The sequence below is a fragment of the Streptomyces sp. NPDC005533 genome, assembly GCF_042871845.1.
Classification (GTDB): domain Bacteria; phylum Actinomycetota; class Actinomycetes; order Streptomycetales; family Streptomycetaceae; genus Streptomyces.
In genome coordinates, this window is record NZ_JBIAJH010000012.1 from 1 (window position 1) to 56,250 (window position 56,250).

Annotated in this window: 51 protein-coding genes, 1 tRNA gene and 2 pseudogenes (1 of these 54 only partly in view); 29 read left to right on the forward strand and 25 right to left on the reverse strand. The window is 72.9% G+C overall.

Going from position 1 to position 56,250, the window contains the following annotated elements; translation table 11 throughout:
* Positions 1-102: 102 nt before the first annotated feature.
* Positions 103-432, forward strand: a pseudogene (locus ACFYP3_RS14355) (DUF418 domain-containing protein); the annotation flags it as partial.
* On the opposite strand, the gene ACFYP3_RS14360 reads toward ACFYP3_RS14355, so the two are convergent.
* The 3 genes from ACFYP3_RS14360 to ACFYP3_RS14370 all read right to left on the reverse strand — a co-directional run bounded on the left by ACFYP3_RS14360 (position 407) and on the right by ACFYP3_RS14370 (position 3,091).
* Positions 407-727, reverse strand: a complete 321-nt coding sequence (locus tag ACFYP3_RS14360) for a protease inhibitor I42 family protein (protein ID WP_388831461.1) — start codon at positions 725-727, stop codon at positions 407-409. The pseudogene ACFYP3_RS14355 and the gene ACFYP3_RS14360 sit on opposite strands and share 26 nt — an antisense overlap.
* 29 nt (positions 728-756) lie before the next feature.
* Entirely contained in the window at positions 757-2,652 is a 1,896-nt protein-coding gene (locus ACFYP3_RS14365; RefSeq protein ID WP_388831463.1) for a C1 family peptidase, read from the reverse strand.
* 196 nt (positions 2,653-2,848) lie between these two features.
* Entirely contained in the window at positions 2,849-3,091 is a 243-nt protein-coding gene (locus tag ACFYP3_RS14370) for a glutaredoxin domain-containing protein (RefSeq protein WP_388831465.1), read from the reverse strand.
* Between the two features lie 87 nt (positions 3,092-3,178).
* Between ACFYP3_RS14370 and ACFYP3_RS14375 the strand changes: the two genes are divergently transcribed.
* The gene (locus ACFYP3_RS14375; RefSeq protein ID WP_388831467.1) at positions 3,179-4,384 is read left to right on the forward strand and encodes a DUF1266 domain-containing protein; all 1,206 of its coding nucleotides are present in this window, start codon (positions 3,179-3,181) and stop codon (positions 4,382-4,384) included.
* Between the two features lie 73 nt (positions 4,385-4,457).
* Positions 4,458-4,877: a PPOX class F420-dependent oxidoreductase gene (locus ACFYP3_RS14380; protein ID WP_388831469.1), complete on the forward strand. Its 420-nt coding sequence runs from the start codon at positions 4,458-4,460 to the stop codon at positions 4,875-4,877.
* Positions 4,878-4,900: 23 nt separating this feature from the next.
* Here ACFYP3_RS14380 and ACFYP3_RS14385 read toward each other — a convergent pair whose 3' ends face one another.
* The 6 genes from ACFYP3_RS14385 to pdhA (ACFYP3_RS14410) form a co-directional block, all read right to left on the reverse strand.
* Positions 4,901-5,164 (reverse strand): YcxB family protein, encoded by a 264-nt coding sequence (locus ACFYP3_RS14385; protein ID WP_388831471.1) that lies wholly within the window; start codon positions 5,162-5,164, stop codon positions 4,901-4,903.
* 117 nt (positions 5,165-5,281) lie between these two features.
* On the reverse strand, positions 5,282-6,046 hold the full coding sequence (locus ACFYP3_RS14390; RefSeq protein WP_388831472.1) for a hypothetical protein: 765 nt from the start codon (positions 6,044-6,046) through the stop codon (positions 5,282-5,284).
* A 60-nt stretch (positions 6,047-6,106) separates the two neighbouring features.
* Entirely contained in the window at positions 6,107-7,042 is a 936-nt protein-coding gene (locus tag ACFYP3_RS14395) for a GNAT family N-acetyltransferase (protein ID WP_388831474.1), read from the reverse strand.
* A gap of 123 nt (positions 7,043-7,165) precedes the next feature.
* Positions 7,166-8,614, reverse strand: coding sequence for a dihydrolipoamide acetyltransferase family protein (locus ACFYP3_RS14400; protein ID WP_388831476.1), 1,449 nt, complete (start codon positions 8,612-8,614; stop codon positions 7,166-7,168).
* Positions 8,615-8,626: 12 nt separating this feature from the next.
* Complete coding sequence (locus tag ACFYP3_RS14405) at positions 8,627-9,607, reverse strand: alpha-ketoacid dehydrogenase subunit beta (protein ID WP_388831478.1); 981 nt, start codon at positions 9,605-9,607, stop codon at positions 8,627-8,629.
* On the reverse strand, positions 9,607-10,815 hold the full coding sequence (gene pdhA, locus ACFYP3_RS14410; protein ID WP_030718744.1) for a pyruvate dehydrogenase (acetyl-transferring) E1 component subunit alpha: 1,209 nt from the start codon (positions 10,813-10,815) through the stop codon (positions 9,607-9,609). Before pdhA (ACFYP3_RS14410) ends, ACFYP3_RS14405 begins: the two co-directional genes overlap by 1 nt.
* A gap of 326 nt (positions 10,816-11,141) precedes the next feature.
* On the opposite strand from pdhA (ACFYP3_RS14410), the gene ACFYP3_RS14415 reads away from it, so the two are divergent.
* Complete coding sequence (locus ACFYP3_RS14415; protein WP_388831480.1) at positions 11,142-11,801, forward strand: response regulator; 660 nt, start codon at positions 11,142-11,144, stop codon at positions 11,799-11,801.
* Positions 11,802-11,994: 193 nt separating this feature from the next.
* Here the strand turns inward: ACFYP3_RS14415 and ACFYP3_RS14420 are convergent, their stop codons facing one another.
* Entirely contained in the window at positions 11,995-13,581 is a 1,587-nt protein-coding gene (locus ACFYP3_RS14420) for a protein kinase (protein ID WP_388831482.1), read from the reverse strand.
* 230 nt (positions 13,582-13,811) lie between these two features.
* On the opposite strand from ACFYP3_RS14420, the gene ACFYP3_RS14425 reads away from it, so the two are divergent.
* From ACFYP3_RS14425 to ACFYP3_RS14470, 10 genes are all read left to right on the forward strand, one after another.
* A complete protein-coding gene (locus ACFYP3_RS14425; protein ID WP_388831484.1) occupies positions 13,812-15,473 on the forward strand; it encodes a protein kinase in 1,662 nt (553 codons plus the stop codon).
* Between the two features lie 150 nt (positions 15,474-15,623).
* Positions 15,624-16,148 carry a hypothetical protein gene (locus ACFYP3_RS14430; RefSeq protein ID WP_388831486.1) on the forward strand — a complete coding sequence of 175 codons (525 nt, stop codon included), beginning with the start codon at positions 15,624-15,626 and terminating at the stop codon, positions 16,146-16,148.
* A gap of 96 nt (positions 16,149-16,244) precedes the next feature.
* Positions 16,245-16,898, forward strand: coding sequence for a PadR family transcriptional regulator (locus tag ACFYP3_RS14435; protein WP_388831488.1), 654 nt, complete (start codon positions 16,245-16,247; stop codon positions 16,896-16,898).
* 25 nt (positions 16,899-16,923) lie between these two features.
* Positions 16,924-17,670 carry an ABC transporter ATP-binding protein gene (locus tag ACFYP3_RS14440; RefSeq protein ID WP_388831490.1) on the forward strand — a complete coding sequence of 249 codons (747 nt, stop codon included), beginning with the start codon at positions 16,924-16,926 and terminating at the stop codon, positions 17,668-17,670.
* A 101-nt stretch (positions 17,671-17,771) separates the two neighbouring features.
* On the forward strand, positions 17,772-20,525 hold the full coding sequence (locus tag ACFYP3_RS14445) for an FtsX-like permease family protein (RefSeq protein WP_388831776.1): 2,754 nt from the start codon (positions 17,772-17,774) through the stop codon (positions 20,523-20,525).
* Between the two features lie 82 nt (positions 20,526-20,607).
* Entirely contained in the window at positions 20,608-21,147 is a 540-nt protein-coding gene (locus ACFYP3_RS14450) for a bacterial proteasome activator family protein (RefSeq protein WP_319731183.1), read from the forward strand.
* Between the two features lie 164 nt (positions 21,148-21,311).
* Positions 21,312-22,202, forward strand: coding sequence for an NTP transferase domain-containing protein (locus ACFYP3_RS14455; RefSeq protein ID WP_388831492.1), 891 nt, complete (start codon positions 21,312-21,314; stop codon positions 22,200-22,202).
* Complete coding sequence (locus ACFYP3_RS14460; RefSeq protein ID WP_388831494.1) at positions 22,199-23,494, forward strand: molybdopterin molybdotransferase MoeA; 1,296 nt, start codon at positions 22,199-22,201, stop codon at positions 23,492-23,494. Before ACFYP3_RS14455 ends, ACFYP3_RS14460 begins: the two co-directional genes overlap by 4 nt.
* On the forward strand, positions 23,482-24,582 hold the full coding sequence (locus tag ACFYP3_RS14465; protein WP_388831496.1) for a potassium channel family protein: 1,101 nt from the start codon (positions 23,482-23,484) through the stop codon (positions 24,580-24,582). Before ACFYP3_RS14460 ends, ACFYP3_RS14465 begins: the two co-directional genes overlap by 13 nt.
* A 26-nt stretch (positions 24,583-24,608) precedes the next feature.
* The gene (locus ACFYP3_RS14470) at positions 24,609-25,586 is read left to right on the forward strand and encodes an NAD(P)H-quinone oxidoreductase (RefSeq protein WP_388831498.1); all 978 of its coding nucleotides are present in this window, start codon (positions 24,609-24,611) and stop codon (positions 25,584-25,586) included.
* Positions 25,587-25,741: 155 nt separating this feature from the next.
* Here the strand turns inward: ACFYP3_RS14470 and ACFYP3_RS14475 are convergent, their stop codons facing one another.
* Genes ACFYP3_RS14475 through pdhA (ACFYP3_RS14485) form a run of 3 tightly spaced genes read right to left on the reverse strand, consistent with a single transcriptional unit; the run spans position 25,742 to position 29,243 of the window.
* Positions 25,742-27,088, reverse strand: a complete 1,347-nt coding sequence (locus ACFYP3_RS14475) for a dihydrolipoamide acetyltransferase family protein (protein ID WP_388831500.1) — start codon at positions 27,086-27,088, stop codon at positions 25,742-25,744.
* The gene (locus ACFYP3_RS14480) at positions 27,088-28,056 is read right to left on the reverse strand and encodes an alpha-ketoacid dehydrogenase subunit beta (protein ID WP_388831778.1); all 969 of its coding nucleotides are present in this window, start codon (positions 28,054-28,056) and stop codon (positions 27,088-27,090) included. Before ACFYP3_RS14480 ends, ACFYP3_RS14475 begins: the two co-directional genes overlap by 1 nt.
* Before the next feature lie 50 nt (positions 28,057-28,106).
* A complete protein-coding gene (pdhA, locus tag ACFYP3_RS14485) occupies positions 28,107-29,243 on the reverse strand; it encodes a pyruvate dehydrogenase (acetyl-transferring) E1 component subunit alpha (protein ID WP_388831502.1) in 1,137 nt (378 codons plus the stop codon).
* 202 nt (positions 29,244-29,445) lie between these two features.
* Between pdhA (ACFYP3_RS14485) and ACFYP3_RS14490 the strand changes: the two genes are divergently transcribed.
* Positions 29,446-30,039 (forward strand): Lrp/AsnC family transcriptional regulator, encoded by a 594-nt coding sequence (locus tag ACFYP3_RS14490; protein WP_388831504.1) that lies wholly within the window; start codon positions 29,446-29,448, stop codon positions 30,037-30,039.
* 396 nt (positions 30,040-30,435) lie between these two features.
* Here ACFYP3_RS14490 and ACFYP3_RS14495 read toward each other — a convergent pair whose 3' ends face one another.
* Both ACFYP3_RS14495 and ACFYP3_RS14500 read right to left on the reverse strand, forming a co-directional pair.
* Positions 30,436-31,023: a TetR/AcrR family transcriptional regulator gene (locus ACFYP3_RS14495; protein ID WP_388831506.1), complete on the reverse strand. Its 588-nt coding sequence runs from the start codon at positions 31,021-31,023 to the stop codon at positions 30,436-30,438.
* Entirely contained in the window at positions 31,020-32,531 is a 1,512-nt protein-coding gene (locus ACFYP3_RS14500; protein ID WP_388831508.1) for a 3-hydroxyacyl-CoA dehydrogenase, read from the reverse strand. The genes ACFYP3_RS14495 and ACFYP3_RS14500 overlap by 4 nt, the downstream gene beginning before the upstream one ends.
* 124 nt (positions 32,532-32,655) lie before the next feature.
* On the opposite strand from ACFYP3_RS14500, the gene paaN reads away from it, so the two are divergent.
* Positions 32,656-34,338, forward strand: a complete 1,683-nt coding sequence (gene paaN / locus ACFYP3_RS14505; RefSeq protein ID WP_388831510.1) for a phenylacetic acid degradation protein PaaN — start codon at positions 32,656-32,658, stop codon at positions 34,336-34,338.
* A 15-nt stretch (positions 34,339-34,353) separates the two neighbouring features.
* Here the strand turns inward: paaN and ACFYP3_RS14510 are convergent, their stop codons facing one another.
* Positions 34,354-35,016 carry a MerR family transcriptional regulator gene (locus ACFYP3_RS14510; protein ID WP_388831512.1) on the reverse strand — a complete coding sequence of 221 codons (663 nt, stop codon included), beginning with the start codon at positions 35,014-35,016 and terminating at the stop codon, positions 34,354-34,356.
* A 169-nt stretch (positions 35,017-35,185) separates the two neighbouring features.
* Here ACFYP3_RS14510 and ACFYP3_RS14515 point away from each other — a divergent pair.
* Positions 35,186-36,082 (forward strand): annotated as a pseudogene (locus tag ACFYP3_RS14515) (hypothetical protein); the annotation flags it as partial.
* On the opposite strand, the gene ACFYP3_RS14520 reads toward ACFYP3_RS14515, so the two are convergent.
* Genes ACFYP3_RS14520 through ACFYP3_RS14530 form a run of 3 tightly spaced genes read right to left on the reverse strand, consistent with a single transcriptional unit; the run spans position 36,035 to position 38,686 of the window.
* Complete coding sequence (locus tag ACFYP3_RS14520) at positions 36,035-36,814, reverse strand: TrmH family RNA methyltransferase (RefSeq protein ID WP_388831514.1); 780 nt, start codon at positions 36,812-36,814, stop codon at positions 36,035-36,037. The pseudogene ACFYP3_RS14515 and the gene ACFYP3_RS14520 overlap by 48 nt on opposite strands.
* A gap of 49 nt (positions 36,815-36,863) precedes the next feature.
* Positions 36,864-38,027, reverse strand: coding sequence for an HTTM domain-containing protein (locus ACFYP3_RS14525; RefSeq protein ID WP_388831780.1), 1,164 nt, complete (start codon positions 38,025-38,027; stop codon positions 36,864-36,866).
* Positions 38,024-38,686, reverse strand: a complete 663-nt coding sequence (locus tag ACFYP3_RS14530) for a DUF5819 family protein (RefSeq protein ID WP_388831516.1) — start codon at positions 38,684-38,686, stop codon at positions 38,024-38,026. Before ACFYP3_RS14530 ends, ACFYP3_RS14525 begins: the two co-directional genes overlap by 4 nt.
* 135 nt (positions 38,687-38,821) lie before the next feature.
* Between ACFYP3_RS14530 and paaA the strand changes: the two genes are divergently transcribed.
* The 6 genes from paaA to ACFYP3_RS14560 all read left to right on the forward strand — a co-directional run bounded on the left by paaA (position 38,822) and on the right by ACFYP3_RS14560 (position 43,822).
* Positions 38,822-39,871, forward strand: coding sequence for a 1,2-phenylacetyl-CoA epoxidase subunit PaaA (gene paaA, locus ACFYP3_RS14535; RefSeq protein WP_388831518.1), 1,050 nt, complete (start codon positions 38,822-38,824; stop codon positions 39,869-39,871).
* Positions 39,868-40,152: a 1,2-phenylacetyl-CoA epoxidase subunit PaaB gene (paaB, locus tag ACFYP3_RS14540; protein ID WP_030009045.1), complete on the forward strand. Its 285-nt coding sequence runs from the start codon at positions 39,868-39,870 to the stop codon at positions 40,150-40,152. The genes paaA and paaB overlap by 4 nt, the downstream gene beginning before the upstream one ends.
* Positions 40,149-40,925: a 1,2-phenylacetyl-CoA epoxidase subunit PaaC gene (gene paaC / locus ACFYP3_RS14545; protein WP_388831521.1), complete on the forward strand. Its 777-nt coding sequence runs from the start codon at positions 40,149-40,151 to the stop codon at positions 40,923-40,925. Before paaB ends, paaC begins: the two co-directional genes overlap by 4 nt.
* Entirely contained in the window at positions 40,919-41,425 is a 507-nt protein-coding gene (gene paaD, locus ACFYP3_RS14550; protein ID WP_030707587.1) for a 1,2-phenylacetyl-CoA epoxidase subunit PaaD, read from the forward strand. Before paaC ends, paaD begins: the two co-directional genes overlap by 7 nt.
* Positions 41,426-42,529 (forward strand): 2Fe-2S iron-sulfur cluster-binding protein, encoded by a 1,104-nt coding sequence (locus ACFYP3_RS14555; RefSeq protein ID WP_388831523.1) that lies wholly within the window; start codon positions 41,426-41,428, stop codon positions 42,527-42,529.
* A 150-nt stretch (positions 42,530-42,679) separates the two neighbouring features.
* Positions 42,680-43,822, forward strand: coding sequence for an acyl-CoA dehydrogenase family protein (locus tag ACFYP3_RS14560; RefSeq protein WP_388831525.1), 1,143 nt, complete (start codon positions 42,680-42,682; stop codon positions 43,820-43,822).
* 7 nt (positions 43,823-43,829) lie between these two features.
* Here ACFYP3_RS14560 and ACFYP3_RS14565 read toward each other — a convergent pair whose 3' ends face one another.
* From ACFYP3_RS14565 to ACFYP3_RS14590, 6 genes are all read right to left on the reverse strand, one after another.
* On the reverse strand, positions 43,830-44,174 hold the full coding sequence (locus ACFYP3_RS14565) for a rhodanese-like domain-containing protein (RefSeq protein ID WP_030383866.1): 345 nt from the start codon (positions 44,172-44,174) through the stop codon (positions 43,830-43,832).
* A gap of 104 nt (positions 44,175-44,278) precedes the next feature.
* Positions 44,279-45,070: a J domain-containing protein gene (locus tag ACFYP3_RS14570; protein ID WP_388831782.1), complete on the reverse strand. Its 792-nt coding sequence runs from the start codon at positions 45,068-45,070 to the stop codon at positions 44,279-44,281.
* Between the two features lie 240 nt (positions 45,071-45,310).
* Positions 45,311-46,711: a DUF2252 domain-containing protein gene (locus ACFYP3_RS14575; RefSeq protein ID WP_388831527.1), complete on the reverse strand. Its 1,401-nt coding sequence runs from the start codon at positions 46,709-46,711 to the stop codon at positions 45,311-45,313.
* Between the two features lie 52 nt (positions 46,712-46,763).
* The gene (locus ACFYP3_RS14580) at positions 46,764-47,423 is read right to left on the reverse strand and encodes a response regulator (protein WP_388831529.1); all 660 of its coding nucleotides are present in this window, start codon (positions 47,421-47,423) and stop codon (positions 46,764-46,766) included.
* An 8-nt stretch (positions 47,424-47,431) separates the two neighbouring features.
* Positions 47,432-49,051 carry a sensor histidine kinase gene (locus tag ACFYP3_RS14585; protein ID WP_388831784.1) on the reverse strand — a complete coding sequence of 540 codons (1,620 nt, stop codon included), beginning with the start codon at positions 49,049-49,051 and terminating at the stop codon, positions 47,432-47,434.
* A gap of 279 nt (positions 49,052-49,330) precedes the next feature.
* Positions 49,331-49,413, reverse strand: a tRNA-Leu gene (locus ACFYP3_RS14590).
* 293 nt (positions 49,414-49,706) lie between these two features.
* Here ACFYP3_RS14590 and ACFYP3_RS14595 point away from each other — a divergent pair.
* The 6 genes from ACFYP3_RS14595 to pknB all read left to right on the forward strand — a co-directional run.
* On the forward strand, positions 49,707-50,564 hold the full coding sequence (locus ACFYP3_RS14595; RefSeq protein WP_388831531.1) for an FhaA domain-containing protein: 858 nt from the start codon (positions 49,707-49,709) through the stop codon (positions 50,562-50,564).
* Positions 50,565-50,574: 10 nt separating this feature from the next.
* The gene (locus ACFYP3_RS14600) at positions 50,575-51,072 is read left to right on the forward strand and encodes an FHA domain-containing protein (protein WP_388831533.1); all 498 of its coding nucleotides are present in this window, start codon (positions 50,575-50,577) and stop codon (positions 51,070-51,072) included.
* A gap of 93 nt (positions 51,073-51,165) precedes the next feature.
* Positions 51,166-52,671 carry a PP2C family protein-serine/threonine phosphatase gene (locus ACFYP3_RS14605; RefSeq protein ID WP_388831535.1) on the forward strand — a complete coding sequence of 502 codons (1,506 nt, stop codon included), beginning with the start codon at positions 51,166-51,168 and terminating at the stop codon, positions 52,669-52,671.
* Between the two features lie 34 nt (positions 52,672-52,705).
* On the forward strand, positions 52,706-54,130 hold the full coding sequence (locus tag ACFYP3_RS14610) for an FtsW/RodA/SpoVE family cell cycle protein (protein WP_388831537.1): 1,425 nt from the start codon (positions 52,706-52,708) through the stop codon (positions 54,128-54,130).
* Positions 54,127-55,593, forward strand: coding sequence for a peptidoglycan D,D-transpeptidase FtsI family protein (locus ACFYP3_RS14615; protein ID WP_388831539.1), 1,467 nt, complete (start codon positions 54,127-54,129; stop codon positions 55,591-55,593). The genes ACFYP3_RS14610 and ACFYP3_RS14615 overlap by 4 nt, the downstream gene beginning before the upstream one ends.
* A 195-nt stretch (positions 55,594-55,788) precedes the next feature.
* Positions 55,789-56,250, forward strand: the start of a protein-coding gene (gene pknB / locus ACFYP3_RS14620; protein ID WP_388831541.1) for a Stk1 family PASTA domain-containing Ser/Thr kinase. It continues 1,554 nt past the right edge of the window; 462 of the gene's 2,016 nt are visible here — the first part of the coding sequence; it begins with the start codon at positions 55,789-55,791; its stop codon lies off the right edge, out of view.

Consider the following 56,250-nt stretch of genomic DNA (forward strand, 5'->3'; position numbering starts at 1 on the left):
CTACGAGTCCAGAACCCCCACCATCACCCTCGCCGCGTGACCATCCCAAACAGCCCCATACCCGGCACCACATCCTTGACGAAGGACATAGAGACACCCCCCCCGCTGATCGCCGTCGGCTACATGGGCCTGATCGGCTGCGCCCTCGACCGGTTCCGGGTCCCCGGGGCCGACGCCCTCGGCTCCGTCGGCCGCACCGCCCTGTCCTGCTACGTCGGCCAGAACCTGCTGTGCGTGCTGCTCTGCTACGGCGTCGGACTGGGACTCGCCGAGCGGCTGGGCGGCAGCGGGCCCTGGTGGGTGATGGGCCTGTGGGCGGCGGTGAGCCTCACGCTGCTCGCCGCGTCCCGGCTGTGGCTGCGCCGCTTCGAGCGGGGCCCGCTGGAGGCCGTACAGCACCGGGTCCTCAGGCGGCGCCGGTCCCCGGAGTGACCTCCACGTCCAGCACGAACTCGTCGTACGGGGCCTCCTGCGGGTAGGGCGGCCGGACCTGGGCGAAGCGGATCCGGGCCCGGCCGCCGCCCGGGGCCAGGCCCCGTACGACGTACGTCCGCTCGACCGCGGCCCCGGGGAGGCCGTCGCCGGAGGCCGACGGCCCCTCCGCCACCGCCACCACGTCCGCGTCCCCCGTGACCTGCCAGGTCCACACGTACCCGCGCGCGCCGCGCCCGGTGAGCCGCAGCTCGTACGGCTCACCGGGGCTCAGCACGACGCTCCGTACCTCCACGCCCGCCAGGTCCTCTCCACTGCCGGATCTCAGCCCACGGGGCCGATGACCGCCCCCTCGTGCCAGCCCGCGCGGTCCCGCCAGTAGTGCTGGAGGCGGCGGTCGGTGCGCAGGACGACGACTTCCAGGTTGAACCCGAAGCTGCCCTGGAGCATCCCGGTGACCGCGGCGACGTCGTGCCCGAAGACCGCGCCGCGGGTCCAGGCGGAGCCTGCGGCGTTGCCCCGCCACCAGTGCTCCACGCGCCCGTCGGCGACGGCCACGCACAGCTCGTAGTTCCCGGCGGTGTCCTCGTCGGCGGCCCCGTACTGCCCCTCGATCAGGCAGGGCGCGCAGACGGCGGGCCTGCCGCTGCCGAAGACCTCCCCGGCGTGCCAGACGAAGCCGTTCGGATCGTCGCGCCACCACCGCTGCATGCGGCCGTCCGTGCGGGCGGCGACGAGGTCGAGCCGGCGGCCGCGGGTCTGGACGAGGGCGGGCCCGAAGTGGGCGATGCCGGAGCCGAAGCGGCCGCCGTCGTTCCAGGTCCAGGGGGCGCCGTTGATGCGCCACCAGTGGTTCAGGCGGCCGTCGGCGGTCCGCACGACCACCTCGAAGTTGCCCGGCTTGCCGTAGTCGCTCTGGATGAAGGCCGGGGTCGAGCCGACGGCCGCGTCGCCCGGCCCGAAGGCGCCGCCGTCGCGCCAGACGCGCACGGACTGCTCGAAGTACCAGTGGCGCAGCCGGCCGCCGGTCGTCACGTGCAGCGACTCCATGTTGCGGTTGTAGCTGGTCCCGGTGAAGGCGGGCTGGCCGGAGGCGTCGTTCGCGAAGGTGTCCGCGCGGGTCCATGCGAAGGGGGCGTCGCCCTCGCGCCACCAGTGCCGGAGGCGGCCGTCGGTGGTGGTGGCGAGGAGCTCGAAGTTGCGGTGGGCGCGGCCGTTGCCGCTCTCGTAGACGTTGCCGGTGTGCAGGCGGCGCTTGGTCCACGGGTCGATGTTGGTGCCGCGCAGGCCGCACTTGGCCCAGTGGTCGATGCCGACCTCGCCGTAGCCGATCCGGCCGTAGCCGCCGACGTGGTAGCCGGTCCCCCAGGAGTTCTTGAACAGCCAGCAGCCGGCCGCGTCGTCGTAGCCGACGACGAGCACGCAGTGGCCGCCCGCGAGCCGGCCACCGGTGCGGTGGTAGACGCCGGAGCCGAGGCCGAAGAAGTCGTCGTACACGTCGAAGCAGGCGGTCAGCGGGCCGACCGTGTCCAGCCAGACCTTCTGCTGCTCCACGTCGCCCAGCCGCACGTGGTCGGGGATCCGGACGGTCCGCCCCGACCGGTCCCAGCTGGGCGTGTACTCGGCGCGCCAGGCGTCGCGGCGGGCGGCGGGCAGACCGGCGGGCGGGGTGCTGTAGGGCCAACAGTCCGGATCGGCGAGCCCGCCGTTGTCCTTGATCCAGTCGAGCGCGGTCTCCGGATCGGAACCCTGCCCGCAGGTGAGGCGCAGACCGTCGTGCACGTCCCCCTCCGAGCGCTCCGCCCATACGCAGTGCTCGATGCGGGCCATCGACTCCACCAGGCCGACCGCGCCGAAGGCCCAGCAGGAACCGCACGGGTTCTGGTCCTTCACCTTGGTGATCCACGGCCACCCCCAGCGGCTGCGCCAGTCCACGGCGGCGGGCCGGGCCGCACCGGCCGTCGCCGGGCCCCCCAGGAACCCGTGGGCGGCGCGGCGCCGGGTCAGGTGGGGATTTCCGCTCGCGTGCCCGAGGAGCGCCCGCAGATCGACGGCCCCCACGTCCGCCGCGGGCGTCAGGTTCGCCCCGGGCTCCAGACCGAGCGAGGGCCGCGGCACCGGCTCCTCGTCGGCCAGGTGCTCCATGACGGACCAGCGCGCCCCCCGCGCCGCGAGCCGCGCCCGCAGCTCCCCCACCGTCTGGACAGACTCCTCCGGCATACCGGCCCCCCAGTGTGCAACCGTTCGGATGCGAGACCCGCGAGCGTCCCTCCCCCACCGGGGGGCGTCAAGGGCGTCCGCACGGTCGCGCGGTGGCACGGGGGGCGTGCCAGCCCGCTACCGCCCAACAGGCCGTGAACGTAAGGGAACAGACGGTCCGTGACGGGCAGCGCGGAAACCGGGGCGGGCGGCCGGGTCAGCCGTGCAGGGCCGCGCGGATCCGGCGGAGGGAGGGGTTCACCATCGCCGGGTGGTCGCCGACGACGACCGTCGGGACGGTCTCGTTGCCGTCGGCGACGCTGCGGACGAAGGCCGCCGCCTCGGGGTCCCGCCAGATGTTGACCTTCCGGTACGGGATCCGCGCCAGGCGCAGCTGCGTGCGGAGCTTGACGCAGAACGTGCAGCCCGGCCGCCAGTAGATCGTGACAGTGTCCGCCATGGCCCGAGCCTATGCGGGAAACCCCCGATCAGGGTGAGGAGCGTACGGGCCGGAACGCCCGCGGAGGGGCCCGTATAGGGTCCCCGTATGGGCACCTGGATCGCGCCGAGCGTCATCGAGAGAGAGCTGTACGAGGCCAAGACCGCCGGCGACTGGGCCGCGTACTTCGACGTACTCGCCCGCGCCCAGCTCTACCTGCTCCAGCACCGCGTCCAGTCCGACGCCCACCCCGAGTCCGTGTTCTTCCACGCCACCGCGGACCGCATGCTCGTCGTCCACACCGCCGGCATGCTGCCCGCCCCCACCCCCGAGACGGTCTTCGAGTCCCGGAGCCTGGGCTGGTTCTCCAAGGTCTGGGGCCCCGGGGATCCCGCCTTCCTCGCCGTGAACCCGGGCTCACCCACCGAGGCCTACCTCACCACCACCCCCGCCGACCTGGCCCGCTGGCGGGCGCACGCGGACGCCGCGCCCCGGTACGGCCTGCCCGACGGGAAGGTCCACGCCCTCTTCACCGGCGGCCCGCTGCACGGGCCCATCGCCCACGGCCTCGCCATCGGCGGCCATCTCGCCGTGACGAACGGCGAGTTCTGGAACGCCCTCGCCTACCACGGCAGCGGCTACCAGCACGAGCGCCGCCGCGTCGGGAAGAGCTGGAGCATCACCGACCGCGCCGACTGGCTCTCCACCCTGGAGCGGCTCCTGAGCGTGGACATGGTCAGCCCCGTCTGGGAGTACGCGCTCCGTGTCCGCCGCGTCCTCGCCTCCGACTTCGCGGGGCCCGTCGACGTCGAGCACTGGCGGCACGCCGCCGAGGCCAGTCTGCGCCGCAGCGCCGAACGTTCCGCCGAGCCGCAGCTCACCCCCGACGGGGTCACCGTCGCCCAGCCGCGCCCCACCGCCGAGGTGGAGGGCGAGATCGCCGGCGTCAAGCGCCTCATCGGCCGGATCGCCCGCTACGAGCAGCGCTTCCGCGCCGACGGGCTGCTCCCCGAGGACGGCTGGGTCCGTTCCGTGGAGGCCTGGGACCTCGGCCGGGCCTCCCAGATGGCCCGCTGGGGCATCGGCTGCCGCTACGGCACCCTCCACGAGGCCGAGAAGGCCGTGCTGCGCGCCGGGGAGGCAGCCCGCGAGACGTACCGCTCGTGGGAGGAGTTCTCCGCCGGCTACGTCCTCGGCCGGTGCCTGCACTTCGACGAGGAGGAGTTCGGCACCTGGTACACGAGCGCCCTCGCCGCCCACGTCGAGCTGACCACCGACCCGGCCAGTCCGTGGCTCAACATCCCCTGGAAATGACCGACTTCGGGTAACAGCCGGACCCGGCCGGAAACCGGCGGCGACCCGCACCCGCCCCGACTAGCCTCGCCGCATGACTGTTGAGCTGAACGAGACCGTGCGCGGGCTGCTGGACGCCCCGCACCCCGCCGTGCTTTCGACCATCAACCCCGACGGCAGCCCGCAGAGTTCGGTGATCTGGGTGACCCGCGACGGGGGCGACCTGCTGATCTCCACCGAGCGGGGCCGCCGCAAGGAGCGCAACATCGTCCGCGACGGCCGGGTCGGCCTCACCGTCTTCGACCTGGCCAACCCCTTCCTCTACGCCGAGATCCGCGGCACCGCCACCGTCACCGAGGACGTCGGCCGCGCGGTGGCCGTCCGCATCGCCGAGGAGTACCTCGGCCCGGGCGCCGGCAAGGAGTACCGGGACGCCCCGGCGGAGGCCGTCCGCGTGGTCGTCCGCATCACCCCGACCAAGATCCTGGGCAACGCCGCACGCGCGGCGGGCTAGGAGCTGTCCGGGCGGTCAGCCGGTCAGATGCGTCGCAGGTTCCGGTCGAGCAGGGCCCGCACCCGGTCCACGTCGGCCGGGTCCTGCGCGCCGCGCTTGGGCAGCACGAAGACCCCGCGGGTGTTCTTCGTCTTGACCGCGAAGAACTCGTCCGTCTCGAAGTACCAGGGGAAGATCCGCCACTCGATGTCGCCGGACGCGTACTGCTCCCGCGCGATGCGGGTCAGTACCCGGGGGAGGGTCACCAGCGGGGTGAGCACGGCACAGGCCATCACGAAGGCGGTCACGGCGGAAGGGAACCCCTTGAGCGTCGGCAGCACCCACGAGAGCCCCAGGGTGAAGGCCGCGAGGCCGATCTGGCCCCGGATTCCCGGCCGCAGGTCAACCGCCTGCGACAGGCCTGTTCACGGAAGGTCGGGGCGGACGCGCGACCAGGCGTCGACCGCCTGCGCCACCGGGTCGGCGTCGGGCAGGTGGGGCCGTACGGCGGTCAGCCAGGGGATCAGGCTCTTGATGCGGCGCAGGTGCCGGATGCGGTGGTGCGGGAGGTCGCGCCAGCCGCGGCCCTGCGCCGCCGCCTGCGCCGGGGCGAGGTCGATCAGGGCCAGCAGCTCCCGGCACAGCGCCACCGGGTCGCCCCCGCGGGCCGGTCCGAACTGTTGGATCAAGTAGCCCTGTATGCGGGCCAGTTCGGGAGCCCCGACCAGTGCGGGCGTGCCCTCGGCCCGCGCGCAGCGGTGCGTGGCGGCCAGCGCGATCCGGCCCCAGCGCAGCCGGACCTCGTCCGGGAGGCGTTCGTCCCGCATGCGCACTCCGGCGAGGACGCGCAGGGTCCGCGGCTGGGGTTCGTCCCGCAGCGGCGGCCCGGTGGCCAGCCAGGCCTCCAGGTCCTCCAGCGCGTGCCCGTCGGGCGGCACCGAGGTCAGCACCTGCCCGCGGGTGAGCAGGGCGACCATGGCGCCCGTGAGGTGGACCTTCGCGGTGTGTCCGGCGTCGAAGGAGCCGACGGGCCGCCCGTACCGCTCGATGTGGCGCAGGCCCAGCCTCGACTCCCCGACGGCGTAGACCTGCCCGGCCCGGGCCACCCCGCCGACGCACCGGACCACGCACACGCCGCCCGTGACGTCGGCCTCCTCGACGGAGTACACCTGCAATTCGGCGATGGACACCCGACCCCCTTCCCCGGGCGGGAGATTACCGCCGCCGCGGGGGCCGGCACACGGCCCGGGTCAGATCGAGGGGCTCTCCAGGACGAGACGGATCTCGGTGACCTCGTAGCCGGCGCGGTCGAAGGCGGCGGCCATCGGGACGTTGACGGTGTCCGTGGTCGCGGTGATGCGCTGCGCGCCCTCGGCCGCGTGGAAGCGGGTGATCTCGCCCAGGATCTCGTCGATCAGGCCCTGACCGCGCTGCTCCGGTACGACGCCCAGGTAGCCGACGTTGCGGTGGTACGGGGTCGCCGACGGGACGGCCAGCCCCGCGAGGGTGCCGTCCGGGAGGTGGGCGAGCCGCCACCAGGAGCGCTCGCCGGGGCAGTCGAGGTAGAACTCGACGTCCTCGCGGGCGAGTTGCTCCGCCTCCATCGACTGGAGCTCGGTCTGCGTGTGCAGGTCGAGGCTGCCGGTGGACAGCCGGACGAAGGCGTCGAGGAACTCCTCGTCGGTGCCCTCGCGGAAGACGAGCCGCCCGGTGGGCTCCGGCGTCCCGGCGGCCGGGGTCCACTCGTAGCGCAGGCGCTCGATCTCCCGCGTCAGGCCGGTCCGGTACGCGGCCTCCTGGCGCCAGGCGATCGCCGCGGCCAGCTCCGGGTCGGCCCGCCAGCCGCGGGGCAGGGAGACGTTGTAGCCGGGCAGCCGGCCGAAGGCGGCGTGGCCGGCCTCCAGCAGCCCGGCGGCGACCGCGGCCGGGTCGGTCACGCGGGCGCTGACCTGGAGGCAGTCGAGCGCGAGGGGCTGCTCGCTGTCGGAGCGGCCCCACCACAGGGCGCGGGCCAGGATCTCGCCGTCCTCGTCCTCGGCGCACCAGATCCACTCGGGGCGGATCCGGTCCTCGGCGAGCTCCTCGCGGATCTTCTCGGGGGTCAGGGCGGGGACGGGACCGTCCGCCGGGTAGGCGACTGCGCGGTCCAGGTCTGCGGGGGCTGCGGTGGCAGCGCGGAAGAGCATCCGGCGATGATCACACAGTCCACCCGCCCTGACCAGGGCTTTTCCGGGCGGCCCGCGCCGGTCGCGCCGATGGCCGGCCTCCGCGGGGGAGGCCGGCCATCGGGTGGTGCGGGGTGCGGGGCGTTACGACCAGGTGATCAGACGGCGGGGGTGTTCCAGGACCGCCGCGATGTCGGCCAGGAAACGGGAGCCGAGTTCGCCGTCGATGAGACGGTGGTCGAACGACAGCGCCAGGGTGGTGACCTGGCGCGGCTTCACCTTGCCCTTGTGGACCCACGGCTGGAGCTTGATCGCGCCGACCGCGAGGATCGCGGACTCGCCCGGGTTCAGGATGGGCGTACCGGTGTCGACGCCGAAGACGCCGACGTTGGTGATGGTGAGGGTGCCGTTCTGCATGTCGGCCGGGGAGGTCTTGCCGTCGCGGGCCGTGGCGACCAGCTCGGACAGGGCCGTCGACAGCTCGCCGAGGGTCTTGGCGTGGGCGTCCTTGATGTTCGGGACGATCAGCCCGCGGGGGGTGGCCGCCGCGATGCCCAGGTTGACGTAGTGCTTGAGCACGATCTCCTGGGCCGCCTCGTCCCAGGACGCGTTGACGTCCGGGTTGCGGCGGACGGCCACCAGGACGGCCTTCGCGATGAGGAGCAGCGGGTTGATGCGCAGCCCCGCGAGGTCCGGGTCGTCCTTGAGCTCCTGCACCAGCTTCATCGTGCGCGTCACGTCGAGCGTGATGAACTCGGTGACGTGCGGCGCCGTGAAGGCCGAGCCGACCATGGCCTGGGCGGTGACCTTGCGGACGCCCTTGACCGGGATGCGCGTCTCGCGCGCCGACGCCGACACCGGCGTCTCGGCCGCCCGGACGGCCGGAGCCGCCTCGGGGGCCGCGGCCGGGGCCGCGGCGGGCACGGCCTGCGGGGCGATCGCCGCGGCGGCCGCCGCGTGGACGTCCTCCCGGGTCACGACCCCGCCGTCACCGGTGGGCACCACGAAGGCCAGGTCGATGCCGAGGTCCTTGGCGAGCTTGCGCACCGGCGGCTTGGCCAGCGGACGCTCGCCGCTCGGCTGCGCCGGGACCGCGGGGAGCACCGGAGCCGCCGCGGGCGCCGCCGGAGCGGCCGCCGGGGCGGTGCCGTTCTGCGCGGGCGCCCCCGCGCTCGCCTTGCGCGGGCGGCGCTTGGTGGAGGCGGTGGAGACCCCGTAGCCGACCAGGACGGGCTGGCGGGCCGCGGCGGCCGGCTCCTCCGCCTCGACGGCGACGGCCGGGGCGGCGGGCGCGGCAGCCGCGGCGGCGGCCGGGGCCGCCTCCTGCACGGGCGCCTCGGCACCGGCGCCGGCCTCCGTCTGCACCGAGATGATGACCTGGCCGACGTCGACCGTGGTGCCCTCCTCGAAGAGGAGCGCGTGCACGACGCCGTCGAACGGGATCGGCAGTTCCACGGCGGCCTTGGCCGTCTCGACCTCGCAGACGACCTGGCCGTCGGTGACGGTGTCACCCGGCTGGACGTACCACTTGAGGATCTCGGCCTCGGTGAGGCCCTCGCCCACGTCGGGCATCTTGAATTCGCGGATGGTCATGAACGTGGCTCCTCAGAACGCCAGCGAGCGGTCGACGGCGTCGAGCACCCGGTCCAGGCCCGGCAGGTACTCGTCCTCCAGGCGGGCCGGCGGGTACGGGGCGTGGAACCCGCCCACGCGCAGCACCGGCGCCTCCAGGTGGTAGAAGCACCGCTCCGTGATGCGGGCGGCGATCTCGGAGCCCATGCCCAGGAACACCGGGGCCTCGTGCACGACGACCAGCCGGCGGGTCTTCTCGACCGAGGTCTGCAGACCGTCGAAGTCGACCGGGGACATCGACCGCAGGTCGACGACCTCCACCGACTTGCCCTCCTCGGCGGCCGCGGCCGCCGCCTCCAGGCAGACCTTCACCATCGGGCCGTAGGCCGCCAGGGTGAGGTCCGAGCCCTCGCGGGCCACGCGCGCCTTGTGCAGCTCACCGGGGATGGCGTCGACGTCGACCTCACCCTTGTCCCAGTAGCGGCGCTTCGGCTCGAAGAAGATCACCGGGTCGTCGCTGAGGATCGCCTGCTGGAGCATCCAGTAGGCGTCGCTCGCGTTAGACGGGGAGACCACCTTGAGGCCCGGGACGTGCGCGAAGAGCGCCTCCGGGGACTCGCTGTGGTGCTCGACCGCGCCGATGCCGCCCGCGTACGGGATGCGGATGACGACCGGCATCTTGATCTTGCCCAGGGCCCGCGCGTGCATCTTCGCGAGCTGCGTGACGATCTGGTCGTACGCGGGGAAGACGAAACCGTCGAACTGGATCTCCACCACCGGCCGGTACCCGCGCAGGGCCAGGCCGATCGCGGTGCCGACGATGCCCGACTCGGCGAGCGGGGTGTCGATGACCCGCTCCTCGCCGAAGTCCTTCTGCAGGCCGTCGGTGATCCGGAAGACACCGCCCAGCTTGCCGACGTCCTCACCCATGATCAGGACCTTCGGGTCCTGCTCCAGGGCCTTGCGCAGCGACTCGTTGAGCGCCTTCGCGATCGACATCTTCTCGACAGCCATCAGTGACCCTCCTCGGCCGACTCGAAGGACGCGAGGTAGGCGGCGAACTGCGCGCGCTCCTCGTCGACGAGCGCGTGCCCGTCCGCGTAGACGTTCTCGAAGATCGCCATGGTGTCCGGGTCGGGCATGGAGCGCACGGCCTCGCGCACGCGCTTGCCCATGGCCTCGCTCTCGGCCTCCAGCTCGGCGAAGAACGCCTCGTCGGCGCCGCCCGTGGCCAGCAGGTGCGCCTTCAGGCGCAGGATCGGGTCCTTGGACTCCCAGGCCGCCGTCTCCTCGTCCCGCCGGTACTTCGTCGGGTCGTCGGAGGTGGTGTGCGCGCCCATCCGGTACGTGAACGCCTCGACCAGCGTCGGGCCCTCACCGCGGCGCGCCCGGTCCAGGGCCCAGCGGGTCACGGCCAGGCAGGCCAGCACGTCGTTGCCGTCGACGCGGATGCCCGGGAAGCCGAAGCCCTGCGCGCGCTGGTAGAGCGGCACGCGCATCTGGCGCTCGGTCGGCTCGGAGATCGCCCACTGGTTGTTCTGGCAGAAGAACACCACGGGGGAGTTGTAGACGGCGGAGAAGTTGAAGGCCTCCATCACGTCGCCCTGGCTGGACGCGCCGTCGCCGAAGTAGGCGATGACGGCCGCGTCCGCGCCGTCCTTGGCCACGCCCATCGCGTAACCGGTCGCGTGGAGCGTCTGCGAGCCGATGACGATCGTGTAGAGGTGGAAGTTGTTGGTGTTCGGGTCCCAGCCGCCGTGGTTCACGCCGCGGAACATGCCGAGCAGGTTGGTCGGGTCGACCCCGCGGCACCAGGCCACGCCGTGCTCGCGGTACGTCGGGAAGACGTAGTCCTCGTCGTTCAGCGCCCGGCCGGAGCCGATCTGCGCGGCCTCCTGGCCGAGGAGCGAGGCCCACAGGCCCAGCTCGCCCTGACGCTGCAGGGCGGTCGCCTCACCGTCGAACCGACGGGTCATGACCATGTCGCGGTACAGCCCGCGCAGGTCTTCGGTGGTGATGTCGGCGACGAAGGGGGCGAACTCGGCGTTCTCCGCGTTGTCGACGCGGTCCCCTTCGGGCGTCAGCAGCTGTACGAGCTGAGGTACGACATCCTGCGTCTGCGCGGTGGCAGCGGCGGGCTTGGCGGCGCTTGCCGCGCCTGCCGCCCGCTTGGTGCCGCTGCTGCGTCGCGGCTTGCGCGCGGCAGTGCTCTCCACGGTCACGTGTGCTCCTCCGTCGGTCCGGCACCCGGGTTCTCCGGGGTCCAGTGCGGCTCACCTGCATCCGTGACGAGCGCACGGGGTGTGTGCGCGTCGCGTTCGGGATTCAGGCGTGACAGGTGCCCCGGCGAGTGCCCTGCGCAATGCACGTTACCCAGTGCGCCGCATAACTGCGAAACCCCGTTTGACCTGCGTTTTTGCTTGGATTTCCAAGTAAATCCGCGGCAGCGGGAACAACCACTGGTCACAGCCTTGCAGGGGCCGGGAACAACGGCACGTTATCCCGGGTAACTCCGGCAGGGAAGGGGTGAGTGTGTGAAACTGACTTCGTGCGCGAAGACGGAAAAATCAAGGTATTCCTCCTGGACGACCACGAAGTGGTACGTCGGGGCGTCCACGAGCTCTTGTCGGTCGAACAGGACATCGAGATCGTCGGCGAGGCCGGTACGGCCGCGGACGCTTTGGTCCGGATTCCCGCCACCCGCCCCGACGTGGCCGTCCTCGACGTCCGGCTGCCCGACGGCAGCGGGGTGGAGGTGTGCCGCGAGGTGCGCTCCCAGAACGAGGACGTCAAGTGCCTGATGCTGACCTCCTTCGCCGACGACGAGGCACTGTTCGACGCGATCATGGCGGGCGCCTCGGGCTACGTACTGAAGGCCATCCGCGGAAACGAGCTGCTCAGCGCGGTGCGCGACGTGGCCGCCGGCAAGTCCCTGCTGGATCCGGTCGCCACCGCCCGCGTGCTGGAGCGGCTGCGCGACGGCAAGAGCGGCAAGCGCGACGACCGGCTCTCCCACCTCACCGAGCAGGAGCGGAAGATCCTCGACCTGATCGGTGAGGGCCTGACCAACCGCGTCATCGGCGAGCGGCTGCACCTGGCCGAGAAGACCATCAAGAACTACGTCTCCAGCCTGCTCTCGAAGCTGGGCATGGAGCGCCGCTCCCAGGCCGCCGCCTACGTGGCCCGCCTGCAGGCCGAGAAGCGCTGATCGGCCCTTCCCCCTGCGGGGCGAACCCCGGTTCATCGCCGTGCACGCGTCGGCCGGGAATCCCGAACGGCCCCGCCGGAACGCCCTCTGATCGCCCCTGACCTGCGCGGACGCGGAAATGGGAACGGGCCCGGCGGAATTGTCTCCGCCGGGCCCTTTCCCGAATTCCCTACCGTCCGTCAGCCCTCGTCCGTCACTCTTCGAACAAGCTGCCGGGGCCGCCCGTCTCACTGGGCTTCAACGTCGGCGGCGTCGTCGGCTTGGTCGACGGGCTCGTCGAGGGCTTCGTCGTCGCCGTGTTGGACGGCGAGGTCGAACCGGTCGGCGAATGCGAGGCGGTCGGCGAGTTCGTCGGGCTGAAGCTCTGCGTCCGACTGCGGCTCGGCGCGGGCTGGGTGTCGTTGTTGTTCGGCGTGTTGTCCGTGGCCTGGTGCGAAGGCTCGGCGTCCGGGGACTTGGACGCGCTCGGCGAGGCGCTGGAGCTCGGCTTGGTGTCCGGCGTCTGCTTCTCGTCGCCCTTGTTGCCCACGCTGTTGACGGCGAAGGCCACGCCGCCCGCGATCGCGACGATCGCGAGCACCGCGAACAGCCACATCTTCCAGCGGCTGCCGTTGCCGCCGCGGTCGTCGTAGCCGTCGTAGCCACCGTTGCCGCCGGGACCGCGGCCGCCGGGGAACGCCGAGCCGTCGTCCGGGTTGAGCGGCGGCACCATCGGCTGCTGGAACTGCGAGGTCGAGGAGTGGGCGGGGTACTGCCGCTGGCCGCCGGTCCCGGCCGCGGGCATGACCGTGGTGGCGCTGCCGCCGCCCTGGCCGTGCGGCAGGGCCATGGTGACCGGACCGGTGTTCCAGGTGCCGGTGTTCGCCCCCTGGTCGTGCAGCATCTGCAGGGCGTACTGGACCAGTGCGCGCATCTCCTCGGCGCTCTGGAACCGGTCGTCCGGGTCCTTGGCGAGGGAGCGCATGACGAGCCCGTCGAGCTCCTGCGGGATGTGCCGGCCCTCCGGCAGCTGCGAGGGCGGCACGGGCGCGTCCTGGACGTGCTGGTAGACCACCGACAGCGGGGTCTCGCCGGTGAACGGGGGCCGCAGCGCGAGGAGTTCGTAGAGCAGACAGCCGGTCGCGTACAGGTCGGAGCGGTGGTCGACGGCCTTGCCGAGGGCCTGCTCGGGCGACAGGTACTGCGGGGTGCCCATGACCATGCCGGTCTGGGTCATCGTCGACTGGACGCCGTGCAGGGCGCGGGCGATGCCGAAGTCCATCACCTTCACCGCGCCGTTGTCGGTGATGATGACGTTCGCCGGCTTGATGTCGCGGTGCACGATGCCGTGCTGGTGCGAGTAGGCGAGGGCCTCGAGCACGCCCGAGGTGATGATGAGCGCCTGCTCGGGGCCCGGGGCCTCGGCGCTGACCAGCAGGTCACGGATGGTGCGGCCCTCGACCAGCTCCATCACGATGTAGGGGACGGTGTTCGGGCCGACCCGGTCCTCGCCCGAGTCGTAGACGGCGACGACGGCGTGGTGGTTCAGCCCGGCGACGGACTGCGCCTCGCGCGTGAAGCGGGCCTTGGACACCGGGTCCTCGGCCAGGTCGGCGCGCAGCAGCTTCACGGCGACGGTGCGGCCCAGCCGTACGTCCTCGGCCGCGAAGACCTCGGCCATGCCGCCCCGGCCCAGCCGGTGCGTCAGCCGGTAACGGCCGTCTCCCACCAGGCCGCCGGCGCCCCAGTGCTCAGGACCATCGGTCATCCCGGCGCCGTTTCCCTCGGGTTCGGGTGCCATCAGTCCTCGCCGTCGTCTCTCTCGGCCGCCGCTCAGCGGTAGTCCTCTTCTTTGGTGTTCCGACGAACGCTACAGCCTCGGAACCGGTCACCGTTCGGACAAGACCAGGCTGTGCCCATGTGGTCACGGAACGGGCACCTGGCTTGACGTGTGCTTGCCCTCGGGCAGACTGGGCGCCATATGCGCCCGGCCAGAGGCGTGGGGACACATCCCGAGGGGAAGCAACAGTCATGAGCCAGGACGGCACTCAGGGCCAGTACGCGGGCGGCTCTCTGGCCGGTGGCCGTTACCAGCTAAGGGACTTGCTGGGCGCGGGCGGCATGGCCTCCGTGTACCTGGCATACGACTCGGCGCTCGACCGGCAGGTCGCCATCAAGACCCTGCACAGCGACCTCGGCCGCGAGCAGTCGTTCCGCGAGCGGTTCCGCCGCGAGGCCCAGGCTGTAGCGAAACTGTCGCACACGAACATCGTCTCGGTATTCGACACGGGTGAAGGCGAAGTGACGTTCGGCGGCTCCGGCGCGGGCGACGGCGCCGTGATGCCCTACATCGTCATGGAGTACGTGGAAGGCCAGCCCCTCGGCTCGGTCCTGGAGGCGGACATCCGCCAGTACGGCGCCATGCCGGCGGACAAGGCCCTGAAGGTGACGGCCGACGTGCTGGCCGCCCTGGAGACCAGCCACGAGATGGGGCTCGTCCACCGCGACATCAAGCCCGGCAACGTCATGGTGAACAAGCGCGGCGTGGTCAAGGTGATGGACTTCGGCATCGCCCGGGCCATGCAGTCGGGGGTCACCTCGATGACCCAGACCGGCATGGTCGTCGGCACCCCGCAGTACCTCTCGCCCGAGCAGGCCCTGGGGCGTGGCGTCGACGCCCGCTCCGACCTGTACTCGGTCGGCATCATGCTGTTCCAGCTGCTGACCGGGCGGATCCCCTTCGACGCGGACTCGCCGCTGGCCATCGCGTACGCGCACGTGCAGGAGGAGCCGGTCGCCCCGTCCTCCGTCAACCGTTCGCTCACCCCGGCGATGGACGCGCTGGTGGCGCGGGCCCTCAAGAAGAACCCGAACGAGCGCTTCCCCACGGCCGCGGCCATGGGCGACGAGGTGGCGCGGGTGCTCGCCTCCGGGCAGGCCGGGGCGCCGGTCATCGTCCCGGGCCAGGGACCGCTGAGCAGTGGTGCGGGCGTGGGCTCGGCCGTGTTCCCGCCGGTGGACTCCGGTTTCCAGGCGCCCCCGCAGTCGGTGCAGCATCCGTACCAGGCCCACACCCCGACGCCCACCCCCTACGCGCCGACGCCGGCCCCGCAGGCGCACGCGCAGGGCGGCTACGCCTACCCGCACACGCCCCCGCCGCAGCAGTACGCCCCGCAGACCCCGCCGCCGTACACGATCTCCCCGACGAGCGGGCAGACCCGGTCCTCGGCGGGCGGCGACGGCAAGCGGAACATGCCGGTGGTCGTCGGCGCGATCGCGGTGGCGCTGCTGGCCGTCGGTGGCGTGATCGCGGCGATCGCGATGAACGGCGACGACGACAAGAAGGGCGGCACCACGGCGGACCCGGGGGCCTCCACGGCCGCGTCCGCCTCGGCCAAGGCCGGGTTCAAGGGGCCCGACCCCACGCGCACGATCGACCCGAAGAAGTGCACGGAGCCGGTGAAGCACTACAGCGAGGCCGGCAAGTACTCGGCGCCGGACCTCAAGTACAAGAACCTGCTCTCCGTGAAGGAGTGCATCCAGGCCTCGGGCGGCAAGTACAAGATCGAATACAAGGACGAGGCCGTCTACGGCAAGGACACGGTGCTGATGCAGTCGCCGGCCTCCGGCGAGAAGATCGACAAGGAAGGCACGGAGTACACGCTGACCGTGTCGACCGGCAATCCGGAGTAGCCCGCAGCAGAGGCGCCTCACGACACACCGGCATCCCGGGCACCCCAATGGGGCGCCCGGGATGCCTGCTTTGCCCCACTATGTAAATCTGGGCGCATATCTCTGACGCCGAGCGAACGTCTCGGCCGCTCGGGACGGGAGGGGCTCCCCGTGATCCAAGGCTTCCGTCCGCCGCGCTGGCTGGCCTGTGCCGCACTCGTCGCCGCCGCCCTCGCGCCTGCCGCCTCCGCATACGCCGGCCCCTTCGCCCTGACCCCCGGCGCCGCCCCGCGCACCCCACCCGCCTCGCGCACCTCCCCCGCCCTCCCGGCCCCGCCCACCCCGTCGGACGAGGCCCACCGCGAGCTCGCCGGCAGCTTCGCCGGGGTCGGGCGGGAGCGGCCCGGCCGGCCGGTGGGCGAGCCGGCCAACCCGGAGCTGGTCGTGGCCGCGCGGCCGCTGCCGGTCCGCCCGCACACCCGGCCCACACCTCCGGCCCCGCCGCCGCCCCCACCGCCACCACCGGCGGTGGCGTCGAGCCCGCGCGACCCGCACGGGGAGGTCACCGCCCTCGGCACCGAACCGAACGACCGGGCTGCCGACCTGGCCGCGCACATACTGCCGCTCGGCACCGGATTCGCCCTGATGGGACTGGGTCTGGGCTACCTCGGCGTGCGCCTGCGCCGGAGCATCTAGGGGCGTCCGCGCCAAGTGGCGCGCAGGGGGTCCGCCTTCCGGCGTACACCCGAGGATGGTTGCCGAGAGTGAACATACTCGGTATACATACTCGGTATGTCGATCCGTCACGGGCTTCTCGCCCTGCTGGAACGGGGTCCTCGGTACGGCTCCCAGCTGCGCACCGAGTTCGAATCCCGCACCGGCTCCACCTGGCCGCTCAACGTCGGGCAGGTCTACACGACCCTCGCCCGCCTCGAACGCGACGGTCTCGTCGCCCCGGACGGCGAGGACGCCGCCGGACACACCCTGTACGCCATCACCGACTCCGGACGCACCGAGCTGCGCCAGTGGTACGAGCGTCCCGTCGACCGGGCCAACCCGCCCCGCGACGAGCTCGCCATCAAGCTCGCGATGGCCGTGGGCGCGCCCGGAGTGGACATCCGCGCCGTCATCCAGTCCCAGCGCCACGCCACCATCAAGGCGATGCAGGACTACACCCGGCTCAAGGCCACGGCACTCACCGCGGTCGAGAGCGGGCAGTCGCGCGAACGCGACGACGTGGCCTGGTTGCTCGTCCTGGAGCAGCTGATCTTCCAGACCGAGGCCGAAGCCCGCTGGCTCGACCACTGCGAGGCCCGGCTCGTACGGCTCTCCCTGCCGGCCGACCGGAGAGCCGGCGAAGCCGAACCACCCCAGGCCACCGCCACCGAGACCCCGGCCCCGACCACCACCGACCGGCCCCGTACCGCCCGCACGCGGCGAGGCTGAACCACCGTCCCAGGGGGGATCCCTCATGCCTGACCAGCACCAGCCCCAACAGCCCGTACTGCAGTTGGACCGACTCGTCCGCACCCACGGCAGCGGCGCCACCGAAGTGCACGCCCTGCGCGGGATCAGCCTCTCGGTCTTCCCCGGCGAACTCGTCGCCGTCATGGGCCCGTCCGGATCCGGCAAGTCCACCCTGCTGACCCTCGCGGGCGGCCTCGACACCCCGAGCAGCGGCCGGGTCGTGGTCGAGGGCACCGACATCACCACCGCGAGCCGCAAGCAGCTGGCCACCCTGCGCCGCCGCAGCATCGGGTACGTCTTCCAGGACTACAACCTGATACCGGCCCTCACCGCCGCCGAGAACGTGGCCCTGCCCCGGGAACTCGACGGGACCTCCGCCCGCAAGGCGCGGGCGTCCGCGCTCGCCGCGCTGGAGGAGATGGGCCTCGGCGCGCTCGCCGACCGCTTCCCCGACGAGATGTCCGGCGGCCAGCAGCAGCGCGTGGCCATCGCCCGCGCCCTCGTGGGCGACCGCCGCCTCGTCCTCGCCGACGAGCCCACCGGCGCCCTCGACTCCGAGACCGGCGAGTCCGTCCTCTCCCTGCTGCGCTCCCGCTGCGACGCGGGCGCCGCCGGGGTGCTCGTCACGCACGAGCCGCGGTTCGCCGCCTGGGCCGACCGCGTGGTCTTCCTGCGCGACGGCAGCGTCGTCGACGAGACCCTGCGCAGCCGGCCCGACTCGCTCCTCTCCGGGCAGGCGGCCGGCCAGTGACCTCCTCGCTCCAAGGCTGGTACCACTCCTGGGTCGCGGCCCTGCGCATCGCCCGCCGCGACGCCTGGCGTGCCAAGGGCCGCAGCGCCCTGGTCCTCGCGATGATCGCCCTGCCGATCATCGGCGTGAGCGCCGCCGACCTCACCCTGCGCAGCGCCCAGCTCTCCCCCGAGCAGGCCCTCTCGCGTCAGATCGGGGCCGCCGACGCCCGCGTGCGCCCCTCGCACATGGGCGTGGCCATCTACCAGCTGCCGGACGGCTCCAGCTCCGCGCCCGTCGGCGGCTACGAGAACTTCGACGGCGCGGCGATGCCGCCGGAGCCCCCGCAGGAGCTGGACACGTCCACGCTCCCGGCCGGAGCCCGGGTCGTCAAGGACGCCGTGGGCTACGGCAAGATCCACACCGAGCACGGTCTGCTCGACACCGACCTGCACGAGCTCGACACGCAGAGCCCGCTGGTCGACGGCATGTTCACGCTCGACCGCGGCCGGCTGCCCGAGCGCGCCGGCGAGGTCGCCGCGACCACCGCGTTCCTGCGGGAATCCGGCCTCTTCGTCGGCTCCTCGGTCACCCCGCGCGGAGCGACCAGCTCGTACAAGATCGTCGGGGCGTACGAACTCCCCAGCAAACTCGGCAAGACCGAGATCCTCGCCCCGCCGGGATCCCTGATCGCCCCGCTCGACCAGGCGCTGGAGGCCTCCGGAGGCTTCGGGCTCCGCCCCAACGTCAGCTTCCTGGTCAAGGTCAGCGGCGAAGGTTTCACGTGGAACATGGTGAAGGCGGCCAACACCAAGTCCCTGGTGGTCGTCTCCCGCGCCGTCCGCCTGAACCCGCCTGCCGACGCCGACGTGCCGCTCTTCCAGCAGGAACCCAAGGAGCAGTACCGGCAGGACGCGGGCCGCGGCTCCGACATGGCCGTCGTGGTCACCGTCGTGGGCCTCGCCATGCTGGAGATCTGCCTGCTCGCCGGACCGGCCTTCGCGGTCGGCGCCCGGCGCTCGCGCCGCCAGCTCGGCCTGGTCGGCGCCAACGGCGGCGACCGGCGCCACATCCGTTCCATCGTGCTCTCCGGCGGCCTGGTCATCGGAGCCGTCTCCGCCGTCATCGGCACCGTCGTCGGCGGGGTGCTCACCATCGCGCTCCGCCCCGTCCTGGAAGAGCAGCTCGGCGTCCGCTTCGGCGGCCTCGACTTCCGCCCCCTGGAACTGGCCGGCATCGCCCTGCTCGCCGTCGTGACCGGCCTGCTGTCCGCCATCGTCCCCGCCGTCACCGCGTCCCGGCAGACCGTGCTGGCCTCGCTGACCGGCCGCCGCGGGGTGCGCCGCGCCAACCGGGTACTACCCGTCATCGGCCTGGTCGCCGTCACCGCCGGCGCCGTGATCGCCCTGTACGGCACCGCTTCGAAGATGGGCGCCACCGTCGTCGCGGGCGGCAGCGCCCTCGCCGAGCTGGGCATCGTCGCCCTCACGCCGGTCCTGGTCGGCCTGTTCGGCCGGCTCGGGCGTCGGCTGCCGCTGTCGCCGCGGCTCGCGCTGCGCGACGCCGTGCGCAACCGCGGGCGTACGGCGCCCGCCGTGGCCGCGGTCCTGGCCGCCGTCGCCGGCACCGTCGCGGTGGCCACGTACGAGCACAGCCGGGACCTGCAGGCGCGGCACGAGTACGTCGCCGACCTCCCGCACGGCGCCGGGGTGCTCGAAACCAGGGAGCACAGCGCCTACAAGGAGGTGCCGGCCCTGCGCGCGGCCCTCTCCAAGGAGCTCCCGGTGGCGGTCCGGGCGGACTTCGACCGGCTGGTCGTCGGCATGCCGAGCTGCGAGTCGTTCTCCCGGGAACCCGGCTGTGGCCGCGTCGAGGTCATCAAGCCCAAGGAGCAGCGCTGCCCGCTCTACGACGTCCCCGGCGGTCCTTCCTCCTTCACCGAGGAGCAGGCCCGGACCCTGCGCCAGGACTGGCGCTGCGCGGAGACCCGGCGCATCAACCAGAACGCGGTGGTCGTCGCCGACGAGAAGCTGCTGAGCGTGCTGGCCGTCACCGACCCCGGCTCCGTGGCCGCCCTCAAGGAGGGCCGCGCCGTCTCCTTCGACAAGCGCCAGGTCAAGGACGGCAGGATCACCCTGCGGGTGGTCGTCGCCAAGGAGGGCGCCCAGCCCTCCACCCCGGTCGGCGAGGATCCGGCCGGTGAGGACAAGGTCCTGCCCGTCCACCTGGCACCCGAGACCGCCGAGGCCTGGGGGATCCAGCTGGTCCTGCCGCCCGCCACGGCCAAGGCCGCCGGACTGGCCACGGCCCCGTCCGGTTCGTACTTCACCCTCGACGGGACGGCGAGCAGCGAGCAGCGGCAGAAGATCGCCGGGGAGATCGACCGCATGGGCGTCGAGGCCGAGGTGCGCATCGAGGCGGGCTACCAGGGCAACGACAGCCTGGCACTGCTGGCCCTGACGATCTTCGCGGGCCTGGCCACCATCGGCGCTGCCGGCATCGCCACCGGGCTCGCCCAGGCCGACGCCGAGGCCGATCTGAAGACCCTGGCGGCCGTGGGCGCGGCGCCGCGCGTGCGGCGGACGCTGAGCGGCCTCCAGTGCGGGGTGATCGCCCTGATGGGCGTCGTCCTGGGCTCGGCGGCCGGGATCCTGCCCGCGGTGGGGCTGCGCATGGTGCAGCGACGGGAACTGGACGCGCTCTACCAGCACTCCCTCAGCCAGGGGTTCGTGTCGGAGGGGGCGCCCTACGTGCCGATCTCCGTGCCGTGGGAGACCCTCGCCCAGCTGATCGTCGTGGTCCCGCTCGGCGCGGCCCTGCTGGCGGCGCTGGTCACCCGCTCCAGCGGCGCCCTGGCCCGCCGGACCGCGCAGTAATCCCGGGGCCCCCGTACAGGGTGGATCACGCCTGTACGGGGGCACACCGTGTGAGAACGAAGGTGTGCGAGAGAATGACGGCATGGAGATGCCGAGGAGTGAACGGTCGCAGGACAGTCCCCCGCACGTCCTGATCGTGGGACAGGACGGGACGGCCGTCGGCGACGCCGATGACGAGTCGCGCGAGGTCCCGGTGACGGAGATGGTCGAACAGCCCGCCAAGGTCATGCGCATCGGCAGCATGATCAAGCAACTCCTGGAAGAGGTACGTGCCGCGCCTCTGGACGAGGCGAGCCGGGTCCGGCTCAAGGACATCCATGCCGCCTCGGTGAAGGAGCTGGAGGACGGTCTGGCCCCGGAGCTCGTGGAGGAACTGGAGCGCCTGTCCCTCCCGTTCACCGAGGAGGCCATTCCCTCGGAGGCCGAACTGCGCATCGCGCAGGCCCAGTTGGTGGGCTGGCTGGAGGGCCTCTTCCACGGCATCCAGACGGCCCTGTTCGCGCAGCAGATGGCGGCGCGGGCCCAGTTGGAACAGATGCGGCGCGCCCTCCCGCCGGGCGGCCCCCACGACGACGACGATGACGGCGGCCACGGCGCGATCCGCTCGGGCCCGTACCTCTAGCCTCCGACGTCCGCACACAAGCGGGTCCGGCCCACGCCCCCGGCGCGGCCCGGACCCGCTTCCACGTTTCCGGGGAGCCGCGCCCCGGGGCCCGGGCCGGGCGGGATGCGCCCCGGGTCGGTCCGGCTCCGCCCCGGGCACACGGTCCGCGCATACTCATGGGCATGAGCTACGACGCGATCGTGCTGGCCGGCGGCGCCGCGCGGCGCCTCGGCGGGGCGGACAAGCCCACGCTGAGCGTCGGCGGCCGCACCCTCCTCGACCGCGTCCTCGACGCCTGCCCCGACGCCCGGACCACCGTCGTGGTCGGCGGCCGCCGCCCCACCGCGCGCCCGGTCCGCTGGACCCGGGAGGACCCGCCCGGCGGCGGGCCCGTGGCGGCGCTGGACGCCGGGCTGCGCGGGACCACCGCCGAGCTGGTCCTCGTTCTCTCCGCGGACCTGCCGTTCCTGGACCGGGCGACCGTGCGCACCCTGCTCGACGCGCCCGGACCGGACGGGGCGCTGCTGCGCGATCCCGAGGGCCGGGACCAGCCGCTGGTCGCCGCCTACCGGGCCGAGGCCCTGCGCCGCGAGATCGCCCTGCTGGCCACGGAACACGGCACCCTCACCGGACTGCCGCTCCGCGCGCTCACCTCCGAACTGGACCTCGCCCGCGTCACGGCCCAGCCACTCGCCTCGTTCGACTGCGACACCTGGGACGATCTCGCCGCCGCCCGGGCCCGCATCAGGGAGCATGGAACCGTGCTGGACCAATGGATGACCGCCGCCAAGAACGAGCTGGGCATCGACCTCGACGTCGACGTCAAGAACCTGCTCGACCTCGCCCGGGACGCCGCCCACGGCGTCGCCCGCCCCGCAGCCCCGCTGACCACCTTCCTGGTCGGTTATGCGGCCGCCCAGGCCGCCGCCACCGGCGCCGACCCCGCCCAGGCCGTCGCCGAGGCCTCCCGCAAGGCCGCCGACCTGGCACTGCGCTGGGCCGCCGAGGCCGAGGCAGACGCGGGACCCGACGCGGGTCCCGATGCCGCCGCCGAACGGAACGGCTCCGGATGACCCCCGCGAACTCCGCCGAACGGGCCCTCGACGAGGCCCTGGCCCTGGTCAGCCGCGTCCCCGAGGGCGGCGGGGCGGGCGAACACAAGGCCGCCTCCTGGCCGCGCGCCCGGGAGGCCGCCGTCCGCGCCGGGGCCGGCGTACGGGCCCGTACGCACCGGGTTCCCCTCGCCGACGCCCTCGGCGAGGTCCTGGCCGCGCCCCTGGACGCGCTGACCGACCTGCCGTCCTTCGACACCTCCGCCATGGACGGCTGGGCCGTCGCCGGTCCCGGTCCCTGGAGCGTGCGGACCGGCGCCGGGGTCCTGGCCGGCTCCGACCGGCCCGCGCCCCTCGCGGACGGCGAGGCCGTACGCATCGCCACCGGCGCCCGGATCCCCACCGACACCACCGCCGTCATCCGCACCGAGCACTGCCGCGAGGCGGGCACCCAGCTCTTCGCCGACCGGCCCGTCCTCACCGGCCAGGACATCCGCCCGCGCGGCCAGGAGTGCCGTTCCGGGGACCTGCTGCTGCCCGCCGGTTCCCTGGTCACCCCGGCCGTCCTCGGGCTCGCCGCGGCCGCCGGGTACGACGAGCTGGCCACCCGGCCCCGGCCCCGCGTGGAGATCCTGGTCCTCGGCGACGAGCTGCTCACCGAGGGCCGCCCGCACGACGGACTGATCCGCGACGCCCTCAGCCCCATGCTCGGCCCCTGGCTCGCCCGGCTGGGCGCCGAGGTCGTCGGCACGCGAAGGCTCGGCGACGATCCCGAAGGGGCCGCGGCCCTGCTGGAGGCCGTCACCGGCTCCACCGCCGACGTGCTGGTGACCACCGGCGGCACCGCCTCCGGGCCCGTCGACCACGTCCACCCCGTCCTGCGCGAGGCGGGCGCCGAGCTGCTGGTCGACGGGGTGGCGGTACGCCCCGGGCACCCGATGCTGCTGGCCCGCATCGGCGACCGGGTGGACGGACGGCACCTGGTGGGGCTGCCCGGCAACCCGCTGGCCGCCGTCTCCGGCCTCCTGACCCTCGCCGAGCCCCTGCTGCGCGCCCTCGCGGGCCGCCGCAAGCGCCCCCGCTACACGGCGCCGGTCCAGGGCGACGTACCCGGCCACCCGTACGACACGCGACTGGTGCCGGTACTGCTGAGCGACGAGCACGCGGTGCCACTGCGCTACCACGGACCGGCGATGCTGCGCGGCGTGGCGGCCGCCGACGCGCTGGCCGTCGTACCGCCGAAGGGCGCGCGCTCCGGGCAGGACCTGGAGATCCTCGACCTCCCGTGGGCTTCCGGAGGATGTTTCACGTGAAACTTCACGGTCAGGACGCCATGGCCCGCGACGCCGACGAGAGGCTCGCCTACCGGCGCATCAAACTGCCCAAGCGCATCGTCGAACAGCCGCTCCGGCAGGTCACCAAGCGCCTGCTGATGGCCCTCTTCGTGCTCTTCCTGACGGTCCTCATCGTGTGGCTGGACCGCGACGGCTACCACGACAACGCCAACGAGCAGGTCGACTTCCTCGACTGCGTCTACTACGCGACCGTGACGCTGTCGACGACCGGCTACGGCGACATCGTCCCGTACAGCGACAGCGCGCGGCTGACGAACATCCTGCTGATCACACCACTGCGGGTGCTGTTCCTGATCATCCTGGTCGGTACCACCCTGGAAGTCCTGACGGAACGGACCCGGGAAGAGTGGCGGCTGAAGCGCTGGAGGAAGAACTTGCGTGAGCACACGGTCGTCGTCGGCTTCGGCACCAAGGGCCGCTCGGCCCTCCAGACGCTGCTGGCCACCGGCCTCAGCCGGGAGCAGGTCGTCATCGTCGACCCGAGTGCCAAGGTGATCGACATGGCCAACGCGGAGGGGCTCACCGGTGTGGTCGGCGACGCCACCCGCTCCGAGGTGCTGCTGCGCGCCGAGCTGCCGAAGGCCCGTCAGATCGTCATCGCCACGCAGCGGGACGACACGGCGGTCCTGGTCACTCTGACGGCACGCCAGCTCAACCGCGGGGCGAAGATCGTCGCGGCGGTGCGCGAGGAGGAGAACGCCCCGCTGCTGCGCCAGTCCGGCGCCGACGCCGTCATCACGAGCGCGAGCGCGGCCGGCCGCCTGCTGGGCCTCTCGGTGCTCAGCCCGAGCGCGGGCACCGTGATGGAGGACCTGATCCACCAGGGCAGCGGCCTCGACCTGATCGAACGGCCCGTCCGCAAGTCCGAGGTGGGCAAGTCGGTGCGGGACACCGACGACCTGGTGGTGAACGTGCTGCGCGGACACCGGCTGCTCGCCTACGACGATCCGCACGCCAGCCCGATCCAGCTGACGGACCGTCTCATCACCATCGTCCGGGCGGCTCCGTCCGGCACGCCCCCTCTGACACTGGGTTCTGCCGAGTAGCGCCGAGTTCGCGTAGCCTCCGGGCCATGCATGCGATCACCATCGAGCAGCCCGGCGGCCCCGAGGCCCTCGTCTGGAGCGACGTACCCGATCCGGTGGCGGGCGAGGGCGAGGTCCTCGTCGAGGTCGCGGCGAGCGCCGTGAACCGCGCCGACGTACTCCAACGCCAGGGGTTCTACGACCCACCGCCCGGCGCCTCGCCCTATCCGGGGCTGGAATGCTCCGGGCGGATCGCCTCGATCGGGCCCGGGGTGTCCGGCTGGTCGGTGGGCGACGAGGTGTGCGCCCTGCTGGCGGGCGGCGGATACGCGCAGCGGGTGGCCGTCCCGGCGGGCCAGCTGCTGCCGGTCCCGGCGGGCGTGGACCTGGTGACGGCGGCCGCGCTGCCCGAGGCCGTCACGACCGTGTGGTCCAACGTGTTCATGGTGGCCGGACTGCGGCCCGGCGAGACCCTGCTCGTGCACGGCGGGTCCAGCGGGATCGGGACGATGGCGATCCAGCTGGCGAAGGCGGTGGGCGCCACGGTCGCCGTGACGGCGGGCGGCCCGGAGAAGCTGGCGCGCTGCAAGGAGCTGGGCGCGGACATCCTGATCGACTACCGCGAACAGGACTTCGTGGCGGAGCTGAAGGCGGCGACGGGCGGGGCCGACGCGGACGTGATCCTGGACATCATCGGCGCGAAGTACCTCTCCCGGAACGTGGACGCCCTGGCCGTGAACGGCCGGCTCGCGGTGATCGGGCTCCAGGGCGGCGTGAAGGCCGAGCTGAACCTCGGCGCGCTGCTCGCCAAGCGTGCGGCGATCACCGCCACCACCCTGCGGTCCCGCCCGCTGGAGGAGAAGGCGGCCATCGTCGCGGCCGTACGGGAGCACGTGTGGCCGCTGGTGGCCGCGGGCCGGATCCGCCCGGTGGTCCACGCGACGTTCCCGATGGCGGCCGCCGCCGAGGCCCACCGGGTCATGGAGTCGAGCAGCCACGTGGGCAAACTGCTGCTCACGGTCTGAGCGCGGCGGCCACCGGCCCCTCCGGGGCGGCGCACGCCTGACACCGACCCCGGTGCAGGTGCGTGCCAGGCCCTCGACATCGCGGTGGTGCCGGCCGCCGGGCCCCCGGTGAGGCGGCGCCGGCCCGCCACGACGCCGTGCGCGGGCCGGATCCGCTACAGGCTGCGCAGCAGGACCGCCGGGGATTCCACGCAGTCGGCGACGTAGCGGAGGAAGCCGCCCGCCGTGCCGCCGTCGCAGACCCGGTGGTCGAACGTCAGCGACAGCTGCACGACCTGGCGGACCGCCAGCTCGCCCTGGTGCACCCACGGCTTGGGGATGATCCGGCCCAACCCGAGCATCGCCGCCTCCGGGTGGTTGATGATCGGCGTGGAGCCGTCCACCCCGAACACCCCGTAGTTGTTCAGGGTGAAGGTGCCGCCCGTCAGGTCGGCCGGTGCCAGCTTCCCGGTCCGCGCCAGCTCCGTCAGGCGGGCGAACTCCGCCGACAGGGACTCCGGGTTCCGGTCCTGCGCGTCCCGGACCACCGGGACCATCAGGCCCCGCTCGGTCTGCGCGGCGAAGCTCAGGTGCACGGCCGGGAGCCGGACGATCTCCTTCGCCTCCAGGTCCACCGTGGAGTTGAGCTCCGGGTAGCGGGCCAGCGCCGCCGTGCAGATGCGGGCCAGCAGCGCCAGCACCGAGATCTTGGGGCCGCCCACCGCGTTCATCGCGGCGCGGGCCGCCATCAGCTCGGTGGCGTCCGCGTCGACCCAGCAGGTGGCGTCCGGGATCTCCCGACGGCTGCGCGACAGCTTCTCGGCGACCGCGCCCCGCACGCCCTTGAGCGGGATCCGCTCGCCCCGCGCGGCCGGTGCGGCCGGCGCCGAAACCGGCGGCGTCACCGGCTCCGGTGCCCGCAGCGCCGCCAGCGCCGCCTCGACGTCCGCCCGGAGGATCAGCCCCTCCGGGCCCGACCCGTGCAGGGCGCGCAGGTCGACGCCGTTGTCCTTGGCCAGCTTCCGCACAAGCGGCGAGATGACCGGCACCGGCCCGGCGGGAGCCACCGGGGCAGCCGGGGCCACCGGGGCCACCGGCGCCGCGACCACGGGGGCCGCGGCGACCACGGGAGCCGACACCGCGGCGGTGACGGGTCGCACCCGTCGCCGACGCGCCGGGCGCGAGTGGTCCGAGCCGTAGCCGATCAGGGGCCGCGGTGCGCTGCCGGAGCCCTCGGCCTCGGCCGCCGGGGCCGCCGGGGCCTCGGTGAGCGAGGCCGCACCCACCGCCACGGTGATCAGCGGAGCCCCGACCGGCAGCTCCTGCCCCTCCTCGCCGAAGCGGGCGGTGACCACTCCGCCGTACGGGCAGGGCACCTCCACCATCGCCTTGGCCGTCTCGACCTCGACGACCGGCTGGTCGATGGCGACGACATCGCCGACCGCGACCAGCCAGCGCACGATCTCCGCCTCGGTGAGGCCCTCACCGAGGTCCGGCAGCTTGAATTCCATGACCTGCGGCATCAGTTCTCCCACTGCAGGCGCGCCACGGTGTCCAGGATCCGGTCCACGCCCGGCAGGTGGTGCTTCTCCAGCATCGGCGGCGGGTACGGGATGTCGAAGCCCGTCACCCGCAGCACCGGCGCCTCCAGGTGGTGGAAGCAGCGCTCCGTGACGCGGGCGGCGATCTCCGCGCCCGGTCCGCCGAAGCCGTTCGCCTCGTGGACGACCACCGCGCGCCCGGTGCGGCGTACGGACCGCACGACCGTCTCCTCGTCGAAGGGGACGAGCGAGCGCAGGTCCACGACCTCCAGGTCCCAGCCCTCCTCGCGGGCCGCCTCGGCCGCCTCCAGGCAGACCGGCAGCGAAGGCCCGTAGGTGATCAGCGTCGCGCTCGTGCCGGCCCGCCGGACCAGGGCCTTGCCGATGCCCGGCACGGCCGCCGGCGCCTCGGGCGACCAGTCGGCCTTCGACCAGTAGAGCCGCTTCGGCTCCAGGAAGACCACCGGGTCGTCGCTGGCGATCGACGCGCGCAGCAGCCCGTACGCGTCCTCGACGGTAGCCGGGGTCACGACGTGGAGGCCGGGCGTCGCCACGTAGTACGCCTCGGAGGAGTCGCAGTGGTGCTCCACGCCGCCGATCCCGCCGCCGTACGGCACACGGATGGTGATGGGCAGCGGCATCGCGCCGCGCGTGCGGTTGCGCATCTTCGCGACGTGCGAGATCAGCTGCTCGAACGCCGGGTAGGCGAAGGCGTCGAACTGCATCTCGACCACCGGCCGCAGCCCGTACATGGCCATACCGACCGCCGCGCCCAGGATCCCGGCCTCCGCGAGCGGGGTGTCCGTGCAGCGGTCCTCGCCGAACTCCTTCGCGAGCCCGTCGGTGATCCTGAAGACCCCGCCGAGCGTGCCGACGTCCTCGCCCATGACGTGGACCGTCGGGTCCTCGGCCATGGCGTCGCGCATGGCCCGGGTCAGGGCCTGCGCCATCGTCGAGGGCTTGGCCCCCGGCTTCGCGGACTTCGCCGCCGCCACCGTCGTCACGCCTGGTCCTCGGCTTCCAGCTCTGCGCGCAGCGCGGCCGCCTGCTCGCGCAGCCGGTCGGTCTGCTCCGCGTACACGTGTGCGAACAGGTCCATCGGGTCCACCACCGGGTCGGCGTTCATCCCCTCGCGGAGCGCCGCGGCCATCACCTCGGCCTCGTCGCGCGCCGCCTGCACGGCCGCCTCGTCGATGATCCCGCGCGCGGTCAGCTCGCGCTCCAGGAGATCGATCGGGTCGTGCGCCTTCCACGCCTCGACCTCGGCGTCACCGCGGTAGCGGGTCGCGTCGTCGGCGTTGGTGTGGGCCTCCATCCGGTACGTGACCGCCTCGATCAGCGTCGGGCCGCCGCCGGCCCGGGCCCGCCGGACCGCCTCGGACAGCACCTCGTGCACCGCCGCGATGTCGTTGCCGTCGACCAGCCGGCCGGGCATGCCGTAGCCCACGGCCTTGTGGGCCAGCGTCGGGGCCGCGGTCTGCTTGGCGAGCGGGACGGAGATCGCGAAGCCGTTGTTCTGCACGAGGAAGACCACCGGGGCCTGCCAGACGGCGGCGAAGTTCAGTGCCTCGTGGAAGTCGCCCTCGCTGGTGCCGCCGTCGCCGACCATGGCGAGGGCGACGACGTCGTCACCGCGCAGCCGGGCGGCGTGCGCCAGGCCCACCGCGTGCGGCAGCTGGGTGGCGAGCGGGGTGGAGAGCGGGGCTATGCGGTGTTCACGCGGGTCGTAGCCGGTGTGCCAGTCGCCGCGCAGCAGGGTCAGCGCCTGTACGGGGTCCAGTCCGCGGGCCACGGCCGCCAGGGTGTCGCGGTAGCTCGGGAAGAGCCAGTCCCGGTCCTCCAGGACCATCGCGGCCGCGATCTCGCAGGCCTCCTGGCCGACGGTGGAGGGGTAGACGGCGAGCCGGCCCTGCTTGGTCAGCGCGGTGGCCTGGGCGTTGTAGCGGCGGCCGCGCACCAGCTCGGCGTAGCAGCGCCGCATCAGCGCGGGGTCCAGCCGGTCGGCCGCCTCGGTGCCCAGGACCCGGTAGGGCTCGGGGTCCGGGAGCAGCGCAGCGGCGTCCGTACGGGGCCTCCAGGCGGGCGGCGGGGTGGGCCGGTGGGTCGCACCGGCACCGGGCAGCTCTTGGACCGTCATGGCGGCGTACACCTCCTCGTGGGAAGTCGGATGGACGCTCCGGGGGCACCCCCGGCGGTGGCCGGGGGATTGTGAGGCGCCTCACCTACCGATTGTTCGGTTGTCCGCGCAATTTGGCTACAGGCGACTCCAGGCTGTGGACAAACTGGCGCCGGGGCCCTGGGATGGATGCAGGACGTCCAGGAGAGGGAGGCATCGGGCAATGCCGGATGAACAAATGGCCGGAGCCGGTCCCGCACCGGTTCCACCGGGGGGCGCCCCGGGCACACCTGGTGCCCCGGCAGTCCCGCCGGTCACACCCCGCCCCCTGGACCCGATCGACCGTTCGATCATGCGGCTGCTCCAGGCGGACGGCCGTGCGTCCATACGGTCGGTGGCGGAGCAGGTGCACGTCTCGCGCGCGAACGCCTACGCCCGCATCAACCGGCTCATCGACGACGGGGTGATCCGCGGTTTCACGGCCCGCGTCAACCACGAACGCGCGGGCCAGGGCGCTTCCGCCTACATCACCCTGAAGATCGTCCAGAACTCCTGGCGGACGGTCCGCGAACAGCTGCGCGAGCTTCCGGGGGCCGCCCACATCGCCCTGGTCAGCGGGGACTTCGACGTCCTGCTGCTGGTGCACACGCCGGACAACCGGACGCTGCGCGAGCTGGTCCTGACCCGCCTCCAGGCCATCCCGGAGGTCCTCTCCACGCGCACCCTGCTGGTCTTCGAGGAAACGGATCTCCTGGACAAGGGGCCGGGCCCGGGCGGCCCGGGCCCGGGCGGGCCCCCGGCGCTCGCCGAGGAGTAGGCCGTACGCGCGACAGCGCCCCGGGAAGGGCCGTGGAGGGCCGTTCCCGGGGCGCCGGGCCCGGCAACCAGCGGTGCCGGGGGTGCTACGGGTACCGCAGGTGCGCGCCGGTGTTGGTGGCGCTCAGGGCCACCTGCAGGTCCGGATTCCCGGTGACGGCGGCGACGCCCGCCGCCCGGGCGGCGCCGGAGGCGCCCTTGCGGACGGACTGGTCGGCGCCGCTGGTGAAGGTCCTGAAGTGGGACGCTGCGACCTTCTTAGGGTCGGAGGCGGGCTTGGTGACCTGCCGGACGGCCGGCGCGGACGGATCCGCGGCCTGGGCCGTGCCCGGCAGGAAACCGACGACGGCCGCGACGATCGCGGCGCCCGGCCGTGCGCCGAGGGGGGCTCCCGCGGTCAGCGGACGGTGCGCAGGCCGTCCAGGGCCATGCTGACCACCGCGTCGGCGAGTTGGTCCGGACCCGTTCCCGGGTGCGGGCGGTACCACTCCACGAGCGAGTTCACCATGCCGAAGAGCAGCCGGGTGGCCAGCCGGATGTCCACGTCCGCCCGCAGGTCGCCGTCCGCCGCGGCGGCCTTGAGCAGGTCGGCGACCTGGTGGTCGAACTCGCGGCGGCGCTCCAGCGCCCAGCGCTCGGTCCGGGTGTTGCCGCGCACCCGCAGCAGCAGCGTCACGTACGGCAGCTCGGAGACCAGCACCTCTACGGTGCGGCGCGTGACGTACTCGACGCGCTCGACCGCCCGGCCGCGCACCGCCCCCGGCTCCTCCAGGACCGCGAAGAGGCCGTCGAGGGCGCGGCTGACGGCCCGCCGCAGCAGCTCCTCCTTGCCCGTGACGTGGTGGTAGATCGAGGACTTCGAGATGCCCGCGGCCTTGGAGAGGTGCTCCATCGAGGTGCCGTCGTAGCCGCGCTCGTTGAAGACCTGGACGGCGACGGACAGCAGCGTCTCGGGGGTGTACGTGTCCCGCTTGACCGTGGTCATCCGGTCTCCTCCTCGTCACCCGCGGCGTAGCCCAGCTTGAACAGCGCCAGCGAGGGCGCGTACCGGCCGCCGGGACAGCGCTCGTCCAGGTGGTGGAGCAGGTCGTAGGCCCAGTCACGGCCGAGCCGGTCGTGCCACTCCGCGGGGCCCACCGGGTAGTTGACCCCGAGCCGCATCGCCGTGTCGACGTCCTCGGCCGAGGCCACTCCGCGGGCCACGGCGTCCGCCGTGAGGTCGATCAGCATCGCCACGGTCCGGGCGACGATCATGCCGGGGACGTCGCCGATGACGGAGACCTGCTTGCCCAGCTTCTGGAAGAGGCCGACCGCCTCGGCGAGGGTCCGCTCGCTGGTGTCCTCGCTGGCCGAGAGCGCGATCCGGGTGGCGCCGCGGTAGTCGAAGGCGAGGTCGAAGTACACGACGTCCGCGAACTCGACCGAGGTCTTCCCGTCCGCGAGGACCAGCTGGCCCTCGCCGGGCAGCTGGATGTACGGGCCTCCGTGCTCGGTGGTCGTGACCGCGATCCCGGCCTCCTCCAGCAGGTCGGCCAGCTCCGCCGCGGGTCCGAGGTCGCCGACCACGGTGACCTTGGCCGGGGCTTCCTCGGGTCCGGCGGTGTGCGGCTGCGGGGCGACGGCCTCCGGGCCGTACGGGAACCACCCGTGGCCCGACTTGCGGCCGAGGCGGCCCGACTGGACCAGCCGGCGCTGCGCGAGGGAGGGGGTGAATTTGGGGCTGCGGAAGAAGGACTCCCACACGGAGCGGGTCACCGCCTCGTTGACGTCCTGGCCGATCAGGTCGGTCAGCTGGAACGGGCCCATCTTGAAGCCGCCGCTCTCGCGGAGCACGGCGTCGATGGTGGCCGGGTCGGCGCCCTGCTCCTCGTACACCGCGAAGGCCTCGGCGTAGAAGGGACGGGCGATCCGGTTGACGATGAAGCCGGGGGTGTCGGCGCAGCGGACCGGCGTCTTCCCCCAGCCGAGGACGGTGTCGTACGCGCGCTCGGCGGCGGCCGGGTCGGTCGCGAAGCCGGTGACCACCTCGACGAGCGGGAGCAGCGGGGCCGGGTTGAAGAAGTGCAGGCCGAGGAAGCGGCCGGGGTGCGCGAGTCCGGCGGCGAGCTCGGTGACGGAGAGCGAGGAGGTGTTCGTGGCCAGCAGCGCGTCCGGCGCGACGACCTCTTCGAGGGCGGCGAAGAGGGCCTGCTTGACGGTGACGTTCTCGACCACCGCCTCGATGACGAGGGCGGCGTCGGCGAGGTTCGGGAGGGCGACCGCCGAAGCGATCCGGCCGATCGCGTCCTCGGCCTCGGCCCGGTCCAGGCGGCCCTTGGCGGCCATCCGCTCGACGCGGTCCTGCACGAAGCCCACGCCGTCGGCGGCGAGTGCGGCGTCGATGTCGTAGATCAGCACGCGGTGACCTGCGAGAAGGGCGACCTGGGCGATGCCCTGGCCCATGGTGCCGGCGCCGACGACCGCCACAGTGCGGGACCGCTCGATTCCTGTCATGTCCTGATCCTCCCGCACCGACTTGTCCACAGGTCTGCCGGGCCCTCTTGTCCCGACCGATCGTTCGGTTACTCTAACTCCAGTCTGCTCTCCTTCGCCCGGCTCAACGAGGAGTTGGTCCCTGATGGCCGCCGAGCTCACCGTCCCGCAGTTGTCCGCCAAGCACCGGCCCACCCTGGACCAGGCCCTGTCGGCGATCCGCAGCCGCGCCTACTGGTCCCCGCACCCCGAGCACCCCAAGGCGTACGGCGAGACCGCGCCGGCCGACGGGCTCGCCGCCTTCGAGGCCCTGCGCGGCACGCGGCTGGACCTGGACCAGCCCGGCACCGACGGCTGGACGGGCTCCGAGGTGTCCCCGTACGGCCCGGAGCTCGGCGTGGAGTACCCGCACGCCGACCCGGACGTGCTGCTGCCCGCGATGAAGGCCGGCATGGGTGCCTGGCGCGACGCGGGACCGGAGGCGCGCGCCCTGGTCTGCATCGAGATCCTGGCCCGCATCTCCGCCCGCACCCACGAGTTCGCGCACGCGGTCATGCACACCAGCGGCCAGGCGTTCATGATGGCGTTCCAGGCCGGCGGCCCGCACGCGCAGGACCGCGGCCTGGAGGCCGTCGCCTACGCCTACGAGGAGCAGACCCGGGTCCCGGGGCAGGCCGACTGGTCGAAGCCCCAGGGCAAGAAGGACCCGCTGAACCTCGGCAAGAGCTTCACCGCGGTCCCGCGCGGCGTCGCCCTCATGATCGGCTGCAACACCTTCCCGACCTGGAACGGCTACCCCGGCCTGTTCGCCTCCCTCGCCACCGGCAACGCCGTGCTGGTCAAGCCGCACCCGCGGGCCGTGCTGCCGCTCGCGCTGACGGTCCAGGTGGCGCGCGAGGTCCTCGCGGAGGCGGGCTTCGACCCGAACCTGGTGGCGCTCGCGGTCGAGCGGCCGGGCGAGGGCATTGCCAAGACCCTCGCGGTCCGTCCCGAGATCAAGCTGATCGACTACACCGGGTCCACGGAGTTCGGCGACTGGCTGGAGGCCAACGCCCGCCAGGCGCAGGTCTACACGGAGAAGGCCGGCGTCAACACCGTCGTCCTGGACTCCACCGACAACTACAAGGGCATGCTGGCGAACCTCGCGTTCTCCCTGTCCCTGTACAGCGGGCAGATGTGCACCACCCCGCAGAACCTGCTGATCCCGCGCGACGGCATCGCCACGGACGCCGGCCACAAGACCTACGACGAGGTCGTCGCCGACCTCGCCGCCTCGGTCGGCGGCCTGCTGGGCGACGACGCCCGGGCCAACGCGCTGCTCGGCGCGCTGGTCAACCCGGACGTCAAGGCCCGCCTGGAGGCGGCGGCCGGGCTGGGCGAGGTCGCGCTGGCCTCCCGGGAGGTCGTGAACCCCGAGTTCCCGGACGCCGTGGTCCGCACCCCCGTCCTCGTCAAGCTGGACGCGGCCAAGCCGGACCCGGACGCGCCCTACCTCTCCGAGTGCTTCGGCCCGGTCGCCTTCGCCGTGGCCGTGGACACCACCGCCGACGCCCTCGACCTGCTGCGCCGCACGGTGCGGGAGAAGGGGGCCATGACGGTGGGCGCGTACACGACGTCCACGGACACCGAGCGGGCGATCGAGGAGGTCTGCCTGGAGGAGTCCGCGCAGCTCTCGCTGAACCTGACCGGCGGGGTCTACGTCAACCAGACCGCCGCGTTCTCGGACTTCCACGGCTCGGGCGGCAACCCGGCGGCCAACGCCGCGCTGTGCGACGGCGCCTTCGTCGCGAACCGCTTCCGGGTGGTGGAGGTCCGCCGCCAGGCGTAGGGCCCGCCCCCCTGATCAGGCCCTGGACGCCTCCTGCCCGAAGGTGCGGGCGGAGGCGTCCACCTGGGCCATCCTGCGCAGGGCGGCGAAGATCGCGTCGCCCAGCACCGTGCCGACGACCACCGCCTCCACCAGGTCCTCACGGGCCACCCGGCGGGCGGTGTAGTCCAGGTCCGCACGGCCCACCCGCTCGGCCGCCTCCGCGTAGTCGTCGAGCACGTCCACGAAGCCGCCGTGCCCCACCCGCGCGAGCGAGGCGAGCGCGGACACCAGCGCCTCGGCCGCCTTGTGACCGGGTTCGACGCACCAGCCGCGCGCCTCGATCAGCCGCGCCACCCGCTCCCGGGCCAGCACCGTCTCCGCGTCCGGCGCGTCGTCGCCGTCGGCGCGGCCGTCACCGTAGACGGGCACCAGCCGCTGGGCTGCCGCGCCCAGCACCTCGTGGACCGGCCGCTCCTTGTCCTCGACGGCCGCGAGCACCTCGCCGATGGCCGCCACCGACAGGCCGCCGACCTCCAGCAGTGCGCGCACCAGCCGCAGCCGGCGCTCGTGCCCCTCCCCGTAGCTGGCCTGGTTGGGGCTGGTCAGCTCTCCGGGCGGGAGCAGCCCCTCCCGGACGTAGTACTTGATCGTCGGCACCGGTACCCCGGTCCGTCGGCTCAGCTCTCCGATGCGCACGCGCGTTCACCCTTTTCCGGCTTGCCCTGTCCACCTCCATCATAGATAGTGGGGCTATCAGATAGCAGAGAGTGTCGCTATCCATTCATGGACGGGGGTATGAATGATGAAGTCCTTATGGACCACCTGGCGCACCCGGCACCGCCCGCTGCTGGTGTTCGCCCTGGTGATGGTCGTGTGGGCGCTCGGCTCCGCCGTCGGGCTGCTGGTCGACGACCGCATGTTGACCGGGGCGCCGATCTGGGCCAAGCCGTTCAAGTTCTCGATCTCGTTCGTCGCCTACTGCCTCAGCCTGGCCTGGATGATCTCGCTGCTGGACGGGGCCGGGCCGCGGCTGCGCCGCACCGTCTGGTGGGCCGCGACCGTCGTGGTCGCCGCGAGCGCCGTGGAGATGGCGCTGATCACCCTTCAGGTCCTGCGCGGGGTGCGCAGCCACTTCAACGGCGCGACGCCCTTCGACGCCGGGGTCTACTCGCTCATGGCCGACACCGTGGTCGTGCTGTGGCTCGGCACGCTCGTCGTCGCGGCCCTGCTCTGGCGCGCCGGGACCGCCGACCGGGCCACCGCCTGGTCGATCCGGATCTCGACGGTCCTCGCGCTGACCGGCGCCGGACTCGCCTTCCTGATGACCCTGCCCACCGCCGAGCAGCAGCGCCTGGACGCCGCCGGCGCCGAGGTCCTGGAGCAGGGCGGGCACAGCGTGGGCGTACCGGACGGCGCCCCCGGGATGCTCCTCACCGGCTGGTCCACCACCGGCGGCGACCTGCGCATCCCACACTTCTTCGGCATGCACGCCCTCCAGCTGCTCCCGCTGCTCGCGCTCCTGCTGACCGCCCTCGCACCGCGCCGGCCCCTGCTGCGCGACGGGCGGGTGCGGGTCCGGCTGGTCTGCGTGAGCGGCGCGGTGTACGCGGCGGTGCTCGCCCTGCTGACCTGGCAGGCGCTGCGCGGCGAGCCGCTGGTCCACCCGGGCCCGGCCACGCTCGGCGCGGGCGCGCTGATCCTGGCCGGGGGCGGGCTAGGCGTCCTCGCCGTCCTGTTCGCCGGCCGGGGGGCCGCCCCAGTGGAAGAGGGCCATGGCCACGCTGGTGGCGAGGTTGTAGCTGGAGACCTGCGGGCGCATGGGCAGGGAGACGAGGTGGTCCGCCCGGTCGCGGAGCTCGGGTGAGATCCCGTGGCGCTCCGAGCCGAAGGCGAGGAGGGCGTCGTCCGGGAGGGTGAGGGTACGGATGTCCACGCCCTCGGGGTCGAGCGCGTAGAGCGGCCCGGGCGGCAGCTCGTCCAGTGCGAGGCGCTCGACGGTGGTGGCGTAGTGCAGACCGGCCCCGGCCCGGACCACGTTGGGGTGCCAGGGGTCGAGGTCGCCGCGGGTCACCACGCCGGTGGCGCCGAAGCCGGCGGCGAGGCGGACGACGGCGCCGACGTTGCCGAGGTTGCGGGGGTTGTCGAGGACCACGACGGGCGCGGACCTGGGCATTCGCCCGAGCCCGGCGAGAGCGGCCGCGCGGTCGGGGCGTACGGCCAGGGCGGCGACGCCGGTGGGGTGCACGCGGGGGAGCAGCTCCTTGAGGCCGGCCCGGCGCACCAGTCGGGCCACGTCGGCCTCCACGTCGGGCGCGAGCCCGGCGGCGAGCGCGCGGACCGCGGCGGGGTCGTCCGCGAGGGCCAGGCGGACGTCGGCGCCGAAGCGGAGGGCGTGCTTGAGCGCGTGGAACCCGTCGAGCAGCACCAGGTCCGGCCGCCCGGCGGCCTCCCGCCACTCCCGCACCGTCTCGTCCGCACCCGCCTGCTCAGTCATGCCCCGACCCTACGGTCCTGCGGGACCGGAGCCGCCCCGCGGGGCGGTGTCAGCGGGGGACCGGCTCGGCTTCGCGCGGCGCGGGGACGGCCTCGGCGGCGGGCGCCGCCCGGCCGGGCCGCAGGGCGGCGACGCGGGCACCGAGCCAGACCAGGAAGCCCGTCGGCAGGAACACCGCGTCGGCGGCGATCATCGCCAGCGAGAAGAACGGCAGCCCCAACAGCACCGCGATCCCCACGTGCTCCAGCATCATCACGGCCAGCAGCACGTTCTTGATCCGCCGGTTGAACAGGGTGAACGGAAACGCCACCTGCACCGCCACCGTCCCGTACGACAGCAGCATCACGACCGTCCCGCTGCCCGCCACCAGCGCCGACAGCCCGGGCCACGGGGTGAAGTAGTCCAGCCCCAGCGGGTAGTACAGCGCCGTGCCGTCCTGCCACCGCGAGCCCTGGATCTTGTACCAGCCCGCCGTCGCGTAGATCAGGCAGACCTCCGCCATGATCACCAGCAGGCCCGCGTTGTGCAGCAGGTTGGCCAGGACGTCCAGGACCGCCCGCCCCTCGCCCTGCGGCTCGCGGCGGTCCACCAGCCACCACAGCCCGCAGACCACCCACACCGCCGCGAAGGCCGCCAGCCAGCCGAGGCCGAACCCGCCGGTCACGATCCCGTACGCGAACACGAGCCCCAGCACGCCCCACAGCACCGGCCCGGCGGCTCCCGCGCAGGCCGACCCCCGCAGCCGGGCCCGCCGCGCGTCCAGCGACCACACCTGCGCGCACCGGGTCAGCACCAGGTAGATCGCCATCAGGTGGATGACGTTGTCCCCGCCGTCGCCCATGAACACGCTGCGGTTCTGCAGGGACAGCACCCCGACCATGAACACCACGGACGTCGCGCGCGTGCGCCACCCCAGCAGCAGCCCCACGCTCGCCAGCACCGAGACGGCGTAGACGATCTCGAACCACAGCGTGGAGTCGGACCACATCAGCACCGTGAAGGCACCGTTGGACCCGGTCAGCCGCTCCGCGAGGCGCCAGCTCCACGGTCCGTCCGGCCCGTACAGCTCCGCGCGGTGCGGGAACTCGCACAGCAGGAAGAACAGCCAGGTCCCGGCGAAGCCGATGCGCACCACGGCGCTCTGGTAGGGGCCGAGCGCCTCTCCGGTGACCTTCGCGGCCGCCCGCCCGAGCGCCGCGCGGGCCCGCGTCACACCGTCCACCACGGCAGCTCCCGGTAGTAGGTCTGGGTGTCGGTGGTCTCGGTGCTCCACACCGGCGCGGGCACCGAGGCCGTCGCCGAGCGCAGCTGGATCCGCAGTAGGTGGCCGCCCGGGTGCTGCGGCGAGAGCCGGTTCACGGCGATCCGCCGCAGGTACTCCTCGGAGAGCGCGCCGCGCTCGCCGGTGGGCTTGTTGTCCTCGTCGTGGGACCCGGTGAAGAAGTCCCAGGCCCGGCGCAGCTCGTTCTGCCGCGTGTGGCTCGGCAGCAGGCTGTGCCGGATGGCGGCGGTGTCCTCGGCGCTCAGGTCGCGCCAGTCTGTGGTGATCAGCTCGCCGCCGGCGGTGCGCACCTCCGCGCGCGCCTCCACGGCGATGTTCTGCTGGAGCGGGTTGGGGGCGAAGAGCTTCCAGTTCTGTTCGAACTCGGGATAGATCCAGCTGTCGATCGTCCGCGCGTGCTGCTTGCTGACCGTGTTGGACGGCGCCACGTGCAGGAAGACGAGCGCGAGGTGGACGCAGGCCGCCACGGCGACGGCCCCCAGGGCCAAGGCCGCCACGACGCGGTACGGGGTGGACAGACCGGCTATTCCGGGCGCGCGGGGCGGTGGCGGAGCGCCCTCTTCGGCGAGCTCGTGCCCGTTCGCATCCATCCCGCCCCGATCGTCCGGCGTCCACAGGGTTGACCACAGAGGTTGACACCCTACGGGCCGCCGTCTCACCATTGAAGCGGATGAACCGAACGATCGGTCGGTCGGGCGGACGGACGACACTGACAAGGGGCCCCAATGGTCGCAGTGACCCCGGAGACGGGACCGGACACGGCCCTCGGGGCAGACAGGACGGACGGGACGGGCATGACTGCTGACCTGGGCGCACAGCTCGCGGCGGCGTTCGACGCCGCCGTGGCGGCGGACGAGCGCGTGGAGCCGCGCGACTGGATGCCCGACGAGTACCGCGCCTCCCTGGTCCGTCAGATGGCGCAGCACGCCCACTCCGAGATCATCGGCATGCAGCCCGAGGCGAACTGGATCACCCGCGCGCCCTCGCTGCGCCGCAAGGCGATCCTGATGGCCAAGGTGCAGGACGAGGCCGGCCACGGGCTGTACCTCTACAGCGCGGCCGAGACGCTCGGCACCAGCCGCGACGAGCTGCTCGACAAGCTCCACTCGGGCAAGCAGAAGTACTCCTCGATCTTCAACTACCCCACCCTGACCTGGGCCGACGTCGGGGCGATCGGCTGGCTCGTGGACGGCGCGGCGATCACCAACCAGGTGCCGATCTGCCGCTGCTCCTACGGGCCCTACGCCCGCGCCATGGTCCGGATCTGCAAGGAGGAGTCCTTCCACCAGCGCCAGGGGTACGAGCTGCTCCTCGCCCTCTCGCAGGGCACCGAGGCCCAGCACGCCATGGCGCAGGACGCGGTGAATCGCTGGTGGTGGCCCTCCCTGATGATGTTCGGCCCGCCGGACGACGCGTCGGCGCACTCGGCGCAGTCGATGGCCTGGCGGATCAAGCGCCACTCGAACGACGAGCTGCGCCAGCGGTTCGTGGACATCGCCGTCCCGCAGGCCGAGTCCCTCGGCCTGACCCTGCCCGACCCGGACCTGAAGTGGAACGAGGAGCGCGGGCACCACGACTTCGGCGCCATCGACTGGGCGGAGTTCTGGGACGTGCTGAAGGGCAACGGCCCCTGCAACGAGCAGCGGATCAGCCAGCGGCGCACGGCCCACGAGGAAGGCGCCTGGGTGCGCGACGCCGCCGCGGCGTACGCGGACAAGCAAGCGGCAAGGCAAGCGGCGGAGCACGCCGAAGAGAACGAGGAGGCACGGGTATGACGCAGAACTGGCCCCTGTGGGAGGTCTTCGTGCGTTCGCGCCGCGGCCTCTCGCACACGCACGCGGGCAGCCTGCACGCCCCCGACGCGGAGATGGCCCTGCGCAACGCCCGCGACCTGTACACGCGGCGCGGCGAGGGCATCTCGATCTGGGTGGTGCCCTCCACCGAGATCACCGCCTCCTCGCCGGACGAGCGGGACCCGTTCTTCGCCCCGTCCGCCGACAAGCCGTACCGGCACCCCACCTTCTACGACATCCCGGAGGGGGTGAGCCACCTGTGAGCGGCACCGACACCACCACCACCACCCCCGACACCGTCGGCACCGGCACCGGCACCGCCGGCACCCCCGTCGCGGCGGCTCTCGCGCTCGGCGACGACGCGCTGGTCCTCTCCCACCGCCTCGCCGAGTGGGCGGGGCACGCCCCCGTCCTGGAGGAGGAGGTCGCCCTCGCGAACATCGCCCTCGACCTGCTCGGCCAGGCCCGCATCCTGCTGTCCATGGCCGGGGACGAGGACGAGCTGGCCTACCTGCGCGAGGAGCGGTCCTTCCGCAACCTCCAGCTGGTCGAGCAGCCGAACGGCGACTTCGCCCACACCATCGCCCGCCAGCTCTACTTCTCCTTCCACCAGCACGAGCTGTACGGGGAGCTGGCCCGCGGGGACGGCCCGTTCGCCCCGCTCGCGGCCAAGGCCGTCAAGGAGACCGCCTACCACCGCGACCACGCCGAGCAGTGGACGCTGCGGCTCGGCGACGGCACCGAGGAGAGCCGGCGCCGCATGCGGACCGCCCTCGACGCCCTGTGGAAGTACACCGGCGAGATGTTCCAGCCGGTGGAAGGGCTCGACGGCGTGGACTGGGCCGCCCTGGAAGAGCGCTGGCTGGCCGCGCTGACCGGCGTGCTGGAGCGGGCCGGTCTCGCTCTGCCCGAGGGGCCGCGCACCGGGGCCTGGGCCGCCGGCGCCGGCCGCCAGGGCCTGCACACCGAGCCGTTCGGCCGGATGCTCGCCGAGATGCAGCACCTGCACCGCAGCCACCCGGGGGCGTCGTGGTGACCGCCGACGCCGGGGTGACCCGCCTGGAGGCGGAGCTGGCCGAGCTGGCCGGTTCCGTCCCGGACCCCGAGCTGCCCGTGCTCACCCTCGGCGAGCTCGGCGTCGTGCGCGGCGTGCGGATGCACGAGGACGGCCACGCCGAGGTCACCCTCACGCCCACCTACACCGGCTGCCCCGCCATCGAGGCCATGTCGGCGGACATCGAGCGGGTCCTCACCGGCCACGGCATACCGGAGGTGCGGGTGACCACCGTGCTCGCCCCCGCCTGGTCGACCGACGACATCAGCGCCGAGGGCCGCCGCAAGCTCGCCGAGTTCGGCATCGCCCCGCCGCGCCCGCACGCGGCCGGCGGGCCGGTCCCCCTCACCCTGTCGGTCCGCTGCCCGAACTGCGGATCGACCGACACCGAACTGCTCAGCCGGTTCTCCTCCACCGCGTGCAAGGCGCTGCGGCGCTGCGTCGCCTGCCGCGAACCGTTCGACCACTTCAAGGAGCTCTAGATGGCCGCCCCCCGCCACGGCGCGTTCCACCCGCTGACGGTGGCGGCAGTCGACCGGCTCACCGACGACTCGGTGGCGCTGACCCTCCGGGTTCCCGCGGACCTGCGCGAGGAGTACCGGCACGCCCCCGGCCAGCACCTGACCCTGCGCCGCACCGCCCCCGAGGGCGGCACGGAGGTCCGCCGCACCTACTCGATCTGCTCTCCCGCCCCGGCGCCCGACGGCCCGGGCCCCGCGGAGTTGCGCGTCGGGGTGCGGCTGGTGGAGGGCGGGGAGTTCTCCACCTTCGCCCACAAGGAGATCGCCGCCGGAGACGTCCTCGACGTCATGGTCCCGGCCGGCCGGTTCGTGCTGGAGCCGGCCGCCGCCCCGGCCTCGGGGCACTACGCGGCGATCGTCGGCGGCAGCGGCATCACCCCCGTGCTGTCCATCGCCGCGAGCCTGCTGGCGGCCCGCCCCGACGCCCGTTTCTGCCTCGTGCGCAGCGACCGTACGGCGGCCTCGACGATGTTCCTGGAGGAGGTCGCCGACCTCAAGGACCGGTACCCGGCGCGGTTCCAGCTGGTGACGGTCCTCTCCCGGGAGGAGCAGGAGTCCGGGCTGCCCTCCGGGCGGCTGGACGAGGAGCGGCTGGCGGCCCTGCTGCCCGCGCTGCTCCCGGTCGCGGAGGTGACGGGCTGGTTCCTGTGCGGCCCGTACGGTCTGGTGCAGGGCGCCGAGCGCGCCCTGAGCGGCCTCGGCGTCGTACGGACCCGGGTGCACGAGGAGATCTTCCACGTCGAGGAGGTCACGGCGCCGGCCCGCAGCACGGCCTCGGCGGCGGCCTCGCACGGGCGGGTCACCGCGCGGCTCGACGGCCGCTCCGGCACCTGGCCGGTCCAGGACGGCGAGTCCCTGCTGGACGCGGTGCTGCGCAACCGCGCGGACGCCCCGTACGCCTGCAAGGGCGGGGTCTGCGGCACCTGCCGGGCCTTCCTGGTGTCGGGCGAGGTCCGGATGGACCGGAACTTCGCCCTGGAGTCCGAGGAGACGGAGGCCGGATTCGTCCTGGCCTGCCAGTCGCACGCGCTGACGGAGGAAGTGGAGATCGACTTCGACCGCTAGGCCGTCTCTTCCGGATCTTGCCGGGTGTGCCCCTCCGGAGACCCTCCGGAGGCCCCTCCTGAGTCCTCTCCGGAGTTCCTCTGTCCAATTTCCAGAACGTGTTCTATCTTGACGCACCGTCAGACCTGAACGCGCGCGGGAGGACAGGCAGTGGACTTCACCTTCACCGAGGAGCAGCAGGCCGCCGTCGAGGCGGCCCGGGCCGTGTTCGCGGACGTCGCACCCGACGGCGTGCCGAGCCCCGCGCTCACCCCGGGCGCCGTCGCCGACGACTTCGACCGCCCGCTGTGGGCCAGGCTCGCCGGGTCCGACCTGCTGGGCCTGGTCCTCGCCGAGGAGCACGGCGGCGCCGGCCTGGACGCCATCGCCCTGTGCCTGGTCCTGCGCGAGGCGGGCCGGGTGCTGGCCCGGGTTCCGCTGCTGGAGCACTGCGCCGCCGCCATGGCCGTCCAGGCCCACGGCAGCCCCGAACTGGCCGCCGCCCTGCTGCCCGGCGCGGCGCGCGGCACGCTCGTGCTGACCGCCGCCGCCCACGGCCGCTCCGGCCACGACCCGGCCGAACTCGCCGTCACCGCCCGCCGCGAGGACGGGGCGTGGATCCTGGACGGCACGCAGACCGCCGTCCCCTGGGCGCAGAACGCCGACTGGATCGCCGTACCGGCCCACACCGGCGAGGGCGATGCCGTCCTCGCGTTCGTCCCGCGCACCGCCGGGGGCCTCGCCCTCGCCGAGCAGGTCTCCACCAGCGGGGAGCGGCTCGCCGAACTCGCCCTGGACGGCGTACGGGTGGAGGCCGCCCATCTCATCGACACCCCGGAGGCCTGGGAGCGGCTCCGCCAGCTCCTCGCCACCGGCACCTGCGCACTGGCCCTCGGGCTCGGCGAGCACGTCCTCGCGATGACCGGCCGGTACACCGGCAAGCGCGAGCAGTTCGGCTTCCCGGTGGCCACCTTCCAGGCGGTCGCCGTCCAGGCCGCCGACCGCTACATCGACCTGCGCGCCATGGAGGTCACCCTGTGGCAGGCCGCCTGGCGGCTCGACGCGGCGACCGCCGGCGCCGGCGGTCCGCTGCCGAGCTCCGGAGACGTCGCGGTCGCCAAGATCTGGGCCTCGGAGGGCGTGCGCCGGGTCGTGCAGACCGCCCAGCACCTGCACGGCGGCTTCGGCGCCGACACCGACTATCCGCTGCACCGCTACCACGCCTGGGCCAAGCAGCTGGAACTCCAGCTCGGCCCGGCCGCGGCGCACGAGGAGGCCTTGGGCGACCTGCTGGCCGCCCACCCCCTCGGCTGAGCGGGGACTACAGCACGAAGGCCGGGTTCCCGTTGTCCGTCACCATCGGGCGCCCGGCACCGTCCCAGGCCTGCATCCCGCCGTCGACGTTCACGGCGTCGATCTCCTGGCGCACCAGGTACTGCGTGACCTGCGCGGAACGGCCGCCGACCCGGCACATCACGTACACGCGGCGGCCGTCCTCGACGGCCTCCGTGAGCTCACCGAAGCGGGCGACGAAGTCGCTCATCGGGATGTGCAGGGCGCCCTCGACGTGGCCGGCCGCCCATTCGTCGTCCTCACGGACGTCAAGGACAAAGCCTTCGGAGGGCACCGCGGCGGCGTCCACCGAGGGAAGCGGTCCGAAGTTCATGCGTCGCCTTCTCTCATCGCAGATGGTCCTTCCAACCTATCCGACGGGCACGTACGGCCCCGCCGGCACGGCCCGCCCGCCCACTGCGCGGCGAGCCCGCCCGCTCACTCCGCGGCGAGGGCCGCCGCCAGCTCCGCCTCGCGCTCGGACACCTGCGCCAGCAGCTGCTCCGCGATCTCCTCCAGCAACCGGTCCGGGTCCTCGGGCGCCATGCGCAGCATCGACCCGATCGCGCTGTCCTCCAGCTCCCGCGCCACCAGCGACAGCAGCTCCTTGCGCTGCGCCAGCCACTCCAGCCGGGCGTACAGCTCCTCGCTCTCGCTCGGCGCGGCCGCCTCCGGGGCCGGTCCGGCCGCCCACTCCTCGGCCAGCTCACGCAGCAGCCCGGCGTCGCCCCGCCCGTAGGCGGCGTTGACCCGCGCGATGAACGCGTCGCGCCGCTCCCGCTCCGCCTCCTCCTGCGCGAGGTCGGGGTGCGCCCGGCGGACCAGCTCGCGGTACAGGCGGCGGACCTCCTCCGTGGGCCGCACCCGCTCCGGCGGCCGCACGGGCCGGTCGGTGAGCATCGCGCCGGCGTCGTCGGAGATCCCGTCCGAGCCCAGCCAGTCGTGGAACAGCTCGTCCACGCCCGGCATCGGCATGACCAGCGAGCGTGCCTCCCGGGCCCGGCGCAGGTCCTCGGGATCACCGCTCCGGGCCGCCTTCGCCTCGGCGATCAGCGCGTCCAGCTCGTCGAGCCGCGAGTACATCGGGCCGAGCTTCTGGTGGTGCAGGCGGGAGAAGTTCTCCACCTCCACGCGGAAGGTCTCCACCGCGATCTCGAACTCGATCAGCGCCTGCTCCGCGGCGCGTACGGCCCGCTCCAGGCGCGCCTCGGGGCGCTCGTCCGAGCTCACTTCCGGGCGCTCGCCCGAGCTCTCTTCCGGGCGGTCGTCCGGGCGCTCGTCGGGGCGCTCCTCACCGGTGACGGAGGAGTCGCCGGAATCACCGGGGACTGTCTGCTCAGGCTGCTCGGTCTGCTCGCTCACCCGGCCAGCCTACGGCCCGCCCGCGCGGGCGACGCCCCCACCGGGGCCTCCCCCCGGCGCCGGCCGGGAGGAGGGGCGCCGGCCGCCCTGCGGCGGCCCGACGCCGTCCTAGACCCCGGCCTCCGCGGCGATCCGGCCCGCCCGCACCGCCGCCACCAGGTCCGCGTGGTCGGCCTCGGTCCGGTCGGCGTAGGCCACCGCGAAGGCCGCCACCGCCTCGTCCAGTTCCTCGTTCTTGCCGCAGTAGCCGGCCAGCAGCCGCGGGTCGACGCTGTGCGCGTGCGCCCGGGCCAGCAGGGCCCCGGTCATCCGCCCGTAGTCGTCGATCTGGTCGGCGGCCAGCGCGGCCGGGTCCACGCTGCCCTTGCGGTTGCGGAACTGCCGGACCTGGAACGGCCGGCCCTCCACCGTGGTCCAGCCCAGCATGATGTCGGAGACCACCTGCATCCGCTTCTGCCCGGCGACCACCCGGCGGCCCTCGTGCTCCTCGGGCGGCGATACGAAGCCCAGCGCGGGCAGGTGCGGCAGCAGCACCGAGGGCCGGGCCTCCTTCACCTGGAGCACCAGCGCCTCGCCCCGGTGGTCCAGCAGCAGCACCACGTACGAGCGGGTGCCGACGCTCCCGGTCCCCACGACGCGGAAGGCCACGTCGTGGATCGCATGCCGGGCCAGCAGCGGCAGCCGGTCGCCCTGCAGCGTCCCGAGGTAGGGGCCGAGCGAGGCCGCCACGGCCGCCGCCTCCTCGTCGCCGACCCGGCGCAGCACGGGCAGCGCGTCGACGAAGCGCAGCCCGCCGTCCGGCTCCCTGCGCGTCGACTTGGCGGCGAAGCGGGCGGAGGTGTTGTTGCGGGCCTTCTCCGAGACCCGTTCCAGCGTGCCCAGCAGGTCCCGGGCGTCGGTGTGCGAGACGAGTTCCTCGTCCGCGATGGCGTTCCACGCGTCGAGGGCGGGCAGCTTGGCCAGCAGCCGCATGGTCCGCCGGTAGGCGCCCACCGCGTCCAGCGCGGCCGCCCGGCAGGTGGACTCGTCCGCGCCGGCCACCCGGCCGGCCAGCACCAGCGAGGTCGCCAACCGCTTGACGTCCCATTCCCACGGGCCGAACACGGTCTCGTCGAAGTCGTTCAGGTCGATGACGAGCCGCCCCTGGGGGTCCCCGTAGAGGCCGAAGTTCGCCGCGTGGGCGTCGCCGCAGATCTGCGCGCCGACCCCGGTCACCGGCCCGCCCGACAGGTCGTGGGCCATCAGCCCGGCCGCCCCGCGCAGGAACGCGAAGGGGTTCGCGGCCATCCGGCCCACCCGTATGGGAGTCAGCTCGGGGACCCGCCCCGCGTTGGACTCCTCCACCGCCCGGACCGCGTCCGGCCGGTCGGCCGGCGCCACGAAGCCGGCGTGCGCCGACCGCGGCACGCGGACGCGCAGCGCCTTGCCCTCCGCCTTGGGCGAACCCGCCGCCGTTCGCGACGCGAAGCCCGCCACGTCCGGAATCCGCTGCCCCGCTACCGTCGCCATCGGCGCCGCCCCCACCCGTTCATCGATCGTGTGTCGAACGGGCTGACCGTATCTACAGCCCGGCGTCCCTGGCCAGCAACGCGGCCTGCACCCGGTTCTCGCAGCCCAGCTTCGCCAGGATGCGGCTCACGTACGTCTTCACGGTCGCCTCGCTCATGTGCAGCCGCCGGCCCGCCTCCGCGTTGGACAGCCCCTCGCCCAGCAGCGCCAGCACACCGCGCTCCCGCTCGCTCAGCTCCGCCACCCGGCGCCGCGCCTCCTCGCCGCGCACGGCGGCCTTCCCCGACGCCAGCTGGTCCACGACGTGCCGGGTCGCCCCCGGCGAGAGGTACGCGTCCCCGGCCGCGGCGGCCCGGACCGCGCCGATCAGCTCGCCCGGCGCCGAGTCCTTCAGCAGGAACCCCGCGCCGCCCTGGCCCAGCGCCCGCAGCACGTTCTCCTTCTCGCCGAAGGTGGTCAGGATCAGCGCGCGCACCTCCGGCGCGGCCCGCCGCAGTTCGGCCAGCGCCGTCAGCCCGTCCATCACCGGCATCTGGATGTCGAGCAGCATCACGGCGGGCGCGTGCGAACGGGCCAGTTCCACCGCCTCCCGGCCGTTCGCGGCCTCCGCGACGACCTCGATGTCCGGCGCCGAGGTCAGGATCATCCTGATCCCGGCCCGGATCAGCGGCTCGTCGTCGGCGATCACCACGCGGATCACTTCGGCTGTCACCCGTGCTCCTACTGCTTGACCTCGTAGACCTGCTTGTCGACGAGCTTGCCGTCCTGGAAGCAGAACCGGAAAACCACGTCCGTGCCCCAGCCCCCCGACGACTCGTCGGCCAGCAGGGCCAGACAGTCCGACCCCGGCGGCCTGGCCGGCCCCTTGCGCACCGCACCCGCCGTCATGAAGCTCTCGCCGCTCGGCAGGCGGTCGCGGACGGACTGCTCCGACTCGCCCACGTGCACGGCGTCGTACTCGTCCCGGCCGATCATCGCGTCGCCCGCCGAGTCCACCAGCAGCACCACCCCGGCGCCGAGCACGATCACCAGCAGCACCACCGCCGCGAAGGCGATCCCGCAGCCCACCGCGACGCCGCCGGTCCGGCTGCGCACCCGTACCGCCAGCTCCTTGTCCACCGCCGCCCAGTCCATCGGCCGCCCCCCGGCCGGCGCGGGCGTCCGCGCGTGGGCCCGCTGCCCGAAGTCGTCGGCCACCTCCTCCGTGCCGGCCGGCTCGGTGCCGTACGGGAGCACCCCGGCCACCCGGAACCCGCCGCCCTCGGTGGCGCCCGCGTGCACCATCCCGCCGACCAGCCGCGCCCGCTCGCGCAGCCCCGTCAGGCCCTGCCCGCCCGACACCACCTCGGCGTCCGCGGGACCGGCGGCCGGACCGTTGGCGATCTCCACCACCAGCGAGTCGTCCTCGTAGCGCAGCTCGACGGCGATCGGCGCCCCCGGGGCGTGCTTGTACGCGTTCGTCAGGGCCTCCTGGACGATCCGGTACGCGGCGTGGTCGCACGCCGCGACCAGCGGCCTCGGCTGCCCCGACGTGGTCAGCCGTACGTCGGTGCCCGAGCCGCGCGCCGCCTCCACGACCCCGGGGATCCCGGCGACGCCGCGCGCCGCGGGCTGGGCCTCCTCCACCGGGGCGGGCGCCTCCACGCCGTCGCGCAGGATGCCGACGACCTCGCGCAGTTCGTGCATCGCGGCCACCGAGGCCTGCCGCAGCACGCCCACCGCCTCGCGCTGACGGCCGGTGAGTTCCGGATCCACCTCCAGCGCCCCGGTGTGCACGGAGATCAGGGCGAGTTGGTGGCCCAGGCTGTCGTGCATGTCCTGGGCGATGCGCTGCCGCTCGCGCAGCCTCGCCTGCCCGGCGACCATGGCCCGCTCGCGCAGCAGCTGTCCGTTGCGCTCGTGGAGCGCCCGCAGCAGGGTGCGCCGCTGCGACCAGTACCGGCTGGCCAGACCCGGCATCACGATCATGGCCAGGAACATCAGCGTGGAGAACACGATCACCAGCACCGGCTGCATCTGCGCCGACTGGTCCGTCACGCTGGCGCCGACCGCGGCGACGAAGGCCAGCGCGAAGGCGGCCACCGCCCGGCCCACCCCGACGATCCGCCGCCCCGCCGACCAGGCCAGCAGCGGCGTGACGAAGAACGTGCCCGGGAGCAGGACGCCCACCGCCGAGGCGACCACGAGCGTGGTCCCCGGCAGCCGCCGGCGCAGCAGGGTCAGCGCCACCACGACCACGGAGCCCACGAGCATCCGCGGCCCGGACCCGCCACTGAGCTCGTCGACGCCCAGCCCGAGGATGGCCAACAGCCCGCCGACAGCCAGGTCCGTCGCCAGCATCCGCCGGGTCCACGGCTCCGGCCCCCTCAGCCAGTCCCATCCCGCCCGCGCCTTCGCGTTCACATCCACCCGCCCGACCCTAGCCACCCGTCCCCCCGCCCGACCGCCCTCTTTCGTCGCTCCCGCCCCGACGAAAGTCGCCTGCGGGCGACGACTTCGACGACGTGTCCTGGATCACCCCCGGTCGGGCGGCAGCAGCGAAGACAGGGAGAAACAGAAGTGACGGGGAAACACGAAACGGCCGCCACCGCTTTCGCAGTGACGACCGTCTCGTCGATGTGGGCGAGGGGGGATTTGAACCCCCACGTCCCGAAGGACACTGGCACCTGAAGCCAGCGCGTCTGCCGTTCCGCCACTCGCCCGAGCAGCGTCCCAGTGGTTCTTCCCTTTCGGGCCGTTCCCCTGGCGACGTCGAAACATTAGCACGGTGAGCGGGGTGGTTTGAAATCGCTTTCCCGGGACAGCTGCACCCCGCCGTGGACAGCCCCTCCCGCACTCCGCTCCTGGTGCGGGACACTGTTCCTGCGGCGCCCCTACGATCCCTTGTGAGGACCAACACTCGTCCTCACAGGAGCGATGGGGAACCACTGGAATCCGCCACGCGTGGATACGATCAGTAAGCAGTACAGGGCGACAACGACGGAGGAGGTGCCCCATGGGAGTTCTGAAGCGGTTCGAGCAGCGACTCGAAGGTCTGGTGAACGGCACCTTCGCCAAGGTCTTCAAGTCCGAGGTCCAGCCGGTGGAGATCGCCGGAGCCCTCCAGCGGGAGTGCGACAACAACGCCACCATCTGGAACCGCGAGCGGACCGTCGTCCCCAACGACTTCATCGTCGAGCTCAGCGCCGGTGACTACGACCGCCTGAGCCCCTACTCCGGGCAGCTCGGCGACGAGCTCGCGGGCCTCGTCCGCGACTACGCCAAGCAGCAGCGCTACAGCTTCATGGGCCCCATCAAGGTCCACCTGGAGAAGGCCGACGACCTCGACACCGGGCTCTACCGGGTCCGCAGCCGCACCCTCGCCTCCAGCACCTCCCAGCCGCAGGCAGGGCCGCCCTCACCGCAGGGCGGCTACGGCTATCCCCCGGAGAACCAGCCGCAGGGCGGTTACGGCTATCCGCCGGTCGCCGCCCCGCCCATGCCCAGCGCGCCTCCGCCCGGCGGCGCGGGCCCGCGCAGGCCCGCCCCCGGCGCACCCGCCGGAGCGGCCCCCGCGGCCGGCTCGGGCGGCCCCCGGCGGCACTGGATCGAGATCAACGGCACCCGCCACCAGATCTCGCGCCCCACGCTCGTACTCGGCCGAAGCACGGAAGCCGACGTGCGGATCGACGACCCCGGCGTATCGCGCCGGCACTGTGAGATCCGGACCGGAACGCCCTCGACGATCCAGGATCTCGGGTCCACCAACGGCATCGTGGTGGACGGGCAGCACACCACCCGCGCTACGCTCCGCGACGGCTCGCGGATCGTCGTGGGCAGCACCACCATCATTTACCGGCAAGCCGAAGGGTGAAGCGGGGGCAATGTCAGAGCTGACCCTGACGGTCATGCGGTTGGGTTTCCTAGCCGTTCTGTGGCTGTTCGTCATCGTGGCCGTCCAGGTCATCCGCAGCGATCTCTTCGGGACGAGAGTGACCCAGCGCGGCTCCCGCCGCGGTGGAGCCACGAGCGCCCCGCAGCAGGCGGGCCGCCAGGCCTCGCCTCCGCAGCAGCGCCAGCGCCGCGGTGCGCCCACCAAGCTCGTCGTGTCCGAGGGCACCCTCACGGGAACCACGGTGGCCCTCGCCGGCCAGACGATCACGCTGGGCCGCGCCCACGACTCCACGATCGTGCTGGACGACGACTACGCGTCCAGCCGCCATGCCAGGATCTATCCCGACCGTGACGGCCAGTGGATCGTCGAGGATCTCGGGTCCACCAACGGCACGTATCTCGACCGGACCCGGCTGACCACCCCGACGCCCATTCCGCCGGGCGCACCGATCCGCATCGGCAAGACCGTCATCGAGCTGCGGAAGTAGTACGAGAATGAGCGAGCGGAGCGAGCGCGCGACGGCGATCCGTCCCACCGTGGACACGGACACGCGCGCGCTCCCGACCGGAGGGTGGGCAGTGTGGCTCGAGACCGGTTGTACCCGGAGCCGACCGGCGAGGTGCGCATGAGTCTGTCCCTGCGGTTCGCCGCCGGATCACACAAGGGCATGATCCGCGAGGGGAACGAGGACTCCGGCTACGCCGGCCCCCGTCTCCTCGCGATCGCCGACGGCATGGGAGGCCAGGCCGCCGGCGAGGTCGCGAGCTCCGAGGTGATCTCCACCCTGGTGCAGCTCGACGACGACGTCCCGGGCTCCGACATCCTCACCTCCCTCGCCACCGCCGTGCAGCGGGCCAACGACCAGCTGCGCGTCATGGTCGAGGAGGACCCCCAGCTCGAGGGCATGGGGACCACCCTGACCGCCCTGCTGTGGACCGGTCAGCGCCTCGGCCTCGTCCACGTCGGCGACTCCCGCGCCTACCTGCTCCGCGACGGCGTCCTCACCCAGATCACCCAGGACCACACCTGGGTGCAGCGCCTCGTCGACGAGGGCCGCATCACGGAAGAGGAAGCCACCACCCACCCGCAGCGCTCCCTGCTGATGCGCGCGCTGGGCAGCGGCGACATCGTCGAACCCGACCTCTCCATCCGTGAGGTCCGGGCCGGCGACCGCTACCTGATCTGCTCCGACGGGCTCTCCGGCGTCGTCTCGCACCAGACCCTGGAAGAGACCCTCGCCGACTACCACGGCCCCCGCGAGACCGTGCAGTCGCTGATCCAGCTCGCGCTGCGCGGCGGCGGACCCGACAACATCACCTGCATCGTCGCCGACGTCCTCGACACCGACAGCGGCGACACCCTCGCCGCCCAGGTCAGCGACACCCCGGTGGTCGTCGGCGCGGTCGCCGAGAACCAGCACCAGCTCTTCGACGGCGGCAACGCCATGCAGACGCCGGCCGGCCGGGCCTCGGGCCTCGGCCGCCAGGCCCCGCCCCCCGCCGGCGCCTTCGGCCCCCCCGGCAGCGGCGAGGCCCCCGGCTACGGGTACTCCGAGCAGGGCAAGGGCGGCGGCGGTTACGGCAGCTTCGGCGAAGCCGACGGCTACGACGCCGAGTCCGGCTACGAGGACACGTACGACCACCCCCGCAGGCGCCGCAGCAAAGGGCGCAAGTGGACCACCCGTACGCTGACCCTGCTCATCGTCGTCGGCGTCATCGGCGGCGGCCTGTACGCCGGCTGGCGCTGGACCCAGACCCAGTTCTACGTCGGCAAGAAGGGCGAGCACGTCGCGCTCTTCCGCGGCATCAGCCCGAAGCTCGGCCCGCTGGAGCTCTCCAAGGTGGAGACCGACCGCCCCGACATCGAACTGAAGTACCTGCCGCCCTTCAAGCGGAAGCTGGTCGAGGCCACCATCAGCGAAGGCAGCCTCGACGTCGCCAAGAGGAAGCTCGACGACCTCGGCGTCCAGGCCTCCGCCTGCAAGAAGGACGAAGAGCGCCGCAACGCCGAGGCGCAGAACACTCCGACACCCGGTCCCAGCCTGACTCCCGAGGAGCAGCAGCTGGTCGGTCTGTGCGGGAAGTAGCAGTCACACGCGGGCGCAGGGGGCCTGCCACACCATGAGCGTTGTCACCAACACGACCACCATCGGCGCCATCGAGCTGCCGAGCCGGCGGAACACCGAGCTCCTGCTGCTCGTCTTCGCCGTGGTCATCCCGATGTTCGCCTACGCCAACGTGGGCCTCGCGATCAACGGCAGCCTGCCGCCCGGCATGGTGCTCTACGGCCTCGGCCTCGGCTGCCTCGCCGGGATCGCGCACCTCGTCGTGCGCCGGTACGCCAAGTACGCCGACCCGCTGCTGCTGCCGCTGGCCACGCTCCTCAACGGACTGGGCCTCGTCCTGATCTGGCGCCTGGACCAGTCCGAGCGCCTGCAGAACCTGGCGAAGCGGTCCTTCGGCACCTTCTCCCCGTCGGCGCCCCGGCAGATGATGTACACGGCGGTGGCCATCGCCCTGTTCGCCGCCGTGCTGCTGGTCCTCAAGGACCACCGCGTCCTGCAGCGGTTCACGTACATCTCCATGGCCGGCGCGCTGATCCTGCTGATCCTGCCGGTCATCCCGGGCCTCGGCGCCGACGTCTTCGGCGCCAAGATCTGGATCAGCGTCGGCGGCTTCTCCATCCAGCCCGGTGAGTTCGCGAAGATCGTCATCGCGATCTTCTTCGCCGGCTACCTCATGGTGAAGCGCGACGCGCTCGCGCTGGCCAGCCGCCGCTTCATGGGCCTCTACCTGCCGCGCGGCCGCGACCTCGGCCCGATCCTGATGATCTGGGCGATGAGCCTGCTCGTCCTCGTCTTCGAGAACGACCTCGGCACCTCGCTGCTCTTCTTCGGCATGTTCGTGATCATGCTGTACGTGGCCACCGAACGCACCAGCTGGATCGTCATCGGCCTGCTGATGTCGGTCGGCGGCGCCACCGTCGTCGGGGCCACCGCCAGCCACGTCAAGGCCCGCGTCACCGCCTGGCTCGACCCCTTCGCCTGCTACAGCACCTCCGGCGCCTGCGAGCAGGTCGGCCAGTCGATCATGAGCTTCGGCTCGGGCGGCGTCCTCGGCACCGGATGGGGCCAGGGCAACTCCGACCTCATCGGCTTCGCCGCCAACTCCGACTTCATCTTCTCCACCGTCGGCGAGGAGCTCGGGCTCGCCGGTGTGATGGCCTTCCTCCTGCTCTACGGCCTGATCATCGAGCGGGGCGTCCGCACCGCCCTCGCCGCCCGCGACCCCTTCGGCAAGCTCTTCGCCATCGGCCTCTCCGGCGCCTTCGCGCTCCAGATCTTCGTGGTCGCCGGCGGAGTCATGGGCCTCATCCCCCTCACCGGCATGACGATGCCCTTCCTCGCGTCCGGCGGTTCCTCCGTCCTGGCCAACTGGATCCTCATCGCCGTCCTCATCCGGATCAGCGACACCGCACGCCGCCCCGCTCCGGCCCCCGCCCCGTCCCCCGACTCCGAGATGACCCAGGTGGTCCGCCCGTCATGAACAAGCCCCTGCGCCGCATCTCGCTGTTCTGCGGGCTGCTCGTCCTCGCGCTGCTGATCCGTACGAACTGGCTGCAGTACGTCCAGGCCGAGGAACTCAGCACGCGCAAGGAGAACCGCCGGGTCCAGATCGCCCAGTACGCGACCGAGCGCGGCAACATCATCGTGCGGGGCGAGCCGATCACCGGCTCCGCGGTCACCGACGGCAGCGACTACAAGTTCAAGCGCACCTACAAGGACGGCGCGCTGTGGTCGCCCGTCACCGGGTACGCCTCGCAGGCCTTCGGCTCCACCCAGCTCGAATCGCTCGAGGACGGCATCCTCACCGGCAACGACGACCGGCTGTTCTTCGACCGCACCATCGGCATGTTCACCGGGGAGAAGAAGCAGGGCGGCAACGTCGTCACCACGCTCAACCCCGACGCGCAGCGGGCGGCCTTCAAGGAGCTCGGCGACAAGAAGGGCGCGGTCGCCGCCATCGACCCGCGCACCGGCGCCATCCTCGCCCTGGTCTCCACCCCCTCGTACGACCCCTCCAGCTTCGCGGGCAACTCCAAGGCCGACGAGAAGGCCTGGGTCGAGCTGAAGGACAGCGAGGACAAGAAGCTCGTCAACCGCGCCCTGCGCGAGACCTACCCGCCGGGCTCCACCTTCAAGGTGGTCACCGCGGCCGCGGCCCTGGAGCACGGCGTCGTCAAGAACATCGACGACCCGACGGACACCCCCGAGCCGTACATCCTGCCCGGCACCCAGACCAAGCTGCCCAACTCGCACACCGGTTGCGAGAAGGCGAGCCTCAACGAGGCCCTGCGCATCTCCTGCAACTCCGTCTTCGCGAACATGGGCGACAAGGTCACCCGCGACAAGATGGTGGAGACCGCGGAGAAGTTCGGCTTCAACAACGACAAGATCGACATTCCGGTCCGCGCCTTCGCCAGCATCTACGACAAGAAGATGGGCAAGGACGGCAACGCGCAGAGCGCCATCGGCCAGTTCAACACGGCGGCCACCCCGCTGCAGATGGCCATGGTCACCGCCGCGATCGCCAACGACGGCAAGCTGATGAAGCCGTACATGGTCGACATGCTCACGGCCCCCAACCTGGACGTCATCGAGAAGCACGAGCCGCAGGAGATGAGCCGGCCCCTCTCCGCCGCGAACGCCCAGAAGGTCCAGGAGATGATGGTCAACGTCGTCGAGAAGGGCACCGGCTCCAACGCCAAGATCAAGGACGTGAAGGTCGGCGGCAAGACCGGTACGGCGCAGCACGGCGAGGGCAACAAGAAGCGCCCCTACGCCTGGTTCATCTCGTACGCCGAGAACGCGGACGGCACCTCGCCCGTCGCCGTCGCCGTCGTGATCGAGGACAGCGAGGGCACCGCCCGCGACGACATCAGCGGTGGCGGTCTCGCCGCCCCCGTCGCCCAGGAGGTCATGAAGGCAGTGCTCAACAGCCAGAAGTGACCGAGCAATGACGGGCCGGAGCGGAGTGACGCACCTCACTGAATTCCGCCCGGATCCGAGCGTACGGTACCGGTCCAGTATCAGCCTGTGGCCACGAACCGATCACGGACGATCGGCCGGTAGCCTTTGCGCGAACAGCACACCGCCGGACCACACACAGGTGCGGTCGGGACTGACGGAGAGGGCTGCAACGTTATGGAAGAGCCGCGTCGCCTCGGCGGCCGGTACGAGCTGAGCCACGTGCTCGGCCGTGGTGGCATGGCCGAGGTCTACCTCGCCCACGACACCCGGCTCGGCCGTACCGTCGCCGTCAAGACCCTGCGTGCCGACCTCGCCCGTGACCCGTCCTTCCAGGCCCGGTTCCGCCGCGAGGCCCAGTCGGCCGCGTCGCTGAACCATCCCGCGATCGTCGCCGTCTACGACACCGGCGAGGACTACGTCGACAACATCTCCATCCCGTACATCGTGATGGAGTACGTCGACGGCTCCACCCTGCGCGAGCTGCTGCACTCGGGCCGCAAGCTGCTGCCCGAACGCACCCTGGAGATGTGCATCGGCATCCTCCAGGCCCTGGAGTACTCGCACCGGGCCGGCATCGTGCACCGCGACATCAAGCCCGCGAACGTCATGCTGACGCGCACCGGCCAGGTCAAGGTC

Bases quoted from the DNA above. Each gene is read 5' to 3' on its own strand.
- ACFYP3_RS14470 (WP_388831498.1), top strand. From the start codon at position 24,609: ATGCATGCGATCACCATCGAGCAGCCCGGCGGCCCCGAGGCCCTCGTC.
- ACFYP3_RS14375 (WP_388831467.1), top strand. From the start codon at position 3,179: ATGGGCACCTGGATCGCGCCGAGCGTCATCGAGAGAGAGCTGTACGAG.
- ACFYP3_RS14615 (WP_388831539.1), top strand. From the start codon at position 54,127: ATGAACAAGCCCCTGCGCCGCATCTCGCTGTTCTGCGGGCTGCTCGTC.
- ACFYP3_RS14445 (WP_388831776.1), top strand. From the start codon at position 17,772: ATGATCGCCCTGCCGATCATCGGCGTGAGCGCCGCCGACCTCACCCTG.
- ACFYP3_RS14530 (WP_388831516.1), bottom strand. From the start codon at position 38,686: ATGGATGCGAACGGGCACGAGCTCGCCGAAGAGGGCGCTCCGCCACCG.
- ACFYP3_RS14475 (WP_388831500.1), bottom strand. From the start codon at position 27,088: ATGCCGCAGGTCATGGAATTCAAGCTGCCGGACCTCGGTGAGGGCCTC.
- ACFYP3_RS14610 (WP_388831537.1), top strand. From the start codon at position 52,706: ATGAGCGTTGTCACCAACACGACCACCATCGGCGCCATCGAGCTGCCG.
- ACFYP3_RS14500 (WP_388831508.1), bottom strand. From the start codon at position 32,531: ATGACAGGAATCGAGCGGTCCCGCACTGTGGCGGTCGTCGGCGCCGGC.
- ACFYP3_RS14480 (WP_388831778.1), bottom strand. From the start codon at position 28,056: ATGGCGCAGGCCCTGACCCGGGCCATGCGCGACGCCATGGCCGAGGAC.
- paaA (WP_388831518.1), top strand. From the start codon at position 38,822: ATGGTCGCAGTGACCCCGGAGACGGGACCGGACACGGCCCTCGGGGCA.
- ACFYP3_RS14425 (WP_388831484.1), top strand. From the start codon at position 13,812: ATGAGCCAGGACGGCACTCAGGGCCAGTACGCGGGCGGCTCTCTGGCC.
- ACFYP3_RS14440 (WP_388831490.1), top strand. From the start codon at position 16,924: ATGCCTGACCAGCACCAGCCCCAACAGCCCGTACTGCAGTTGGACCGA.
- ACFYP3_RS14400 (WP_388831476.1), bottom strand. From the start codon at position 8,614: ATGACCATCCGCGAATTCAAGATGCCCGACGTGGGCGAGGGCCTCACC.
- ACFYP3_RS14585 (WP_388831784.1), bottom strand. From the start codon at position 49,051: ATGCTGGCGACGGACCTGGCTGTCGGCGGGCTGTTGGCCATCCTCGGG.
- ACFYP3_RS14595 (WP_388831531.1), top strand. From the start codon at position 49,707: ATGGGAGTTCTGAAGCGGTTCGAGCAGCGACTCGAAGGTCTGGTGAAC.
- ACFYP3_RS14565 (WP_030383866.1), bottom strand. From the start codon at position 44,174: ATGAACTTCGGACCGCTTCCCTCGGTGGACGCCGCCGCGGTGCCCTCC.
- ACFYP3_RS14405 (WP_388831478.1), bottom strand. From the start codon at position 9,607: ATGGCTGTCGAGAAGATGTCGATCGCGAAGGCGCTCAACGAGTCGCTG.
- ACFYP3_RS14380 (WP_388831469.1), top strand. From the start codon at position 4,458: ATGACTGTTGAGCTGAACGAGACCGTGCGCGGGCTGCTGGACGCCCCG.
- ACFYP3_RS14495 (WP_388831506.1), bottom strand. From the start codon at position 31,023: ATGACCACGGTCAAGCGGGACACGTACACCCCCGAGACGCTGCTGTCC.
- ACFYP3_RS14460 (WP_388831494.1), top strand. From the start codon at position 22,199: ATGACCCCCGCGAACTCCGCCGAACGGGCCCTCGACGAGGCCCTGGCC.
- paaN (WP_388831510.1), top strand. From the start codon at position 32,656: ATGGCCGCCGAGCTCACCGTCCCGCAGTTGTCCGCCAAGCACCGGCCC.
- ACFYP3_RS14455 (WP_388831492.1), top strand. From the start codon at position 21,312: ATGAGCTACGACGCGATCGTGCTGGCCGGCGGCGCCGCGCGGCGCCTC.
- ACFYP3_RS14370 (WP_388831465.1), bottom strand. From the start codon at position 3,091: ATGGCGGACACTGTCACGATCTACTGGCGGCCGGGCTGCACGTTCTGC.
- ACFYP3_RS14450 (WP_319731183.1), top strand. From the start codon at position 20,608: ATGGAGATGCCGAGGAGTGAACGGTCGCAGGACAGTCCCCCGCACGTC.
- ACFYP3_RS14555 (WP_388831523.1), top strand. From the start codon at position 41,426: ATGGCCGCCCCCCGCCACGGCGCGTTCCACCCGCTGACGGTGGCGGCA.
- paaB (WP_030009045.1), top strand. From the start codon at position 39,868: ATGACGCAGAACTGGCCCCTGTGGGAGGTCTTCGTGCGTTCGCGCCGC.
- ACFYP3_RS14465 (WP_388831496.1), top strand. From the start codon at position 23,482: ATGTTTCACGTGAAACTTCACGGTCAGGACGCCATGGCCCGCGACGCC.
- pdhA (WP_388831502.1), bottom strand. From the start codon at position 29,243: ATGACGGTCCAAGAGCTGCCCGGTGCCGGTGCGACCCACCGGCCCACC.
- ACFYP3_RS14420 (WP_388831482.1), bottom strand. From the start codon at position 13,581: ATGGCACCCGAACCCGAGGGAAACGGCGCCGGGATGACCGATGGTCCT.
- ACFYP3_RS14575 (WP_388831527.1), bottom strand. From the start codon at position 46,711: ATGGCGACGGTAGCGGGGCAGCGGATTCCGGACGTGGCGGGCTTCGCG.
- ACFYP3_RS14395 (WP_388831474.1), bottom strand. From the start codon at position 7,042: ATGCTCTTCCGCGCTGCCACCGCAGCCCCCGCAGACCTGGACCGCGCA.
- ACFYP3_RS14600 (WP_388831533.1), top strand. From the start codon at position 50,575: ATGTCAGAGCTGACCCTGACGGTCATGCGGTTGGGTTTCCTAGCCGTT.
- ACFYP3_RS14435 (WP_388831488.1), top strand. From the start codon at position 16,245: ATGTCGATCCGTCACGGGCTTCTCGCCCTGCTGGAACGGGGTCCTCGG.
- ACFYP3_RS14365 (WP_388831463.1), bottom strand. From the start codon at position 2,652: ATGCCGGAGGAGTCTGTCCAGACGGTGGGGGAGCTGCGGGCGCGGCTC.
- ACFYP3_RS14490 (WP_388831504.1), top strand. From the start codon at position 29,446: ATGCCGGATGAACAAATGGCCGGAGCCGGTCCCGCACCGGTTCCACCG.
- ACFYP3_RS14520 (WP_388831514.1), bottom strand. From the start codon at position 36,814: ATGACTGAGCAGGCGGGTGCGGACGAGACGGTGCGGGAGTGGCGGGAG.